The 57671-nt window shown below is 57.6% G+C and carries 43 protein-coding genes, 7 pseudogenes and 1 other annotated feature (1 of these 51 only partly in view); of the genes and pseudogenes, 28 read left to right on the top strand and 22 right to left on the bottom strand.

What is annotated here, in order from left to right; all coding sequences use genetic code 11:
• Nucleotides 1-408: 408 nt before the first annotated feature.
• The 12 genes and pseudogenes from P0D96_RS29430 to P0D96_RS29375 all read right to left on the bottom strand — a co-directional run bounded on the left by P0D96_RS29430 (nucleotide 409) and on the right by P0D96_RS29375 (nucleotide 14098).
• Nucleotides 409-1902 carry an argonaute/piwi family protein gene (locus P0D96_RS29430; RefSeq protein ID WP_408317005.1) on the bottom strand — a complete coding sequence of 498 codons (1494 nt, stop codon included), beginning with the start codon at nucleotides 1900-1902 and terminating at the stop codon, nucleotides 409-411.
• Nucleotides 1880-4630 (bottom strand): SIR2 family protein, encoded by a 2751-nt coding sequence (locus P0D96_RS29425; protein WP_408317003.1) that lies wholly within the window; start codon nucleotides 4628-4630, stop codon nucleotides 1880-1882. Before P0D96_RS29425 ends, P0D96_RS29430 begins: the two co-directional genes overlap by 23 nt.
• Before the next feature lie 872 nt (nucleotides 4631-5502).
• Nucleotides 5503-6339 carry an IS21-like element helper ATPase IstB gene (istB, locus tag P0D96_RS29420; RefSeq protein WP_408317001.1) on the bottom strand — a complete coding sequence of 279 codons (837 nt, stop codon included), beginning with the start codon at nucleotides 6337-6339 and terminating at the stop codon, nucleotides 5503-5505.
• Nucleotides 6336-6554: pseudogene (locus P0D96_RS29415) on the bottom strand (IS21 family transposase); the annotation flags it as partial. The pseudogene P0D96_RS29415 and the gene istB (P0D96_RS29420), both read right to left, overlap by 4 nt.
• Before the next feature lie 30 nt (nucleotides 6555-6584).
• Nucleotides 6585-8132: an IS3 family transposase gene (locus P0D96_RS29410; RefSeq protein WP_408316999.1), complete on the bottom strand. Its 1548-nt coding sequence runs from the start codon at nucleotides 8130-8132 to the stop codon at nucleotides 6585-6587.
• A 110-nt stretch (nucleotides 8133-8242) separates the two neighbouring features.
• Entirely contained in the window at nucleotides 8243-9058 is an 816-nt protein-coding gene (gene istB, locus P0D96_RS29405; RefSeq protein WP_408316997.1) for an IS21-like element helper ATPase IstB, read from the bottom strand.
• Nucleotides 9055-10554 (bottom strand): IS21 family transposase, encoded by a 1500-nt coding sequence (gene istA, locus P0D96_RS29400; protein WP_459252701.1) that lies wholly within the window; start codon nucleotides 10552-10554, stop codon nucleotides 9055-9057. Before istA ends, istB (P0D96_RS29405) begins: the two co-directional genes overlap by 4 nt.
• 238 nt (nucleotides 10555-10792) lie before the next feature.
• Nucleotides 10793-11505, bottom strand: a pseudogene (locus P0D96_RS29395) (IS91 family transposase); the annotation flags it as partial.
• A gap of 128 nt (nucleotides 11506-11633) precedes the next feature.
• Complete coding sequence (locus tag P0D96_RS29390) at nucleotides 11634-12218, bottom strand: RES domain-containing protein (protein WP_408316995.1); 585 nt, start codon at nucleotides 12216-12218, stop codon at nucleotides 11634-11636.
• Between the two features lie 141 nt (nucleotides 12219-12359).
• Nucleotides 12360-13034: a hypothetical protein gene (locus P0D96_RS29385; RefSeq protein ID WP_408316993.1), complete on the bottom strand. Its 675-nt coding sequence runs from the start codon at nucleotides 13032-13034 to the stop codon at nucleotides 12360-12362.
• Between the two features lie 12 nt (nucleotides 13035-13046).
• A complete protein-coding gene (locus tag P0D96_RS29380) occupies nucleotides 13047-13664 on the bottom strand; it encodes a hypothetical protein (RefSeq protein WP_408317032.1) in 618 nt (205 codons plus the stop codon).
• A 266-nt stretch (nucleotides 13665-13930) separates the two neighbouring features.
• Nucleotides 13931-14098 carry an SET domain-containing protein-lysine N-methyltransferase gene (locus P0D96_RS29375; protein ID WP_408316991.1) on the bottom strand — a complete coding sequence of 56 codons (168 nt, stop codon included), beginning with the start codon at nucleotides 14096-14098 and terminating at the stop codon, nucleotides 13931-13933.
• A gap of 184 nt (nucleotides 14099-14282) precedes the next feature.
• Here P0D96_RS29375 and P0D96_RS29370 point away from each other — a divergent pair, with 184 nt between their 5' ends.
• Both P0D96_RS29370 and P0D96_RS29365 read left to right on the top strand, forming a co-directional pair.
• Nucleotides 14283-17213, top strand: a complete 2931-nt coding sequence (locus tag P0D96_RS29370; protein WP_408316989.1) for a Tn3 family transposase — start codon at nucleotides 14283-14285, stop codon at nucleotides 17211-17213.
• A gap of 27 nt (nucleotides 17214-17240) precedes the next feature.
• Nucleotides 17241-17480, top strand: coding sequence for a hypothetical protein (locus tag P0D96_RS29365; RefSeq protein WP_408316987.1), 240 nt, complete (start codon nucleotides 17241-17243; stop codon nucleotides 17478-17480).
• 218 nt (nucleotides 17481-17698) lie between these two features.
• Here the strand turns inward: P0D96_RS29365 and gorA are convergent, their stop codons facing one another.
• The 3 genes from gorA to P0D96_RS29350 all read right to left on the bottom strand — a co-directional run bounded on the left by gorA (nucleotide 17699) and on the right by P0D96_RS29350 (nucleotide 21340).
• Complete coding sequence (gorA, locus tag P0D96_RS29360; protein ID WP_408316985.1) at nucleotides 17699-19060, bottom strand: glutathione-disulfide reductase; 1362 nt, start codon at nucleotides 19058-19060, stop codon at nucleotides 17699-17701.
• A 780-nt stretch (nucleotides 19061-19840) separates the two neighbouring features.
• The gene (locus tag P0D96_RS29355) at nucleotides 19841-20050 is read right to left on the bottom strand and encodes a hypothetical protein (RefSeq protein ID WP_408316983.1); all 210 of its coding nucleotides are present in this window, start codon (nucleotides 20048-20050) and stop codon (nucleotides 19841-19843) included.
• 318 nt (nucleotides 20051-20368) lie between these two features.
• Nucleotides 20369-21340 (bottom strand): glutathione S-transferase family protein, encoded by a 972-nt coding sequence (locus P0D96_RS29350; RefSeq protein WP_408221308.1) that lies wholly within the window; start codon nucleotides 21338-21340, stop codon nucleotides 20369-20371.
• A gap of 138 nt (nucleotides 21341-21478) precedes the next feature.
• On the opposite strand from P0D96_RS29350, the gene P0D96_RS29345 reads away from it, so the two are divergent.
• Nucleotides 21479-22627 (top strand): alpha-hydroxy acid oxidase, encoded by a 1149-nt coding sequence (locus P0D96_RS29345; RefSeq protein ID WP_408316981.1) that lies wholly within the window; start codon nucleotides 21479-21481, stop codon nucleotides 22625-22627.
• Nucleotides 22628-22956: 329 nt separating this feature from the next.
• Nucleotides 22957-23088, top strand: a pseudogene (locus P0D96_RS29340) (IS5/IS1182 family transposase); the annotation flags it as partial.
• Nucleotides 23089-23352: 264 nt separating this feature from the next.
• Here P0D96_RS29340 and P0D96_RS29335 read toward each other — a convergent pair.
• Nucleotides 23353-24377 (bottom strand): annotated as a pseudogene (locus P0D96_RS29335) (IS110 family RNA-guided transposase).
• Between the two features lie 112 nt (nucleotides 24378-24489).
• Nucleotides 24490-25161, bottom strand: coding sequence for a TetR/AcrR family transcriptional regulator (locus P0D96_RS29330; RefSeq protein ID WP_408221314.1), 672 nt, complete (start codon nucleotides 25159-25161; stop codon nucleotides 24490-24492).
• A 102-nt stretch (nucleotides 25162-25263) separates the two neighbouring features.
• On the opposite strand from P0D96_RS29330, the gene P0D96_RS29325 reads away from it, so the two are divergent.
• Nucleotides 25264-25983: a glutathione S-transferase family protein gene (locus P0D96_RS29325; RefSeq protein ID WP_408316979.1), complete on the top strand. Its 720-nt coding sequence runs from the start codon at nucleotides 25264-25266 to the stop codon at nucleotides 25981-25983.
• A 64-nt stretch (nucleotides 25984-26047) separates the two neighbouring features.
• Here P0D96_RS29325 and P0D96_RS29320 read toward each other — a convergent pair.
• Nucleotides 26048-27278: pseudogene (locus P0D96_RS29320) on the bottom strand (IS3 family transposase).
• Nucleotides 26884-27001: a sequence feature (AL1L pseudoknot), on the bottom strand. It overlaps the preceding pseudogene by 118 nt.
• Here P0D96_RS29320 and P0D96_RS29315 point away from each other — a divergent pair.
• Together P0D96_RS29315 and P0D96_RS29310 are read left to right on the top strand one after the other, a co-directional pair.
• Complete coding sequence (locus P0D96_RS29315) at nucleotides 27213-27629, top strand: LysR substrate-binding domain-containing protein (protein ID WP_408316977.1); 417 nt, start codon at nucleotides 27213-27215, stop codon at nucleotides 27627-27629. The pseudogene P0D96_RS29320 and the gene P0D96_RS29315 overlap by 66 nt on opposite strands.
• A gap of 57 nt (nucleotides 27630-27686) precedes the next feature.
• Nucleotides 27687-28354: pseudogene (locus P0D96_RS29310) on the top strand (transposase family protein); the annotation flags it as partial.
• A gap of 212 nt (nucleotides 28355-28566) precedes the next feature.
• Here the strand turns inward: P0D96_RS29310 and P0D96_RS29305 are convergent.
• On the bottom strand, nucleotides 28567-28974 hold the full coding sequence (locus tag P0D96_RS29305; RefSeq protein WP_408221432.1) for a RidA family protein: 408 nt from the start codon (nucleotides 28972-28974) through the stop codon (nucleotides 28567-28569).
• A gap of 164 nt (nucleotides 28975-29138) precedes the next feature.
• Between P0D96_RS29305 and P0D96_RS29300 the strand changes: the two genes are divergently transcribed.
• The 10 genes from P0D96_RS29300 to P0D96_RS29255 all read left to right on the top strand — a co-directional run bounded on the left by P0D96_RS29300 (nucleotide 29139) and on the right by P0D96_RS29255 (nucleotide 38127).
• Nucleotides 29139-30200 (top strand): glutathione S-transferase family protein, encoded by a 1062-nt coding sequence (locus P0D96_RS29300; RefSeq protein WP_408316975.1) that lies wholly within the window; start codon nucleotides 29139-29141, stop codon nucleotides 30198-30200.
• A gap of 17 nt (nucleotides 30201-30217) precedes the next feature.
• On the top strand, nucleotides 30218-30868 hold the full coding sequence (locus tag P0D96_RS29295; RefSeq protein WP_408316973.1) for a TetR/AcrR family transcriptional regulator: 651 nt from the start codon (nucleotides 30218-30220) through the stop codon (nucleotides 30866-30868).
• 272 nt (nucleotides 30869-31140) lie between these two features.
• On the top strand, nucleotides 31141-31479 hold the full coding sequence (locus P0D96_RS29290; RefSeq protein ID WP_408316971.1) for a hypothetical protein: 339 nt from the start codon (nucleotides 31141-31143) through the stop codon (nucleotides 31477-31479).
• A 270-nt stretch (nucleotides 31480-31749) separates the two neighbouring features.
• Complete coding sequence (locus P0D96_RS29285) at nucleotides 31750-32151, top strand: RidA family protein (RefSeq protein WP_408316969.1); 402 nt, start codon at nucleotides 31750-31752, stop codon at nucleotides 32149-32151.
• Nucleotides 32152-32178: 27 nt separating this feature from the next.
• Nucleotides 32179-32622, top strand: a complete 444-nt coding sequence (locus tag P0D96_RS29280) for a VOC family protein (protein WP_408316967.1) — start codon at nucleotides 32179-32181, stop codon at nucleotides 32620-32622.
• Between the two features lies 1 nt (nucleotide 32623).
• The gene (locus P0D96_RS29275) at nucleotides 32624-33358 is read left to right on the top strand and encodes an RraA family protein (RefSeq protein WP_408316965.1); all 735 of its coding nucleotides are present in this window, start codon (nucleotides 32624-32626) and stop codon (nucleotides 33356-33358) included.
• A 598-nt stretch (nucleotides 33359-33956) separates the two neighbouring features.
• Nucleotides 33957-35186: an MFS transporter gene (locus P0D96_RS29270; protein ID WP_408316963.1), complete on the top strand. Its 1230-nt coding sequence runs from the start codon at nucleotides 33957-33959 to the stop codon at nucleotides 35184-35186.
• A gap of 420 nt (nucleotides 35187-35606) precedes the next feature.
• The gene (locus tag P0D96_RS29265) at nucleotides 35607-36446 is read left to right on the top strand and encodes a CmcJ/NvfI family oxidoreductase (RefSeq protein WP_408316961.1); all 840 of its coding nucleotides are present in this window, start codon (nucleotides 35607-35609) and stop codon (nucleotides 36444-36446) included.
• A 62-nt stretch (nucleotides 36447-36508) separates the two neighbouring features.
• Nucleotides 36509-37333, top strand: a complete 825-nt coding sequence (locus P0D96_RS29260; protein WP_408316959.1) for a CmcJ/NvfI family oxidoreductase — start codon at nucleotides 36509-36511, stop codon at nucleotides 37331-37333.
• A 41-nt stretch (nucleotides 37334-37374) separates the two neighbouring features.
• The gene (locus tag P0D96_RS29255) at nucleotides 37375-38127 is read left to right on the top strand and encodes a dienelactone hydrolase family protein (RefSeq protein ID WP_408316957.1); all 753 of its coding nucleotides are present in this window, start codon (nucleotides 37375-37377) and stop codon (nucleotides 38125-38127) included.
• 1522 nt (nucleotides 38128-39649) lie between these two features.
• Here the strand turns inward: P0D96_RS29255 and P0D96_RS29250 are convergent.
• Nucleotides 39650-40821, bottom strand: a pseudogene (locus tag P0D96_RS29250) (alpha-hydroxy acid oxidase).
• 483 nt (nucleotides 40822-41304) lie between these two features.
• Between P0D96_RS29250 and P0D96_RS29245 the strand changes: the two are divergent.
• Nucleotides 41305-41679, top strand: a complete 375-nt coding sequence (locus tag P0D96_RS29245; protein ID WP_408316955.1) for a hypothetical protein — start codon at nucleotides 41305-41307, stop codon at nucleotides 41677-41679.
• A 131-nt stretch (nucleotides 41680-41810) separates the two neighbouring features.
• Here P0D96_RS29245 and P0D96_RS29240 read toward each other — a convergent pair whose 3' ends face one another.
• Nucleotides 41811-42716: a LysR family transcriptional regulator gene (locus tag P0D96_RS29240; RefSeq protein WP_408316953.1), complete on the bottom strand. Its 906-nt coding sequence runs from the start codon at nucleotides 42714-42716 to the stop codon at nucleotides 41811-41813.
• 97 nt (nucleotides 42717-42813) lie between these two features.
• Between P0D96_RS29240 and P0D96_RS29235 the strand changes: the two genes are divergently transcribed.
• Nucleotides 42814-46428: an indolepyruvate ferredoxin oxidoreductase family protein gene (locus P0D96_RS29235; RefSeq protein WP_408316951.1), complete on the top strand. Its 3615-nt coding sequence runs from the start codon at nucleotides 42814-42816 to the stop codon at nucleotides 46426-46428.
• A gap of 87 nt (nucleotides 46429-46515) precedes the next feature.
• Nucleotides 46516-46989: an acyl-CoA thioesterase gene (locus tag P0D96_RS29230; RefSeq protein WP_408316949.1), complete on the top strand. Its 474-nt coding sequence runs from the start codon at nucleotides 46516-46518 to the stop codon at nucleotides 46987-46989.
• A gap of 149 nt (nucleotides 46990-47138) precedes the next feature.
• Here P0D96_RS29230 and P0D96_RS29225 read toward each other — a convergent pair whose 3' ends face one another.
• Nucleotides 47139-48512 (bottom strand): aminotransferase-like domain-containing protein, encoded by a 1374-nt coding sequence (locus P0D96_RS29225; protein WP_408316947.1) that lies wholly within the window; start codon nucleotides 48510-48512, stop codon nucleotides 47139-47141.
• A 503-nt stretch (nucleotides 48513-49015) separates the two neighbouring features.
• Between P0D96_RS29225 and P0D96_RS29220 the strand changes: the two genes are divergently transcribed.
• The 8 genes from P0D96_RS29220 to P0D96_RS29185 all read left to right on the top strand — a co-directional run.
• On the top strand, nucleotides 49016-50668 hold the full coding sequence (locus P0D96_RS29220; RefSeq protein WP_408316945.1) for an ABC transporter substrate-binding protein: 1653 nt from the start codon (nucleotides 49016-49018) through the stop codon (nucleotides 50666-50668).
• Between the two features lie 100 nt (nucleotides 50669-50768).
• Complete coding sequence (locus tag P0D96_RS29215; protein ID WP_408316943.1) at nucleotides 50769-52082, top strand: NtaA/DmoA family FMN-dependent monooxygenase; 1314 nt, start codon at nucleotides 50769-50771, stop codon at nucleotides 52080-52082.
• A 42-nt stretch (nucleotides 52083-52124) separates the two neighbouring features.
• The gene (locus P0D96_RS29210; protein WP_408316941.1) at nucleotides 52125-53348 is read left to right on the top strand and encodes an acyl-CoA dehydrogenase family protein; all 1224 of its coding nucleotides are present in this window, start codon (nucleotides 52125-52127) and stop codon (nucleotides 53346-53348) included.
• A gap of 33 nt (nucleotides 53349-53381) precedes the next feature.
• Nucleotides 53382-54467 (top strand): ABC transporter permease, encoded by a 1086-nt coding sequence (locus tag P0D96_RS29205; RefSeq protein WP_408316939.1) that lies wholly within the window; start codon nucleotides 53382-53384, stop codon nucleotides 54465-54467.
• Nucleotides 54460-55338, top strand: a complete 879-nt coding sequence (locus tag P0D96_RS29200; RefSeq protein ID WP_408316937.1) for an ABC transporter permease — start codon at nucleotides 54460-54462, stop codon at nucleotides 55336-55338. The genes P0D96_RS29205 and P0D96_RS29200 overlap by 8 nt, the downstream gene beginning before the upstream one ends.
• Nucleotides 55335-57026, top strand: a complete 1692-nt coding sequence (locus P0D96_RS29195) for a dipeptide ABC transporter ATP-binding protein (protein ID WP_408316935.1) — start codon at nucleotides 55335-55337, stop codon at nucleotides 57024-57026. Before P0D96_RS29200 ends, P0D96_RS29195 begins: the two co-directional genes overlap by 4 nt.
• A gap of 103 nt (nucleotides 57027-57129) precedes the next feature.
• Nucleotides 57130-57528, top strand: a complete 399-nt coding sequence (locus P0D96_RS29190; protein ID WP_408316933.1) for a carboxymuconolactone decarboxylase family protein — start codon at nucleotides 57130-57132, stop codon at nucleotides 57526-57528.
• A gap of 41 nt (nucleotides 57529-57569) precedes the next feature.
• Nucleotides 57570-57671, top strand: partial view of a SidA/IucD/PvdA family monooxygenase gene (locus P0D96_RS29185; protein ID WP_408316931.1) — the start only. It continues 1353 nt past the right edge of the window; only the first 102 of its 1455 coding nucleotides appear in the window; it begins with the start codon at nucleotides 57570-57572; the stop codon falls past the right edge of the window.

Genomic DNA, 57671 nt, shown 5'->3' with positions numbered 1-57671 from the left:
ATCCGCTCGCGCAAGCAATTTTGTGACTATCGTTGTGCGGTGCAGCATTTCGAGGGTGGCATGTTGAATAAGGCTTCAGCGCAACTTCCGCGTCAACCAAATCTGTTACCACTGTCGGGTCCGGCTGCAACTAATTTTGTAACGCAATACGCGTCCGTTGCCGTGCCTCGGCAGCACACCAACCGGTGCAATGGTCGGCCGGACTTCCACCAGCTTAGCCTCGAACCGGTCATTAGTCGCTGGACGAGGTCGTCGACCAGTTTGGAGCCTAGGTGGTCCACCCTCGCTCAATGGCCGGTCTGCGGCGAGCAGGTTGCTGACACTGCCTCAACCCGTGCGTGATCGACTCGTCATTTCACCGCTGGCCTTTGGTGCACGAGAAATCACCATAGCGTCCAGCTCGCTTCCTTACATGTAATATCGGTAGCTTGGATCCGGCTCACGCTCCTCGGACAATCCATACTCGGCCATAATCCCTCCGACGCGTCTCGCGAAACCCAAAGTAACCGGCTGACTGCTGCGCAGATCTGACGTGTTCCAGTTAAGCCGGCCAAGCCCGAGCGCCTCAATCGCTGCCTCGCGCACATCAGTCAGCGTTTGCGTCCCATACATAGTTACCTCAACTGGAATCGGGATGTGGGGACCCGGATACGTTTCCAATTCGCGGACATAGCCTGACGTAAAGAGGAAGTGTCGCGAATCCTCAATCGTCAGTAGTGTCCCACGGGCTGGAGGGTAGGTCGCATGCGTGACCAGCCGAATACTCGACGGAGCCAACGAAATCATCTGGACCACCGGCACAGCACGCAGTGCTTTTTTAAAGCCATCCAACTCATCCGGTAGAAATCTGGAGGACTTGTGGAGCACGATCCTCTTCGGAATCGTACCGTTACGCTCGACATACGCTTCTAGTACACGTCTCCCTAATTCTTGAGCCTGCGCTTCGTCCATATGCGGTGATCGCATGCGGCCGCTTTCCGGAGGTTGCAACGCGGCGCCGCGGAGTGCAAAACCACCACCGTTGGTTGAAAAGGCTTGTGCAAGCGAAGAATGCACGAGCGCTCGCTTGGTCGTCCGCAAATGGTGAAACGTAATGCCTACATAGCACGTATCTGGACCGTTATTACGGATGCGCCAAGGGATCCCACCTGCCTTGTAGTACACACCTACGCAAAGGTTCCAAGCGCGAAGACAAGCTTCTTCGTTATTTCGGGAGTCGATAAGAACATTGTTAGTCACAATCTGAATCGGAACTTCGATTCTCATCGCTTCCGCCTTGAGTGCGCGACGCAGATCCCGTCGCAACAAATCCTCGGGCGCCTCGTTGGGCTCCCAGTCGAGGGGGAGTTCCATCTGCGCTGAAATGGTGGCACGCGCCGCAGCTTTAACCGCCTGTCGCTCATCAGGCGACATCGCACGTTGGACATTTCTGCAGCGCTTTTCGACTGCCTCCGGGATGCAGCACACAATCACGTCGGGTTTATATTCGCGTTTTGCTGCAAGCATCGCCGCACCGTAGAGCCGCAGAACCTCTGACAGTGCATCATAGGGTTTAAGTGCCAACGCAGTTTGCAGTGGCGAATCTTCAATGAATATCGTCGAATTTGCGTCAACAACGAGTTCGCTGCGGAACACGTCAAAGAAGCCGGGAAAACGCTCAACATTCCCATCTGGATTCTCAGGCTCGATAGCGTTGCTGCATCGATTGAACCACGCGATCGCGTCCGGCACCATATTCCTCGGTGCAACTATCGCGATTCGCACTTGCGCACGATGAGCGGATCCGAAACGCATATCGAACGGCCCAGCTTCAATTAACCCCCGGCGTGGGTTCGAGAAGTAAGCCGAACCGGCAAACTCGAGTTCCGGCACGGGCAGTCTAGCAATCTGCAGCTTGAGCATTTTGTGCCTCGTCCAGATTATTTGGTTCACTAAGCAAATCTTCTATCTCATCTTGGAGAGTGTCCAGGTCAGGGTCAACTGAGCCGATGTCGATTACGGTCGCCATAGTTGCATCGATTGACTCTTGGAACACCATCGAGGGGACGAGCGCGGCAACTTCAACGAAAGCATCGACGTCAGGCGACGGCTTCTCTCCATCAACCATGACGACTGGGATGCGAAACGTGGCCTCGCTGCTACTACCAGCCAAGATCCGTGACCAAAAGACCAAATCGTGCATAACGGAGGGGTTGTAATCGCGCGCAGCGCGGCGCGTCGTCAGCGCTCCAATCTTTTCCGATGCGATTGGCGCAATGTCGCCGTCTTGCGTGAACACGTACGAGGGTAAAAGCGATAGCGCCCACACTGAGCCAAACTTTTCAAAGCGCAGGGAGACGGCTTTATGTTCCCAGTAGACGACTTCGCCACTGGAACGCGATGCGACAGGTTTCGCCACCGTACGTGTCGCCTGCTTGAACTGTCCCTTGTATGTCACCTCTCGAGCAGCACCGCTATTTGAGGGAAAGTAAGCACGAATGCTCCCGGGCTCATGCTTTATGCGTAAGCCTGCTTTTTTCAGATGGGCCGTCAAAGCACTGTTTAGCAAGCGCGGCAACGCGGACGAGTTGTCGACGTCAGAAAGCAACTCTGAGGACGCGACCCGATAGCGCTCTTCTGGAAGCGACATCTCAAGTAGCGGTCTGATAGATGGGTGTGATTCAGATGCAAATGTCCATATCCAGCTGCCACGTACGCAAAATGGCGATGCGCCTTTTTGCTCAGCTGCGGCTATCGTCTTATATGTCTCGATAGTCCCAAGCCGGGTTACCTCATCCGGCCAACGTACGACTCTCAGCAGGTTCGGCGAATATCGAAGTTCGCCAGCCATTGGCTTCGCGGTCCGAGTAGCGGCATCGACTGTTAAAGCCTCGGGGCGGCACTTGAGGACAGCGAGGAACCCTGTATTGTCCGAGTTCGGACCGAACGCGACTTCGTTCAAGTTGTTGTTCGCTTCTTGCACTACATCAGGTAACCCAGATCCTTCTTTATCCATTGCGCCGGCGGAAAAGAAGAAGTCGGCAATCACCGGATTACGGTAGCCCTTTACACGACGAGTCCCCACTCCAACGACAGACTGCAATTGTTCGTCGTCAAGTTGGCGCTGCACGCTCTCAACTAAGCCTCCTGGATTCTCAAAACTCAGTGCCTCTGGTGTGATTACTAATGAGGCACTTTGTGGAGATTCATAGTCGCGGTGCGCAAGCAGGTTGGTTATCAGTTCCTTAAGGGCGAGCGGCGGATATGGATAGGCGTCATGCGAGCTAGGCCCTTTAAGTCGGAAAGGTCGGTTCACGCGCGAAAGAAGTTCGGACGCCCGTTCGAGCTGCGTCCACAGATTGCCGTCAATGAGCGTGCGCTCCTGGACGAAGCCATCAGTATTACTAGTCGGCTGATCCAGGATAGCCGCAACCCATGCGGCTGGTCCAGCGATTGCCACTTCAATGCATGCTTGCGTGAGTTGGGTCTGTTCGTCGCGTGCAAAAAGCAGTTGAGCGCCTCGTGTCACCTGGACGCCATCGCCGATCCGCAATGCAAGGCTGCGAGGCTCCATCGCCGAAAGCAGTTGCTTTTCCGAAGTAAGAGGCGGTATGGGAAGTCGTTGCGCTTCGCAGTATGCTAGTAATTTCGCACGAACAACTGGCTCGCTAAGTTGTCCGAGCCCGATATTCGCCACCTTTAAGTCGTGGCAGGACAACGTCGCAGACTGTTCTGGGGCGGACGAATCCGTGCGCGAATTCGTCCACGAGATATTTGGCAGCGCCTTGTCCACAGCGGACATCAGTTCGTCGAAACCCTCGATTTCGACGAACTGCAGATTACCGTGGGTGATGCTCTCAAGCTCTTGAACAAGTGGCGGAGGTTTGAACTCTCCAGCGACTGGTCGGTGGCACCAATAAATTCCATTGCGAAAATCCCCGCATGCGCTTGCCTGTTCTATCAAAAGATGGCGCATGACGGATGGCTCAGCGCCTCGATATCCAACGACAACCAGAGGATGGTCGCGAAGCAAGGGACGCAGCAATTCAACAAGTTTTTCTTCAAGACGCTGAGTTTCCCTCTCAATATTCTTGTCTGTGTAGTGGTCGATTGAGCCGTGCAGATAGATAACTTGCGGGTAGCTCGGAGTTATAGAAAACAGACGCTGGTCGTCTGACGTGCGAATTTCATCGATTTGGTGGACCTGTGGGACCGCACGCGCAGTCTCAACGATCAGCGAATCGAAATTGGTCGTCAACACTGTACGAATGACGCCGCGAGCCATCAGACGAGCGAGCGTTGCATAGCCTTGGCTCGCTGGAACTCCTGGGCGAAGGACCTTTTGAAAAAAGGCTTTTCGTGCAGCTTGCGGCCGCAGGAGTCGCTCAACTGCTGCTGGAAATTGTTCTGCGTGGTTAATATCCGGCCGATACCAACTCTGTCGCTCAAGCCAACGTAGATAGTCAGATCGCATTACGGTTGGGTCATCGAAATCGCGCGCTTCCGACCTACAATAGGCCCACTTTGCGATCAGGTCGACCAAGTCAGAAGCCAAGGGTATCCCTGACCGATAGGATGCTCCCGCGCCAAGCAGGAACACCGGTTTGACATCATCCCGAAGGAGATTTGCGACCGATGTTGCATTTAGCATGTGCCATGCCCCCGTTTATGAAGCAATATTAACCGATTGCCTCACGAGTGGTAATGCGCACGTTGGCTGGGCGACGAAATGACCACGGAATAACAGCGCACCGTACACGCCACCATACCTGATGGATTAACGACTTCTGTGGGCATTAATGACCTTGTACGGTAGACGTTTCAAAACCGATGAAGAGTTGCTTTAGAAAGCACATCAAGTGACGGTGCAGACGGGAAGTTTTGTTGAGCTGGACTCCACGTGTCGATCTAACACGTTTTAAATGTTAGGTATTTCACCCCAACTCTTGCTGGATAGGGGCGAAATTGCTTGATCGAGCATTTTGGACGCGGTCGCTCGCGACGGATGCAATTAATTGCACGCCACCGGCCGGTACGGCCGAACTGCTGCCCCCGTGAAGCCGGCTCGCATGAGCAAACCACTCCGTTACCTGCCCTTCAACCCCTGACACCGCGACCGGCGGCTATTGTTTAGGGTTGTAGGACGCCCGCCCTCATCCTTCGACACGTCAACTCGCCCAGACGCCAGCGGGCAGGCGTCCTACAAGCCCCAAGGGTGGAAACCGCGAAGTGCTCCGACATGGTCTGAACGTTTCACCGCTATGGCGATTTGTTCAATCCCGTTGAGGGCATGGTGGCTATGAACGTGGGTAAATCTGAGGCTAGACAGGCATGATCGCGGCGACGCCACAGCGGTGGGTTGTCATCGCGCCGACTCGGCCAGCGCCAGACTGCCGGTTTGGAACGATAGGCACAGGCGTCTGCTATTGGCTCTCGTTGCCGAAGATGTCAAACGCAATCTCAAGTTGATACAGCTTCGGACGCAAACGCAATTTGAATTTGATACACTTGGGCATGCGGTTATTAGCTGAGTGGTACCTCCTTCGAACTGCGTTTGCGTTTGACGTCGTCCGCGTCGTTTAGGTGCGGCGGTGGGATGCGGTTGATCATGCCGGCCTGACGTTTTTCCTTCAGCCTGTACGAGTCGCCGGAGATCGGCACGACGTGTGCGTGATGAAGCAGCCGGTCGAGGAGCGCCGCCGTGAGCGTTGCATCGTCAGCGAAGGTCTGGTCCCACTGCCCGAACGGCAGATTGCTGGTCAGGACCAGACTGCCAGTTTCGTAACGTTTAGCGACCACCTGGAAGAGCAGGTTCGCCTGCTCCCGGTCCATGGGCAGATACCCCATCTCGTCAATGATCAGCAGCCTGTAGGGCTTCGTGATCCGCTTGATGGTTTCCTCCAGCTGGTTACGTCGCAACGCTGTCGTCAATTGCATCAGCAGATCGGCGGCAGTAATGAAGCGGGTGCGAAACCCGGCCTGCGTTGCACGATATCCAAGCGCGACAGCAAGATGGGTTTTACCAACGCCGCTGGGTCCGAGGAGCACGACATTCTCGGCGCGCTCCACAAAGGCAAGGCTGCCGAGTTCGAGAACCAGTGCTTTCGGCACGCCGAGCGCGAATTCGAAGTCGAATTCATCAAGCGTCTTGATTGCCGGGAACCCAGCCAGACGCGTCAGCATCCGGCGCATTCGTTCCGCGCGTGCCATCGCTTCATCCTTCAAGGCCTGTTCGAGGAAGTCGAGATAGCCGAGCTCGCGTTTCGCGGCCATCTGGCCGAGATGCGCAATCTGTGTCGGCAAATGCAGCAGGTTGAGCTGCTTGCACAACACAGTCAGTCGTTCGAGCTGTGGCGTCATGCGCTTACCTCTTGTGCGCGGCTGAACGCGTCGTAGACCGACAACGGGTGCTGCAACGGTTTGTTCCACTCCGAGGTCGCGTACCGTGATGCCGGTTTCGGCTCCTGATGTGGCGTCGCGCCCGTTCTAACCGATCGTCCCACGTAGGGTGCCGGCAGTGGCAGAAGATGCGGCCGCTCCTCGAGCAACACCTCGGCCGGAACCCGTTTGGTAGTGCGGGGGTGCGGCTAAATTCTTGGACTGATTTATGCCGCGATTCCAAGACTCTGCCGGTATTCGATCGGGCTAAGAGAGCCGAGCGAGACCTTGATTCGCTTTGCGTTGTACCAGCGGATATAAGAGTCAACGACTTCGATGAATTGATCAACGGTCGTGGCCCGCCAGTCACGAGGATAGAATAGCTCTGTCTTGAGGCGCCCAAAGAAACCCTCGCAGGCTGCATTATCCGGCGAACATCCTTTGCGCGACATCGAGCGAGTCAGTCTGGCATTCTGCATTCGCGACAGCCATCCTGGCCAGCGATAGTGCGCACCACGATCCGAGTGAACGACAGGCCGCTCCTTGCAGCCGGCCACTGACTCAATCGCCGAATCGAGCATGGGCATGGTATTGACGAGTTCGGCGTCCGGCCGCGTGCCGATCGACCAGCTTACAACGAGACCGTCGAAGCAGTCGATAACCGGCGACAGATACACTTTGCCGGCCGGGATCTGGAACTCGGTAAGGTCCGTTAGCCATTTCTGATTAGGAGCGGCGGCACAGAAGTCGCGATTGATGATGTTCTCCGGCGCAGGGCTTATTTCTCCACGATAGGAGCCGTAGCGACGTCGCCTGGTCGTGGCAGCGGCCAGACCTTCCTGTCGCATCAAACGACGCACTACCTTCTCCGAGATGACGACCTGTTGCCTGATCAATGCCGCGCGAATCCGACGATAACCGTAGCAACGGTGATTGAGTTCGAAGATGTCCGCGATGACGCGACGTGCATCAGCATGCCTGTCAGCAACCAACAGCCGTGCACGGTGATAGAAGTAAGAACTGCGGGGAAGACCCAGGGCGGCTAACAGCTCTGGCAACGCATAGGTCTGTTTCAGGGCATCAACCAGCATCGTCTTCTCCCGGTTGCTCAGGAGTTGCGGGTTGATGCCCATTCCTTTTTTTATCAGTTCGTTCGCCTTCTTCAGAATATCGTGTTCAAGCTGCAACTGTTGGATGTCGCGTCGGAGCGATTCGGCCTGTTGTTCCAGTTCCACACGCTCATGGTCCGGCGCTGGCTTCTTTTTGCGTTTCATGGATGCTGGAACCTCTCGACCGAGTAGCTGATTCTTCCAGTTATACAGCGTTGGCCGACTCACGCCTGTTTTCTCGGCAACCTCGCGCGCGCTATGCTCTCTGGTGCACAGTTCGATGACTGCCGCCTGCTTCACCTTTTGTGATTTTGGAACGCGATCAACGGCTCGGCCAACAATACGTCTTCTGATTTCAGGACACAGCTCTTCGATCCAGGCCGCCAGCGTCTCGCGACTCGGATAACCCAAAGCCCTCAAGGTTGCGGCAGCACAGCGGCCATGGCTCAAATAATGATCGACGGCTACCTTCTTCTGTTCAGCCGAATACCTGGGCCTGGAACGGACATAGCCAGCCCGTAGATCACGGCACTCCTCGTATTCGCGATGCCAGGCTTTCAGAGAATTCTTGGTCGGGTAGCCCAACTGCCGGATGGTGGCTCCGATGCGCTTGCCCAGCTTCAAGTACAGTCGAACCGCTCGAATGCGATCTTCGTATGAAAACATGAACTACCTCCAGGTAGTCCAGGATTTTGTCCGCACCTGGACAGCGTCAAGCAGAAGGTCCGGTTTACCGACATTCATCTTGGCCGGTCGGCCGAGGTGATTGTCGCTGTTTAGCTGGCCATGGTTGTCGCTCCGTTCGGGTTGTCAGTGGGTAATTGACGGCGTCGCTCCTTCTGTTTGTCGCTGGCTTTGCGGCGCCGGTAGCTTTCGACGTTCAGCTCGAAGATCGTCGAGTGATGGACCAGCTGGTCGATGGCGGCCACCGTCATGCCGGGGTCAGGGAAGACATCATTCCAGCCCGAGAACGGCTGATTGGCCGTTATCAGAAGACTTTTGCGCTCATACCGCTCGGCGATCAGCTCGAACAGCACGCTGGTTTCCGCCTGGTCCTTTCGCACATACGACAGGTCATCGAGGATGATCAGGTCGAACCGGTCGAGCTTCGCGAGCGCCGAAGGCAGTTGCAGACTCTGACGCGCGACCTGGAGCTTCTGCACGATTTCGCCGGTGCGCGTGAACAATACGCGGTAGCCAGCGTCGATGAGTGCATGGCCGATGGCGGATCCCAAGTGACTTTTCCCGCCGCCGGGTGGGCCGAACAGGAGGATCGTGGCGCCTTTCTCAAGCCACGAATCGCCGGTGGCCAGCGCCATCACATGCGCCTTCGAGACCATGGGCACAACGCCGAAGTCGAAGGTGGCGAGCGTCTTGGTCGGATCCAGATGCGACTCGGTGCGATGACGCTCGATTCTGCGTTTGGCCCGCTCGGCGAGTTCATGTTCGAGCAATGCACCGAGTAACCGGGAGGCCTGCCAGCTTTCCTTGTCTGAGCGTTCGGCGAAGTCCGGCCACAACCGGCCGATGGTTGGCAGGCGCAATTCGTTGAGCATCAGCGCGATACGGCCTGCATCGTAGGCGGCGTTCATGCGAGCACCTCCTCATCGAGCAACGTGTCATAGAGCGCGGCGGACGGCATGTCGACGACAACCACCGGACACTCGGCCTGGCGCGGCGCGAACTCATCGAACAGCGCCTTCAGGTCGGGCAGTTCACCGAGTTCGAGCAATGCATCGAGCCTCTGCGCCAGTTGCGCCTCGACGCCGTGGTTTCCTGCCAGCTCGAGCAGCCCCACCATGGTCTTGCATGCGCTGCGCGGCGTCAGTGCTACCTCGAGCCGTTCCCAGGTCCGCCGGTAGGCTTCACGCGGAAACAGATCGTCACGGAACGCGAGGCCCCTGAAGGCCTGCGGCTTGCGTTTGAGTGATTCGATGAAGTGCCGGTAGTCGATGCCGCGACCGCGCCGTTTGCTCGTGTGCGTGGCTCTTGCCGTGCTGTGCACGAGCGCGCCGGACAGATAGCAATCGAGCCGGTCACTGTAGAGGCGTACCTTCAGGCGATGACCGATCAGCCGCGACGGGGCGCTGTACAGGACACAACGTACGGTGAACGTGCCGCAGCGTGTCACGCGTGCCTCTTCCTCGGCGAAGTCGGTGGTCCGGTGCTCAGGCAGGTCCAGCAGGTGTTCGCGCTCGATCTGGAACGCTGCTGCATTGCGCCGGTTGCGGCGCATTACCACTCCGCGCACGAACTCGTCGTACGCGGCGCGGTCCGCGAAGTCGCGATGACCTCGCAACTCCAGGGCCTGATCGACCTGATCCTTCAGATAGCGATGCGAGGACTCGACGCTGCCATTTTCATGACCCATGCCACGGTTGCTGCGCGTGCCTTCCATCTCGTAGTGCTCGAGTAGAGCCGCATAGCGAACTGTGAAGTCTTCCTCTTCCTGCAGGTTCCTGAAGGCCGCCGACAGGCTGTCGGAGCGATGTTCGCGTGGGCAGCCGCCAGCCTGCCACAGCGCATTCTGCAATCCCGTCGCGAGCGCCTGGAAGCTCTCCCCGCCATCGACCACGCTGGCGTACTCCCAGCGCGAGAACGCCAGCACGAAGTGATACAGCAGGTGGTTGAACGGGATCCCGCCAATCGTTACGCACAGCTTGCCCATGTGCGTGAAGTCCGACAGGCCTCGTGCGCCGGGCTGATATGTTTGAGGGAAGAACACTTCCTGGTTCGGCCCTTCGAGCGCGCGCCACTGGCTGACATGTCGCTCAAACGTGCGCCGCATGCTGTCCGGAAAGCGCTCGGGATGGTCCTCCTGCAATTTACGCAGCAGAGTGATCGCCTTCAGCTTTGGCGCAGCGCGTAGCAATGGGACCACTTCGCTCTCCCAGACATCGGCGAACGGATCTGGGCGCGAGCGCCAATAGCGCCGCGGCTGCTGTGACGGTAGTCCGGCTTCGTGTTCGACACGCCGCGCCGTGCGCTCGCTCATGCCTGACTTCGCCGCAGCGAGCTTCTGCGGATGGTGTTTGCGATGGTTCATATAGAGGCGGACCTGCTGGTCGGTGATGCGGCTTCCAGACATGGGCTGACCGCCTCTTTTTAGATTCAGTCAGCCATCCTAAGCCCCGCCGATCCGGCGCCGCCGGCAGTTCCTCGTCTTCGGCGGCTACGCCGCCTCCGACTCATCACTACCGGCCAAGATGAATGTCGGTACACCGGACGTACTCATTGTCGCCCCCCACGCACCCCCGCTGTATCAATTTACAACTGCGCGCGACAAAGAGCCGACAGTCGAATTGTGCATCCTGACACGATGGTGTTCATGCGTGGACCCACTCGACAGGCGGCGCCCGGATAGGTCTGCTGCGTTGGAGTATGTCGATGATGATCATTGGCGAACCGCAGTGCCGGCAAACGAAGGTTGGCGGTATTTCCACGGCGGATACGACGTTGGCACTGAGGCCGACACTGACAGGCACGACGTCCAGCAACTCGCGTATCGTCGCGAGATTCTCGCGCCGCGATGGGTTCGCGAGCAGACCGTAGTGGCGGATGCGGTGGAAGCCGCCAGGCAGCACGTGCAGCAGGAACCGGCGCACGAACTCATCTGCCTGGAGCGTCATGGTCTTGTTGCGTGTGCGTCCGTCTACGCGGTAGTCCTTCCAGCGGAAGGTGACGCCATGTTCGTCGAGCGCGACCAGGCGTTGGTTGGAGATCGCCACCCGGTGGGTATAGCGTGACAGATAGGCGAGCACTGCTTTGGGCCCTGCAAACGGCGTTTGGCGTATACCACCCACTCACATGTACGCATTGGCGCAAGCCACCCGGCAAAGGCTGCCGTATCGTTGAGCTCGGCGTATTCGCCGAAGAAGCGCAACTGGCCGCGGCGATAGATCGCTTCCAGCTCCTCGAGGAAGCGTCGCCGGAACAGGCGCGAGAGCACGCGCACCGGAAGGAAGAAGCCTGCAACTATCCGATCCTTCTGCGTCTCCCAATCTTGCCCGCCACAGTTGGAATCTCCGCTGAAAACGACTGGGACTAGTTGTTCGCGGCGGGAAGCAATAACGAATAGGTTGGTTCATGAAGAGGGCCGAGTATCTGCTGCAGACTCGCGGCGACATTGCCGTGGGCAACCTGCGTTTCTGCGCAGCCTGCAGTGCCTTACCGTGCGTCGCGTGCGGGCGGCTCCGTGCGCATGGGGTCTACACGGAAACGGCCGTAGAGATCGGAATCGACGAACCGGATGGTCGCCACGTTCGCGCCCTCGAACAAATCGTTGGCTGCCCAATCAGCGAGAGCCAGCGCGGGGGCGCCTTTCACGCGGCGGGAGGGATAGACGAAGCCGTCAGGCCGCTCATCCTTCGGCATCGTCAACATCGCTTCGCGAATCCGCTCGCCCAACAGGTTACAGGCTGCGTATTCGCCTTCGTTGATCATGTCGTGAATGCCGAGCCGGCTGCTGTGATCCTCGTCGAGGCTCCACAGGCGGAGCTGCCGCACAAACCTGACGTTCGCCAGCAGGCCCTCAGCTTCAGCCTTGTAAGTAATGTGGAAGCCGGTTCCGGCGCCAAAGTTGTTCAGCACCAACTGACCTTCCCATGCGGCCACAAGATTGTCCAGCGCCAGATACAACCACGTGAACGGAAGCCGCAAATCGTCGCCAGCCTTTTCGGGCGATGGGCCGAAGCGTCCCGGCTTGCATGGCGACGCCGTTGCCACGTGATTCGGGTTGGTGACGGCGCGCACAAAAACGCGATCGACTTCGTACGTGTAAATCTGTCCCCGCAGGGCATTCAGAATCTGTGCTGTGGTCGGGACTTTTTCCGCAACCGGCAGCGACCGATCTATTTTCGACTGTTTGTTTTCTGACATCGGATTGTCTGTTTCTCAATCCAGGTCAGCCACCTCCATCCTGGCCAGCGCGACGATCCTGTCGAGTCGTGCCCTTGCCGGAAGCGCCAGCATCCGTTCCTGCGCTGGCACCACCGTCAGCCGGTCCTCAAACGGCATTCCCGCGAGGACTTCAGCAGGCGAGAGATCATCCAGCGACTCCTGCTCGGACATGAAGAAGGTGTTGACCTGCATCCGTGAATTGCTGCGGAGAATCTCGAGCAGATGCGGCAGATGCGAAGGCACGTCGGCAGTGAACTGCCACGCAGGATACGCGCGACCGTTCTTCTTGCCGGGCGGCACCACGCTGTAGAACTGTGCATGGTCACCGCGATAAAGCGTGCTTTTCGATATGCCGGTGTGATCGATCACTTTCTCCGGGCTCCATCTGGCAACTGGCAAACACGACGGGCGGGCATCACCGGCACGACCGTTATCCCGGATCAGCCACTCGGCCAGCCGCAAAACAATTTCTTTGCGGACTGCCTCGCTGGACAGGCCGGCGATCTTTCGCGCTCCAGGCTTTCCACCGGCACGGGCCGATACACCGGCGAGCAGGTCTGCTGCGACCTTCTCGATCAGGGCGTGCTCGTCACCCGTGTACTGCCCATTTACGAGGGCTCGCAGGTCTGCTTTCTCACCTGCGTGGTTGTGTTTGCTTGCCAGTTCCATTTCAACTCCTGCTCAGCAATCCAGGGGGGGCGCGCCAACGGGCGCGAGCATGCGGGATCGGGACGCTGTACTCCGGCTATGGAAAGGATGCGCTTGCGGCGGCCAAACGCGCTGTCCGCAACGGGAAACCAGCCGACTGGCCGCTTTCCGTTGAAGCATGCTCCGTACGAAATTCAAACCGCGCGTCCGCGTGAAGTGGAACCAGCGGACAGGTCGCGGAGCAAGGAAGTGGTCGACGACCCGCTGAAAAGCCTCGACTAGCTGACTCGGCTCGAAGCTGACTACCGAGCCGTTACGGCGAATGACCTTGTAATCGGCGTAGTCAGTTGCTTCATAACCGATGACTGCCTTAGTGAGATCGCCAGCACGTACCGGCACAAGCCGCACGTTCGCCGGGAGCAGGCGATCCAACTGGGCCAGGCGCTCACGCTTAATGGCCACTTGTTCCGCGCGCAACGCGAGAATCTTTTCGATCAGTTGCGCCCGTTCGGGAGACGCGTTTAACCCATCAACCTTCGCGAAAAGGCGATCGGTATGCGCAATCGCGTCGTCCAGCGGTGCTACAGCGAGTTGCCTCGCCTGCTCCACCTCGAGCCGCGAAAGCTGGAGTTCGTCATCCCAGTTCAGCATCTTTGTTCCCGATGGGGGTTTAAGTATGTGGAACCAAGCATAGCACATTTTCCCAACTTATCCCATTTTTCCCATTTTTCCCGAATTACAGACCTGCATATCTTGAAGCGTCGGCGCCTCCGTGCGTTGAAGGAAAAGTAGAACTGGCATTGTGAGCGCGTCCGGCAGGGCGCTTCCTATTCGCCCGCCAAGGTCAGCATCGAACCGATACACCGCTTCGTCCCACAGCGGCAGGAATAGTCGGCGGCCAATTCCGGAGTAACCGCTTAATCGATAGTCAGTCCGTAGGCAATAGAAAGCTCGTCGCCCGGCTTCACTGCTCTGATCGTCTCGATCAAAACTCGCCCCCGCTCGTCCTCGATCGCCTCGCAGTTCGGCCGGCAGGAGTGGTTCAGCCAGCGGGCGCTGTTGCCCCCGACGCTGCCGTCGATCACGCGCCCGTCAGCCAGTCCGAAAAGGGGTATTCGTCCTTTTCGTGCTAAATCTGGCGGTTTTCCCTTCAGAGCCTGATTTCGCGAACTGCCATGGGATCTGACTTTTGTCTGAACAACCAAAAGCGCCTGCGATACCGTACCCGCCCGCGATTACAGATCGCGCCACCTTGACGGGAGGGAGGAGATGCCAGGCCTGGAATTTCGCTATGTGGGGCAGGATCGCCTGCCCTCCCGACTGTCGGAATTCGACGTGGAGCGCTACTTCGCGTTGACTGACAGCGACATTGCCGCGATCAACGAGCGATTCTGGCGCGATCGCCGAGCTGGCGTTGCCATCCAACTAGTCTTTTTGCGTGCCAGCGGCCACACCCTTGATCATGTCGGCACACTGCCGCGCGCGTTACTGCACTACGTTGGCGAGCGGCTTGGCCTTCCTACCCCGACGATCGCCTCCCTTCGCACACTTTATCAACGCTATAAGACGCTGTACGAGCATCAGGTCTGGACCTGCGAATATCTCGGCCTGACGTCGATCGAACCGAACCACTGGGCGGCACTGGAAGAGTGGATGCGACAGGATGCCGCCGAATCACTTACCCTTGAAGAGCTGCTCCAGCACGTCCATTACTGGCTGTATGAGCGTCGCATCCTGATACCCTCCGAGCGGAAATTGCGCGATCTCGGCCGCAAGATCTGGTCGGACCTTGAGCGTGGTCTGCTCGCACTTATCAAAGCAGCAGTCACGGAAACGCAGTTAATGCATGCCGATTCTGTCCTCTCTGCCCAGCATGGGACCTCCGGCATGAGAGTTCTCGAATGGCTGAAGACGCCGCCCGCGCGACACAGCCCGACGACGCTTACCGAAACCCTCGCGAAGGTTCGGTTCCTCAAGGAACTCGGTGCGCACACGTGGGTACTCGACGCCGTGCCGATCGAAAAGCAGCGTGCATACGCGCAGCGCATCCAGGCTCGCCGTCCTGCTAAGGTTCGTGAACTCAAGGAGTCGACCCGCACCATTGAGCTGATTTTTTTCCTGCGGGTCACGCTGCTCGAGTTGACTGACGCCCTCCTCTATCAGGCAGGACGCAGGGTCTCGGACCTTGTGCGGCAGGCTTACGACCGTACGACGGTCCGGCAGGCACGTTCGGCTGTCGAATACCGGCAGCAACTGCTCGCGATCAAGGCGTTGGTTCAGGATGGCAAGCGTCCGGCGCAGGAACGTCTCGACGATATAGGCAAACTGCTGGACGGCCTCGCGGACAAATCACCGGCAAGTCATGCAGCCTACGTACGCGAAGCGCTCACCGACGATCATCACCGCATCCGCAACCTGCTGGGGCCGTTACGCGAGCTAGGCTTCGTAGGCCGCGAAGCAGAACAAAGCCTGCAACAGTTTGAACTTATCGGCACACTGCATGACAGTGGCGCGACCGAATTGCCACCCAACTGCGATGTGCCGGTAAGCGCCGCCTGGCGCGATCTCGTCAAGGGTGACGATCGGGCGCGCGCGTTGCGGGCACTGGAAGCATCGGCAATCACAGGTCTGCGTAAGGGGCTTCGACGCGGCTCGGTCTGGATCAACCACAGCCTGTCGTTCCGGGAGCGTGATCAGTTGCTGATTCCGCCCACGCAATGGGAAAGCGATCGCGAGCGCTATCTGTCGTCGCTCGGGTTGCCGGGGACCGCGGAGCCGTTTCTAGAACGGTTGACGGAACACCTGAAGGCAGGCCTTGCTGCGCTGGAGGAGGCGCGAGAGGCAGATCGCGTGACAATCGGTACCGACGGCGCGTTGCACTTGTCCGCAATCGAGGCATTGCCGACCGACGGCATACCGAAACGCACGCGGGATCTGATATTCAAGGAGATCGGCACCGCGCAGTTCGCCGACATTATCATGGAGACGGATGCCCACACGGGCTTCAGTGAAGTGCTCCGGTCACGCAAGGCGCGCGATGCAAACGAACTCGTCTCGCTGTACGCTGCGCTGATCGCCCACGGCACGGAAATGGACGCGAAGAACGTTGCCGCCATGATCCCGCAGCTGGACCCTGCGCACATTTCGACGGCAATGCGCCTGCTTGAGATGCCCGGTCGGCTGCCGCGTGCAAACGACCGCGTAGTTGAATTCCAGCGCAGCCATCCGATTACGGAACTCTGGGGCGCCGGACGGCAGGCATCAAGCGACTCAATGAGTCTTGATACGTCAAGGCACCTCTTTTATGCGCGGGTCGATCCGCGACGTCGCACTCATGCGGTGGGTATGTATACGCACGTGCTGGACCAGCACGGCATCGTTTATAACCAGCCGATTGTGCTAAACGAACGTCAGGCTGGAGTCGCGATCGAGGGTGTGATCCGTCACAACGAGAACCGTGACGACGGCGGGTTGCTGCGACTTTCGGTAGACACGCATGGGTACACGAATGTAGGAATGGCGGTGTCGAAGCTCCTCGGTTTCGATCTATGCCCGCGGCTTCGCAACCTCTCGGAACGCAAACTGTATTTGCCCCGACGAGTGGCCGCTCCCGACGGGCTGGTATCGGTCGTTGCCTACGAAATATCCATCAAGGCAATTCGGGATGGCTGGGAGGAACTGCTGCGCGTCGTCGCGTCGATTCATTCGGGACGCGTGAGCGCAAGTGTCGCTTTGCAGCGATTCGGCAGCGCCGCGCAGGGTGACCCGGTGTACCGGGCGGCGGACCACCTTGGCAAGCTACTGCGCACGCTATTCCTGTGCGATTACTTTAGCAACCTGGAGTTTCGTCGCGAAATGCATACGTTGCTTAACCGCGGCGAATCCGTTCATCAACTGCAGCGCGCGATCTATACCGGCAAGATCGCGCCTGAGCGCCGACGGCGCCGCGACGAAATGATTGCAATATCCGGCTCGTTGACGTTGCTGACAAACCTGGTAGTTGCGTGGAACACGCAGCGGATGCAGACCACTCTTGATGACTGGCAACGCAAAGGACAGGGAATTGACGACGACTGGTTGCGGCGGCTGGGGCCGGCGCACTTCGCGCATGTCAATTTCCGCGGTACGTTGAGCTTTCCGATTGACCGTTATCGCGACATGCTACTGGATGCGGCACGTTGGCAGCGTACGGCCGGATAGTGAAGCGGCGCGGCAGAACCAGTGACGATGAACCTCGATACTGGACTCGTCGTCTCGCAGAGGGAGATCAGGCAGTTCAACTTGGGCAATGCGCGTCTGGTCGCCAAGGCACGCGCTGAGCCGAAGCGTGGACCCGAACGGCGGGCGCATGGTGCGGATTTGCTTGTCACCTTCGAACCTGCGCTCGCCGTACGGCCCGATGAAAGCGCCAGATTTTGCGTTAAGGCGCCGACCTTCGGAAAAATTGACGACCGCATACGACTTTGATTTTTAAAGAAAAATCCAGGAAATCCGCCAGATTTAGCACGAAAAGGACGAATACCCCATATCGCTCACAATTTCGAGAGTTTCCCGCCCAATTGCGCCGGATCCAGCCGATGCGACTTCTGGCAGCGGAAGACGTCGGCAAATCGTCGCCATTATCTATCGCACGATGTGGCCGGCGGAGCCGCTCGGCTCCGCACAAAGGCAACGCAACCAAGAGGTCAAACCACCGGTTGACGCATACTTACAAATTCTTCGGCACCCGTCGGGTGAATGCCCACAGTCGTATCGAAAAGTTGCTTTGTTGCCCCGGCGCGTAACGCGACTGCAAATCCTTGAATGATCTCGCCCGCCTCATCGCCGACCATATGAACGCCAACGACTTTATCGCTCGCTCGGTCGACGACAAGCTTCATTAGCGTGCGTGCGCTACTGCCACTGAGCGTATGTTTCAAAGGGCGAAAGTCGGTGCGATATACTGCGACGTCCCCAAACCTTTCCCGAGCCTGTGCCTCCGTCAGCCCCACGGTGCCCACGTTGGGGTGCGTAAAAATCGCCGTGGGTATGTGGCTATAGTCCATTACCCGCTGCTTGTCGCGGAAAAGTGAGTCCACGACCACCATAGCCTCGGCAAGCGCGATGGGAGTCAGATGCTGGCGACTGCTGACATCTCCTACGGCAAACACCGACGGGACGTTACTCTTGTACTGCGCGTCGACCGCGACGGCTCCGTTCCTGTCGTTCATTACTCCGGCCTTTTCCAGACCGAGGTCTCGCGTCGCAGGCAGCCTTCCCGTTGCAAAAAGAACTACGTCCACTTCGATCGCCTGGGAATTATCAAGATGCGCCCTGATGCCGCCGGTTGAGCGTTCTAGCCTTAGAGCGGTGGTATTGAACCGGATATCGATACCGGATTTACGCATTTCTTGTGCGAGGAAGTTTGAGAGATCCTCGTCGAATGCAGGGATGAGTCGATCGTGACGCTGCACCTGAACGACATCGGCACCCAACGCACTGAATATCGAAGCGAATTCGCAACCAATATAACCACCGCCCACGACAAGCAGTCTCCGTGGGAACGTGGGCAAATCGAACATGGAGTCAGAAGTGACGCCGAGTTCACTACCTGGAATCGGAGGAATCCATGGGCGTCCACCCGTAGCGATCAGAATATTTTCCGCCGTGAAACGCTGGCCGGACACGTCGATCGTATGCGGGTCGATGAACGATGCCCACCCATTGAGAATCTGCACGTTGGCCTGGTCGAGCAAGCTGCGGTACAACTCGTTGAGACGCGATATTTCCGCTGCCCGATTCTTCTTCAGTGTGTCCCAGTCGAATTGGGGTATGGAACCGATCGTCCAGCCGAATCCGCGTGCCTCTTCGAAATATTCGGCGTACGTTGCGGCATGGCTGTAAAGTTTTTTCGGTACACAGCCTACGTTCACACAGGTGCCACCAAGCTTCGTAGCTTCAGCAACGCCGACTTTTGCGCCTGTCTGGGCAGCGAATCGCGCAGCGCGCACCCCACCGCTCCCACCACCAATCACTAGAAAATCAAAGTCGAATTGGGATTGATTCATATCTACAGTAAACTCCAAGCAAATGCCCCGACGGTAAGGATTCGTTCGATCCGATAGCGTTGGGCGGATAAGCAGTGACAGGTCGTCATGTTACTTAACAAAGGGACTCAGCCTTCTATAATCGAGGGCTAGCTGAAGTGCAGGCCGCTCTCCCGGCCTCAACGCGTATGGATGCCACGATGGTCAACGTGTCGGGCCATCCATGCCGCGCGGGCGACCATAGATAGGTGGGTAAATAGAATAGCATCCACAACCCTCCTCTTGGCCCATAGCCACCTGTCTTCGAGAGTACCTTCTCGATCGCGACAGGTAATCCAACTCCTGTTCTGGACCGCCCGTACTCTTCAGGGTCCCCCGTTGAAACGCTATGCGCGGCGGATCTCGGCCTGCAATTCCATGCACCTACGACCTTTGTCCGGTCCAGCAGTTAGTGGCACCTCGCTCGTCGAGCGCGTCATCATGAACCCTTCCGACTTTTGTATAAATCCGCGCGAAGTATGCGACGACCCCGTCGATTCCATCAACGCCCTCGACTGCCACCCGACGTAAAGCAGATCGGTCGAGAATACAATCTAGGCCAGCGCGTCTTTTTGGGAGCGATAACACTTCACAGCGAACCGACGCCAATTGAGACTTCACCTCCTACCGCGCACCAAAACTTACGCATGCTGCTCATGACCCTCTGTACTTCGAGCACCTGCCACCTTCGATGTCTTGCTTGTCGATTTCGAACTACGTTCACCGAGGACCATTTCGCACACCACCTTGATGATCTTCCGGTCATTCACCACAGCAGGATTGAGATGATGGTTGATAACAAAGCCGTCGAAAGCGAATACAGCCAACCGGGAAATCGAAGCGTCCCACTAGGTCTTCCGGCAAACAACCGGTGATCAGTGTCTGCATATGCTCGCTTAGCATATTCAATGTTGTCGGCTGGTAATTGTCGACGCCGGTCGATACCGCCAGTGCCTGCAGGACGTTGTTCATGCAATTGTCGCGCGCTAACGGGATATCTCGCCAGAAGCGCCGAAGAACGAATTCCAGACGTTCGTGAGGATCATTGATCTTGGATGCCTCCCGCTCGGTAAGCCGAACCTGTGCGAGCAGCCAAGGCTCGATGATGGCGAAAATGATCGAAAGCTTCGAAGGAAAGTAGACATAGATCGTCGAACTGGCTAGTTGGCATTCCTTAGCGATCTTGGTTCCGATATAGCCGTTGCTTTCAAAAAAGCTGGTCCGCCGTTTCCAAAATCCGATTCCTGACTTCTTCTTTCTTTGCTTGCGCCATGACGGAATTTCAATCCATTATGAAAATGTGGTCGAGCGATCATGAGGGGCCGCCAATGCAGCCTCGAATCCTTCCGGTCCGAGGGGTATGATTCCTGCACTGTTCCATCTCTGGCTATAGTAGCCGCGAACGATCTGGCGCGCATGTACCGTCCCTGCCACGCCCGGAGTCTGATAAATATCGCGAAGATAGTTCGACAGACAGGGATAACTGGCGATGGTTCGCTGGTTGCACCTGAACAGAGGGTAATAGACCAAATCGAATCGGAACAGGGAGGCAGCGAGCCGCCAATCGCTTTCGGTAAGCTCCGCGCCGAGAAGGTATCGATTGCGCGAAAGGCTCTCCTCCGCCCAATCTAGAGTGGAGAATACATCCGAATATGCCTCGTTATAGGCCTCCTGTGATCCCGCCGCACCGGCGCGATAGACCGCGTTGTTCAGGCCACGATAAATTCGGTCGTTTGCCTCGTCGATCTGAGGCCTAAGCGCCAACGGGTAGTAGTCCTCTTGTGCGCTCGTGAAGCGATTAAATTCGCTGTTCAACATTCGGATGATTTCGCCCGACTCATTGTTAACTATGGTACGACGTTTCCTGTCCCACAGGACGGGAACCGAAACGACGCCCGTGTAGTCCGGCTTCGCGCTGGTATAGGCCTGACGGAGGTGCGAAAACCCCTCAGCATCGTCCTTAGTCGACCCGTCCACCCAGTCGCCGAACACCCAGCCCTCCTCGCGGCCGTTAGGAATGGCCACGCTCATGCTGATTACGGCAGTCAACTTCTTGATGCTTCGATAGACGATTGCGCGCCAAGCCCAAGGGCATTGGAGCGAAACATAGAGATGGTAGCGGCCCGCCTCGCTTCGAAATTCCGAAGATCCATCCTCACGAACCCAGTTGCGGAACTGCGATGGCTCGCGCACGAACCGCCCCTGTTTTTGCGGAAGAACAGAGATGTCCGCTACCCAGTGCCCATCAATCAGCTGTCCCATTTCAACATCTCCCTCCGTGACCTCGCTCTAATATCGATTATACTTCGTTTTTAAGCAGATCGCTCGCCCCAAAACGAGTCGATGCCGAAACACTTGGTATTTGCCGATACAAGGCAGCTACATATTGGAGATAACTCTTTGTTTACTACAGAATATAACATCGAAGATTTCCGGGAAGCGGCCCGCAGACGCCTACCTAGAGGGCTCTTCGACTATATCGATCGGGGCAACGAAGACGATGTAGCTCTGAGGCATAACCGATCGGCATTCGCGAAAATTAAACTGCTCCCACGGATCCTCGCTGGCGTTGGCGATCGCGATCTGAGCGCCGAGGTTCTCGGCCATCGGCACAGTCTTCCCTTCGGTATTGCGCCAACAGGGCCGGCGGGATATGTGCGGTACAAAGGAGAGATCGAGCTGGCGCGGGCAGCGTCGCGCGTCGGTGTTCCTTTCATCCTCTCTTGTGCCGCAACGGTTCCGATGGAAGAGGTGATCCGCGATGGAAGCGACGGAGCCAAATGGTTCCAGCTCTACCTGTCCGGTGACCGGCTTCTTTCGATGCGCACGATCGATCGAGCTTGGGCCGCGGGCTTCAAGACCCTGGTCTTCACTGTTGATTCAATCGTCAGCCCCAATCGCGAGTTCGCCGCCAGAAGCGGCTACACGGTCCCGCCGAGGGTCCGGCCCGGAATCGTGCTCGACGCAATGCTGAGCCCGAAATGGCTGGTGAGTACGTGGGGTCGTTATATGCTCAATGGCGGCTTGCCGCAGATGATGAATTACCCATTGCCCGACGTCGGAAGCATTGGCCAGTCCGCCCCCCCCCTCAAAGATGATTCGATCGACTGGGAGACGCTTGCGGAGGTCCGCGCCGCCTGGCCTGGAAAACTTGTCGTCAAAGGCGTATTGAATCCACAGGACGCTGTAGCCTGCGCCGAGGCCGGCGCCGACGCAGTCATTGTGTCGAACCATGGCGCCCTCCTCTTCGACAGTTGCGTCTCGACGATCGACTCACTTGGCCCTGTCGTCGATGCGGTGGGAGGCCGGATCGAGGTTTATCTCGACAGCGGTATCAGGCGTGGATCAGATATCGTGAAGGCCCTCGCCCTTGGCGCAAAAGCGGTTTTCCTCGGACGCGCGACGCTCTATGCGTTGGCGGCCTCCGGGGAGTCCGGCGTCGTTCGTGCGCTGGAGTTGTTGCGCGACGAAGTCGACCGAACTTTAGCTTGCCTTGGAGTCGCCAGCATATCGCACTTGTCTCGCAGGCATATAGTGGCTGCTCCCTAACCGGGTCTGACTCACGTTCCGCAAGACGCAATCGTGCATCATTGATGTTCCGCAAGGCCGCCCTTCGCAAAACGAGTCTCCATCGGACTTACCCCTTGCTGATAACGTGCCAAGAGGGACTCGTCGAAGCCGGCCTCTAGCGCGGATCCATTGCCCGCAGCCACGACGGACAGTCGCAGCGAATTCGACAGATCGGGAGGTGTTCCATGGGACGACCACGGGGTTGTGCCTCGGAACAGACGAGGCGGCCAGTGATAGCATCGTCTGGCGGCACAGGCGTCAGTCAGTGGGAGGCAAAGCACACGTTCCAAAAATGCATTGCTTGGGGACTGGCCCGTCAGGTTCAGCAGGCCACGGGCCAGACGGTCAAGGTAGCGTTTGCCGATCAGGGATATACCGGCGAAGAGCCTGCGCAGGCGGCACTCGACGAAGGCATCGAGTTTCAGGTAATCAAGCTCCCTTGCGGGTGCATGTGAGAAGGTGAAGGACTGCGGTTCTACAACCGGTCAGGTTGGGCCAATGGCCCGGACCCTGATGAAAGACGCGCGCAGAGGCCTCATTCTCAAGCCGGGAATAGATATCCCCGTCGTGTTAGTCAGGCACGCCCCACGCGGGTCCAACCCGCTTCACATCACCGCTGGCAGTGCAAAGTGATCGTTTCTACGTGCTCGTGATGTCCGCGCGCCGCGTCTAGTTGCCGGTTGATCGATAAACTCAAATCGCAGTCAGACCGTCACTGGTTCGAGCTTGAAGTCATCGCCATATTTCAGCGAGGCCCACGCCAATCTCGCGTTCTTTGCAGCAATCGCGATGGCGGCCCGCCAGTAGCCCCGTCGCTCGACAAGGGTTCGGACCCACCGGCTGAAGCGATCCTGTTTCTCGCCGAGACTGGCAGTAACGGCGCGGGCGCCGTTCACCAGCAGGCCGCGCAGATAGGCGTCGCCTGCCTTCGTGATGCCGCCCAGCCGCGCCTTGCCGCCACTGCTGTACTGACCTGGCGTGAGTCCGATCGAGGCTGCCACCTGCCGGCCGTTTCTGAAGTCGTGCCCGGCACCGATACTGGCCAGCAACGCACTGGCCGTGGTTGGGCCGATGCCGCGCAACTGCATTAGCCTCTTGCTGCGCGCGTCCTCACGCGCGATCTCAGCGATCGCACGGTCGTATTCGAGCAGGCGATCCTCGATATCGCCGGCATGCTCAAGCAGATCGCTGATGCTGCGCTTCGCCCAGCCCGGCAATGTGTCCAGATGTTCTGTGATGTGCCTGCGCAACTTCTCCGGGCTCTGTGGCAGCACCACGCCGAATTCCGAGAGCAGGCCGCGCAACCGATTGTAGGTCGCCGTCCTCTCTTCGACGAAACCTTGCCGTGTCCGATGCGGACAAAGCGTCGCCTGTTGATGTTCATCCTTCAACGGCACGAAACGCATGCTCGGACCGTCACCGCTTCGCAGATCGCAGCAGCATCCGCCGCGTCATTCTTGCCCCGCTTGCCGGACATGCGATAAGGCGCCACGAGGTTGGGCGCCATGAGTTTGACGGTATGGCCGTGCTGCTGGAACACACGAGCCCAGTGATGCGCACCGGAGCAGGTCTCCATGCCGATGAGGCACGCTGGCAGCGGTGCGATCAACCTCGCCAGCTGATCGCGCGGAACATGTGGCTTGATGAGCATCGCTTTGCCGGCCTCGTCCACACCGCGAATGGCGAATACATTCTTGGCAAGATCGATTCCGATAGTGACAATGGGCATGGACTTCCCCTTTCGTTGGTGTTGATGAACGTTCGAAACTTCATCATGGCATCATCGATGCCGATTTGCGGCTTCCGCCACAGCCGCGGGACGGGGAAGTCTCTTTCATCCTCTAGGGAGAGGAACGGTAGCCTCGTCGAAGGCGAGCAACTCCGCGACGGTTACTGCCACCTTCATCTCTGCCTCGGCATGAAGCATCCCAGGCCGCCATAGCGCATGTCACGACTTTCTCGAGTTCGGCCTGCTTCATACCGTCGCGCGCACTAACGGACAGCCCCTTAAGGATTGACACATAGAAGCTCGAAAGAGCATTAATATCTGCGAGCGAGCCAACGTCTCCATCAGCCACTCCTCGTTCAATGCGTTCCCGAATGGCCCGCTCGGCAAGTTGTCGTTGCGCCGTCAGATGCTCACTGATGTGGCTGTTTTCTGGTGCGCAATTTATCGCGCCAAGCATGATCAGGCAGCCCGTGGGCTCTCCCTTGCGAGCGATGCGCCCGGCGGCACGGCGAAGCAAACCTTCGATTGCCTCTTTCGCCGTAGACGCGGCTTCAAGAACGGCTCGATTGCTTTTGGCTTCGGCGTCGACGTATAACTCGACCACCTCGCTATAAAGCGCTTCCTTGGAACCGAAGGCGGCATACAGGCTCGGTGAATTTATTCCCATTGCCGCAGTGAGGTCCGCAAGCGACGTGGCTTCATATCCACGCTCCCAGAAAAGGCGCGTCGCGCGGACAAGAGCGACATTACGGTCAAAACTGCGAGGGCGACCACGATCAGCCATTGCATTCCTCTTTCTGTATCGATCACCACATAAATGCTTGACAAACTCAAGAACTTCAGTACTATACCATTTATGTAACGATCACCACAATAAGGAACTGCGTTGATTACACTCTATGCGGCGGACAGCCCGAACGTATTGAAAATCTACCTCGCTTTGGAAGAGATGGGGCTTGAGTATCGGGCGATCCCGGTTGACGTTATGGCCGGGCAAAATTTCTCTCCTGAATTCATGCGGCTCAACCCGAACGCCAAAGTGCCGGTGGTCGTGGATGAGGATGGGCCAACTGGTAGCCCGCTCACGGTATTTGAGTCGGGAGCGGTCTTGATTTACCTTGCTGAGAAAACTGGAAAATTGATTCCCTCCGAGGCGTCGCGACGGTACCAAGTGCTGGAATGGCTCATGGTGCAGATGAGCGGCCTTGGCCCACTGTTTGGCCAGTTCATACATTTCCATCTGTTCGCGCCTGACGGTAACGACTATGCCTTATCGCGATACAGTACTTTGGCGCATCGAGTCATCGGTGCCCTAGAGACGCGACTGAGTGAAGCAGAGTGGCTTGGGGGATGTGACTACAGCGTCGCGGACATCGCTACCTTTCCGTGGGCGCGTCCTCTCAGTAGAATTTTTGGGCCCGGTGTCGAGGCCGAGTATCCTAGGTTGATGGAATGGCTCGCAAGAATCGCGGCTAGACCCGCCACGGGTCGAGCGCTCGCTGCTGTCGAAGAAATTGGCCGTCTCACAACTGCGCCCGGCGAGGCCTCACCTGAAGCTCTCGACTTGGTATTCGGGCGCGGGACGCACGCTTATGCGCGTGCATGACCGGCTACTTTAAATTCGCGGTAAGCGGATGAACCGCCCCGGGAAATCGTGGAGGCCGGTTGGTTTAAGTTGATGTGGGTTCGGCGACCGGTGTTTCAAGTTGCCGATGATAGTGTGCCTCAGCTTCAGCAGGCGGGGATGGAGCCGAGGGTTCCATCAATCGATGATGATTGGACCAGGTCACCCATTCCAGCGTTGCCAACTCGACGGACTCGCGTGTTTTCTAGGTGCGGCGATGAATCGGTTCGGCCTTGTACAAATCGTTGATTGTCTCGGCCAGTGCGTTGTCGTAACTGTCGCCACTGCTACCAACCGAGGGCTCTATGCCCGCTTCGGCCAGTCGCTCGCTATAGCGAATGCTAGCGTATTGCGAGCCTCTGTCGGAGTGATGTATCAACGTCCATCGCCGCCTGGGCGCCGTGCAATAAGTGCCTCTTCAAGTGCATCCAGAACGAAATCTGTAGCCATCGACGAACTGACGCGCCAACCGACGATCCGTCGGGCGAACACGTCGATCACGAAGGCCACGCGGAGCCAGCCCTGCCACGTCGAGACATAGGTGAATTCAGAAACCCAGAGCTGGTTTGGCCGGTCTGCCCTGAACTGCCGGTTGACCCGATCCAGCGGACGAGCGGCCGCCGCATCGGCAATGGTCATGCGAGCACGTTTGCCTCGCATTACGCTACGCAAACCCAGTTGCTTCATCAGCCGTTCGACCGTGCAGCGAGCCACCGCGATACGCCCCCGGTTCATCTGCTTCCGGACTTTATCCGCTCCATAGACACGCTTGTTGGCTTGCCACACACGCTGGATCTCGGGTCGCAGGCGTTCATCGCGTATAGCACGAGCGCAGCGGCGCGACGGATCGCGAAGCTGCGCAGCATGGCGCCGGTAGCTCGACGGGGCAATCCGCAAGACCTTGCAGATCGGCTCGCCCCCCGAAGGTGTCGCGATGCTGATCGATGACGGCCTTCAGGACTTCAGACGGCGGTCGAGCTCCGCCTGGGCGAATAACGCGCTTGCAGTTTCAGAATCTCGTTGACGCGGCGCAGTTCCTAGACCTCGCGCTCCAGTGCTTTAAGACGTTCGCGTTCCGATGTGCTCACGCCCTCGCGCTCGCCGCTATCGACTTCGTCTCGTTTGACCCACCCCAGCAATGTCTGGCTCGTGCAGCCGATCTTGGGGGCGATGGATTCGATCGCTGCCCACTGTGACGGATACTCGCCCCGATGCTCCTGCACCATGCGCACAGCACGTTCGCGGACTTCAGCAGAAGACTTGTTCGACTTGTTCATGGCTCCATCTTCTCAGAGGTCGGAGCCATTCTTGCCCTTGCTACCCAGGCGGCCAAAGCGCTGCGGTGTCCTATGTGTCTGGCCATCCAGGTGACCAACTTCGAGGCGATTCGCAATATGGTCATTGCCGGACTGGGAATCGCCATCATCCCGGAAATCGCACTCGCCGAACGGCACCATTCAGACTATGTGATAGTACGGCTCGACGAGCCGTGGGCCGGGCGGCAGCCCAAACTGTTATTCAGACCAATGGTGCCTTTGTCAATAGCTGCCATGCACCTTCGCGATGACCTCTGTACGAAAGGTGGCAAAACAAAGATGGGTTCCGATCCAACGGAACGCGCGCTCTGAGGGCAACCCGAAAGAGTGGAAGCCAACATTCCGCAACATGCGGGAATAGAGGCATACATGAACCGAATGCCTAAAGCGTCTACACGAATAAATTTCCTGAAGACGCAGTGAAGCTTGCAATGACCGATGGCGTTAGTGTGTATCGGAGGTTGTGCGGCGGCTATCGATATCAATGAAGGCCGTGGCAACTGGGGTGCTTGCTGCGGAGGCCGGCACGCTGGAGCGCGTGGGCGAGCATCAAAAGCCCTTAACGGAGAGTGAAGCTGAGCTCATGCGCGTGAAGCGGGAGCCGGCCGAAGAAAGATAGGGTGCGATTTACTAAAAAACGTCACGACGTGCTTCGCGAGGGAGTCGCGGTGAAGTACGGCGTGATCGAACAGGTGCGACAGAACTATCCGGTGCCGCCGACATACCTGCTGCTGGGCACTTCCTTGAGCGGCTACTACGCGTGGCGCAAGCGGTCGCGGTCGTCGCGGCATGCGCCGCGACTGGAGGCTGAGGTACTCGCTGCGGATCAGCACACGCGTGAAAGTTTCAGCCCCGAATTCTTCCAGAAACACCTCGATGAGCACTGCGTGCGACTCGGAGTTCATCGCATAGAAATGCTGCGTAAAAAGCTGGGATTGCCTTGCATGCAGAAACGCAAGTTCAAGGCGACGATCAATTCGAAGCGCAACCTGACAGTGGAGCCGAACCCCGCCACTCAGCAGAAAAACACTGCTGCCCGCTGCACAGGTTCTCTTTTCCACATCTGGTCTGGCTTGCAAGTCCGAAGTGAGGTACTTGACTGGCGCTGCTGAATAAGCTCCCGGATTTTGTGCGTGGCGCGGTCGGCCTGTTGGGCAAGCAATGCAAATGATCGCCCCTATATCCGCCTATTGACGCATCGACGAAGGGAACTTGCTACGTGCCTTTCAAAATCAGCGCCAGCGGACTGTTATGCCGTGGTCGCGCTCGGTTGTATCGCAACGCACTTGATCTCGACCAGCAGGCCTGGATGGGCAAGCTCCGATACCCCAATCGCAGTCCAGGTGCACGTGCCGCGCGGAAAAACCCGGTTCTTCACCTCACGGAAGACTGACATATGTACACTCATTTGTACGTGGTATGTCGTCATCTCGACAACGTCCTCAAACGTACAGCCTGCCGCATCGAGAAGTACCTTTAAATTATCCCAGCACGCCAGGAACTGTGCCTCAGGATCGTGGATGACCTCAAGCTCACGTGTACGCCCTACTTGCCCGGCGCAAAATACAGTTGCTCCTACCTTGACAGCTGGCGCATAGCCCGCGCGTTCAACAATCTGCTCCATTCCATCGGGAATAGTAATTTTTCGATCGGTCACGCAAGAGTTCCTTTGTGATAGGGATGGACAATAGGGTGTTCAGGGAGCTGGCGGCCTTCCTATAACGGAACTATAATCGTTAATGAAAAAGTACGCGACCGTGTGCAAGAGCGAACTATCCAGACTACGGGAGAGGTCGATGTCTCAAAGAAGTGAGATTTCCCATGGAATTCTGGTCGAACGTTCCAGTCCGGGTCAGCGACGGCACCACAAGCGGCGCGAAGCGTGGCGTATTCGTTGGTATGGATGGTATGGGTCAGCTGATTAACGGCCGCTGGGTCGCAGACGTCTCCGTCCTTCGGCAGGAGCAGGGAGGGCTCGTGCGCCAGCCCCCAAAGTTCCGCAACTGGGTGCGGGCGGACAGGTCCCCGGAATTTCCGAGCCGTGCGGGTCGCTACCATCTCTATGTTTCACTGCGATGCCAATGGGCTTGGCACACAATTGTCTATCGCAGTGTCAAGAAACTGTCTTCAGTGATCAGTATGAGCGTGGCCATTCCCAACGGCGGCGGGGACGGCTGGGTGTTCGGCGATACCATGGACGGGTCGACTACGGACGATGTGGAGGGGTTCACCCACCTCCACCAAGCCTATACCTGCGCCAAGCCGGATTACACCGGCGTCGTTTCGGTTCCCGTCTTGTGGGACAGGCGGCGCCGTACCATCGTGAACAACGAGTCTGGCGAGATCATCCGAATGTTGAACAACGAGTTCAATCACTTCACAAGTGCACAGCAGGACTATTACCCACCCCCGCTGAGGCCTCGTATCGACGGAATGAACGACCGGATCTATCTTGGTCTGAACAACGCGGTCTACCGCGCAGGTGCAGCGGAATCGCAGGAAGTCTACAACGAGGCTTGTTCGGACATATTCGACACTCTGGACTGGGCTGAGCAGAGGCTTTCAAGCAGCCGATACCTCGCTGCCGCGGAAATCACCGAGACCGATTGGCGGCTCGCTGCCTCCCTGTTCCTGTTCGAACTGGTCTATTACCCGTTGTTCCGGTGCAACAAGCGAACCATCGCAAGCTACCCTAACCTGTCCAACTATCTTCGCGATATTTATCAGACTCCGGGTGTGGCAGGGACGGTACATGCGCGCCAGATCATTCGCGGGTACTATAGCCAGAAATGGACAGCCGCAGGCATCATACCGCTTGAGCCGCAGGGATTCGAGGCTGGGCTGGCGGCTCCTCATGATCGCTCGATTACATTTTTTTCGTGATGGGATGAAATTCCGGCATGGCCCAGGTAAAGAAAGATGAAGTCAGAAATCGGATTTTGAAATCGGCGGAAAAACTATTCCAAAGCAACGGCTATATTGGAACAACGATAAATCAGATCGCGAAGGAATCCGAACTGGCCAGTTCGACAATTTATGTGTACTTTCCCTCGAAGCTTTCGATAATTTTCGCGATCATCGAGCCTTGGCTGTTGGCCCAAGTTCGGCTCACCGAGCGGGAGGCAGCCAAGATCGAGGACGCTCACGAACGCCTCGAGTTCGTTTTTTGGCGATTCTGGCATGATATCCCGCTGGCGCGTGACAACTACATGAACAATCTCCTGCAGGCGCTGGCTGTATCGACCGATTCGGACAATTATCAGCCAACGATATTGAATATGCTGAGCCAGCATATGCAGAAGTTGATCACCGAATGCCTGCCGGTAGACCGTCGGGACCGTTTCGACGCCAACTCCATTGCCCAGTTAGCCGTGTTCGCCTTCGATGGCTTCGTTATCAACCATCACCTCAATTCCGCCTTGGTAAATGACCGGAAGATCACAAAGGTCATTTGCGAAATGATCTTGGGTGAATCTAGTTCGAAAGCGGCACACCCGACGTCGAAGAGGCCGACCGCCCCGAGCACCAAGAGGCACAAGCAGGACACATGAGTCCCAACCCGGGACGGCATGAGAACTCTGTTTAAACCGAGCCTCATAAGCACCAGCTCCTTGACCTTTCCACCATCTACGGCGATGGCGCGAGGACTTCAGCAAACAAAGGCTGTGACGACCTTCGGTGTCACAGACACAAGCATCTCAAGGGCTGCAAGGTTATCGCCCCTGTGACCGCGACCACAACATCATCGCGCCGTTCGCGACGGCCCCGGACAATCGCAACAAATCGCCGTCCTTGTACGACGCACTGCTCAGACTAACCAAAAATGGCCTGCGCCGGTGGTGCGGACCTGCAAGATTCAACCCTCAGTCGGGACGGGCCCTACACCCCCCCGGCCCATCGCAAGGTGATCTTTTATCACGGCATGACCCCGAAGACTCCGGAGAACCCGCGTGGGCGACAAAAAAAGCGAGCGGGGGCTGCAGACAGCCCTTTTGATCCGGCGCTTTTCGAGGAACGATTCAGGGCCATCAAACGCGTCTTTGCCGCGGAAGATAAGTTCCGCAGTCTGCTGCTGCGCTTCAATTGCAGTAGTGACGTGCGCTACGCGTTAAACGCGCTCGCCTATACGATCATCAATCTGCAACATCACTGCCGAAACTGATCTCACGCCAAAGCCTTGCGTAACATCGTTGGCGCTCTGCTCAGCGTCGCGATCGCGCTCGACCTCTCGATGCGTTCATCCTCGTATACCGACACATGCCGTCGTACCCTCACCACGCCGTGCCCGACATAGTCTTGCGCCTCGGGTTTGTTCGACGGCCGTGTACAAAATCAGCGCAGAAACTAGCAACCAGTTGCTATACTAACGATTGATGTTCGTTTTTACAGCAGCATCCGCTATGCATTGCTATCACGCCGAACGAGGAAATCCATGACCACCAAGGAACGCGAAGAGATCGATGTGCCGGGAGCGGCGCCAGCGCTCAGCCATTATGCCGATGCGGTGCGTTTCGGTGACACCTTATTCGTTTCCGGCGTCGTCGCGCTCGATACGGCTGGCAACATCATCGGCAAGGGGGATGTCGTCCAGCAAACGACCGCAATCTTCCAATCACTCGAAAGGATCCTGGCCGCCGCCGGCGCGAGCTTCGCCGACATACTCAAGGTCACCGTCCTGCTCATCGATGTCGAGCACCGGACCCTCATCAACCCGATACGCCAGCAATTCTTCGGTACCCACCGGCCGGCGAGCACGCTGATTGGCGTCAAGGCGTTGGCACTGCCCGACATATTGGTCGAAATCGAGGCCATTGTGGGTCTTCCCAACCGTTAGTCCGCGTCTTTCTTCAAGGAGGCAGCCATGGGTCTGCACCACGTCGACCATTACGCAATCGAGACCAACGACCTCGATGCCACCAAACGCTTCTACTGCGATCTGTTGGGCCTGAGCGAAGGACACAGGCCGACGCTGCCCTTTCCGGGTGCCTGGCTCTATTGCGAGAATGGCAAGCCGACGGTCCACGTCATGCTTCTGGTCGAAGGGCAGGCTCCCGCGCGATCGGGCTATTTTCACCACGTCAGCTTCTCGAGCAGCGGTGCCGAGGAAATACGCGGCCGCCTGGAGGCGGCGGGCATAGCCTTCAAGACTGTTGTGCTGCCAGGTTTCGGCAACACACAGTTCTTCATGAAGGATCCCAATGGGGTTTCGGTGGAATTAATCTTCCCGGTCGAGGAAACTCGACAGTCCGATATCGATGCGCAGAATAGCGGCAGAAAAGAGAGTTTCTTCCTGAAGGACCAATAGGATGATCGAATCGTCACGCGACGAGGCGTGTGTTGTTTCCGAAGCTGTTGCGGCTTTGCGCCGGTCGAGCGTTGCCACGGTCAGTGCGACCCTCCTGCGTCGTGGTCTGCGCAACCAATGCCTTATCGGGATTCGCCCCGTCGCGGACCGTACGGACGTCATGGTGGGGCCCGCATTCACGCTTCGCTTCATCCCGGCGCGCGAAGATATCGACACTATGGCGTGGCTGGCACGGCCCGACAATGTGCAGCGCCGGGCGATCGAAGAATGCCCGGTTGGCGCGGTGCTCGTCATTGACGCCAGGAGCTGTATCCGCGCAGCATCGGCCGGAGACCTGATGGCGCGCCGGCTTCGTTTCCGCGGCTGCGCGGGAATGGTCACGGACGGTGGCTTCCGTGATACGGCCGGCATAGTGGAGGCAGGGTTGCCGGCATATCAGCGGGAAAACGCGCCTTGCGCATCGCCGGCAGGGCTGCATCCAGTAGATATCGGTCAACCGATCGGTTGCGCAGGGGTTGCAATCTATCCAGGCGACTTTGTTATGGGCGATGGCGAGGGCGTTATCGTCATCCCTGCGGGCATCATCGAGGACGTCGCACGCGATACGGCATCGGCTTCGGACTACGAAGCTTTCGCGGCAGAGGAGATCGATAACGGCACGGCACTCTTCGATATCTTCCCGGCAACCGATCGATCGATCGAGGCGTTTCGCCGCTGGAGTCAAGCGGAAAACTGAAGAACCAGATGGGGAACGAAACCGTTCGCGCTTTTCTTAACCGTCAACTCCAGATCACGCCAAACTCCTTAGTGATGTCTCACAACGGGCGGCCAGCCCACTCATCGCGGGACGTTACCGGAGCGTGCATGGTCGGCAATCGTTCGCATGGGTCTCTTTTGCTGGGTGCAGTTCAAGCCGGCTAAGTCACTAGCTCGACCGGTTTTGAACGTGAATCTCATTGTTTCCGAGAAGGTCGATGCGTCAGGTTGTGAGTCGTTTCTAGTTAAATAGAAATGCCGTTAGTTGGCGGAAGGCAGTGCGCAAATAGAAATTGCGCGCCGTCTAAAACGATCTATAATCGCTATTGATGTTGCCCGTGACTGCCGCGCTGGCGCCACAGATCCGTCGCTGTCTTGGGGGAGGAAACGTCTCGTGACCAGGACTTGGCTTTATCCCATTTCTCGTAGCAGACCCCTGCAAGGGCTCCGGAGTCGCCTCGGGATTGAGAGGGCCTGGCCGTAGTCGGCCTGTCCACCATGGCCGGTAATCGACGACCGTCGTGTCTGGGATCGCAGTGTGAGTTGAGAACCGTGTCCGATCAGAATAGGGAGGGGATATGAGTGCGAGCAGGCGTGGCTATGAGATTGGACTCGTTGTCTTGCTATGTGCGGCAGTAGGAATCGTCAACATAGATATGTTCGGTATCAACTATCTGCTTCCTACGATCCGGCCTGCGCTGCGCCTGAGCAACACGCAGGTGGGTGCACTCATCTCAAGCTTCTGGGTCACCTATTCCATCTCGTGCTATATCACCGGCCGATTGATCGATCGTACAGGGCGGCGTAAGCCAATACTTGTGACCGTGCTCGTTGGTGTGGGAATTTGTTCGGTGCTCGCGGGCTTCGCGCAGAGCTTCTCCGCTCTCCTGGCTGCTCGTATGCTGATGGGGCTGCTGGAAGGGCCGATGCTGCCGCTCGTGCAGTCTTTGGTTGCAATCGAATCCGCGCCTGAGCGTAAGGGGCTTAATATGGGCATCGTTCAAACCTTCGGAGCTAGCCTCCTCGGCTGGCTGGCGGCACCCATCGTGCTGGCCTCGCTTGCGGCGCATTATGGGTGGAGGGCGGGTTTCTTCGTGGTGATCGGTCCAGCGCTGCTCTGCGCTGCGGTGGCTGCGGCTGTTCTCAGAGAGCCCTCTGCCATTGTTGCTGCGGCATCGGAAAATCGCCACCAGGGCGGCGTACTTGGGTTGCTCCGGATCCGTAATGTCTGGCTTTGCTGGCTGCTTTCGGCACTTGCCATGGCCTACCTTGCCGTCGGCGCCGCTTTCATACCGCTTTGCGCCGTGCAGATCCGCCAGATGGATTCAACCACCATGGGGTTATTGCTGAGCGTGCTCGGGCTATCGAGCCTAATACTGGGCATCGCCATCCCAGCGCTGTCGGACCGGTTCGGGCGTAAGCCAGTAGCGATCTTGGCTAATCTCGTCGGGATGCTTTGCCCTATAGCAATGATCGGTTTCGATGGAGCCGTTCCTTTGCTTGCCGTCTTGATGTTCTTTGGCTGGGCGTCGGCTGGGGCGAGTACCTTGTTCTTCGCCACCGTTCCCGCTGAAAGTGTCCCGTTGCACCTGATCTCGACGGCGATCGGGCTAAATATCTCGGTTGCGACGCTGCTTGGAGGAGTCGTCGCTCCTGTCGCTGCGGGTTGGCTCGCAGATGCTCGTGGCGTGCAGGCGGCGGTGATGGTGGTGGCGGGATGCGCTGGCGCGATGGCGCTGTTATCACTCGGGTTAAAGGAGACAAGGCCGACCGGTCGAGTTGGCGATCCTGAGATGGCGCTGTCCTGAGATTCAGTGACGTACGAAGTCGTCGTGCCGACCAAGTCATCGCGTCAGCCCCTCCGGGGATTTTGTGCACAAATGTTCAGCCAACCACTACCGCTCCGAGCCATGCACAACATTGCCGAATCCGAAGCCGCAGCGCGACACCGACTGCCGCGGGGGCTGTTCGACTACATTGGGCGCGGCGTAGAAGGCGACCTTGCAGTGCGCGCCAACCGTAGCGCGTTCAAGAGGATTCGCTGCGTCCCACGTCAAAGTTGTTACCCGCAACAGGATCGATCATGACGATGCAGACTGGATCCCCCTCGAATAACGGAATGACCTGACCGCGAGGTCTGCGTTAGAAATGAACGGCGGTCATGCTAACCGAGGATCCGCAATCTGGGCCAGCACTTTTGTCTTCAATTTTTGGAGAGAGCACGTCCAATGTCGCTATCTGCAAGTATCGGAAACAGGCCGCAGGATCGGTTTACCACCGCTCAAGTCAACTATCTCGCGGAAACAGACATCCGTCCGGAAGTCTGGAACGAGGATTTTTCCCGCAACATCCTGCCGCTCGTACCGATTGAGGTGCGCATCGAGGATGGCGGAGCAGCGTCCGAAACGCCGACACTCGACCACGAAGGCTTTGTCCTGCAGCACCACCAGACCACCGTCACGAATCTGACGGACAACGTCGACGCGTCGGAGCTCTATCGTAACGAACTGCGGGATCTGCTGCGGGCGATGACTGGCGCCGATCATGTCGACATGGCGACGAATACCGTGGTCCGTCGAGCGCGCCCGCCGGGCGAAGCCAATCACGACAGCGGCTTGCCGGTGCCCTTCATCCATTGCGACTGTTCCGAGGCGGGCGTCTGGCACATGCTCGAATGGGCTTACCCCAAAGCGCCGAACCGCAAGATCGCTCGCGTGACGGTGTTCAACATCTGGCGCCTGCTCTCTCCCGGGCCGACCAATCTTCCGCTCGCTGTCTGCGATGCCCGCAGCGTCGCGCCCGGCGATGTCGTGCCGGGCGACTCACGCTTCATGACTTCGGGTATATCGTTCGAAAGCGGGTTCGTCCGCGCGAACGCCAATCATCGCTGGTTTTATTTCCCGAATATGGGTGCGGACGAGGTACTGGTCTTCAAGCAATATGACAGCGATCGCCGCTTCGCGTTGCAGTGCCCCCACACCGCCTTCGAAGATCGGAGCTGCCTTCCCGATTCGGTTCCTAGGGTAAGCATTGAGGCGCGTTCGGCCTGCTATTGGTTCGCGGACTGAAGACCGCCCTTCTCTATTCGGCGCGCGAAGGCGCCTACAGCACATTTCGAGGATCGACGATCATGGATGATATTTCTGTGCGGGTTCGTCAGGTGGACGCGGACCTGAACTATATAGATAACCAAGGCGTACGGCCGCAAGTGTTCAACGAGGACTTCACGCGCAACATCCTTCCTCTGCAAGCGGTCAGAGTGGCGATCGAGGATGTGAGCGCCAGCGAAACGGCGCCGCGGCTCGAAATGGAGGGCTTCGCCCTTATCCCCCATCGCGGCACCATTGAGGATCTAACCGGTCCCAAGCCTTCATTCGAGCGCTACCGCGCGGAGCTGAAGGACCTCCTCGAGACCCTGATCGATGCAGATCATGTGGAAATGGCTAACGCCAGTCCCATCCGCCGCAGCGTGCCGGCGCAAGATGCGAATCTCAACAATGGTTTTCCGGTACCGATCGTCCACGGTGACATCACTGCGGCAGGCGTCGCCCATATGATCCCATGGGCTTACGGGCCACCGCCGATCCGCTCAATCAAACGCATGGCATTGTTCAATTTCTGGCGACTCTTGTCGAAGGGGCCAACCGACACACCTCTCGCCATATGCGATGCACGCACTTTCGCAAAGGAAGATATCGTCGCCGGCGATTCGCACTTCCTGACCGATGGCTTCACCTTTGAAGCTGTGTTCGTTCGTCCTAACCCCGCGCATCGCTGGTGCTATTACTCACGAATGTCAAGCGACGACGTGCTGATCTTCAAGCAATATGATTCGGATCCCACCTTTCCCGTGCAGGTTCCGCACAGCGCGTTCATCGATTCCTCTTGCCCACCCGATCCGGTCCCTCGGATCAGCGTGGAGTCGCGAGCGGTTGCCTATTGGTTTGCCGACTGACGACCGCCCCATCTGCCAGCCATAACCGACCGTGGTGGAACATGCAGATCCAACGCCAGACAATTGACTATTTTCATGCAGACCTTCGCATGACCGGCTATCTCGCCGACGGGAGCGATGCGTCTGGAAAAGCGCCCGGCGTGCTGCTGGCGCATGAAGCGCCGGGCCTGTCCGTATTGATGCATCAGCGTGCCGACGCACTCGCGGAGCTCGGCTATGTCGCTTTTGCGCTCGACCTCCATGGCTCTATCGGCTTCAACCAGGCAGAATCTCGGCGTCGCCATGCCGAGTTGATGGAGACGCCTTTCCTGATCCGCGACCGCGCGATTGCGGCCCTCGACGTCCTCGTGAGCCAATCCCGGGTCGATCCCGGACGGATTGGCGCCGTTGGCTTCTGTCAAGGTGGGATAACGGTGATGGAACTCGCCCGCGCGCGTGCCTCCATCCGGTGCGCCATCGGCTTTCATCCCGGCCTAAAACGCCCCAACGCCACGCCTGAAGGCCCGATCGATGCGCGCGTAATGATGATGGTCGGCAGCGAAGATCCGCTAGCGCCGGCAGACGATCGCGCTGCCTTCGCCGCCGAGATGGCGGCGGCCGGGGCCGCCTGGGAAATGCATCTGTTCGGCGGCGTGCAGCACGCCTTCACCAATGTCGGGATAGAGAGGCTTGGTCTAGCCGGATTCCATTATGACGCACGCGCTACCCGCCGCAGTTGGGCGATGATGCTCGACATGCTCGACGAGGTGCTCGCCTGCGGCCCTATACTACAGCCAGAGCACTCGCTTCCTTGACCCAAGTCATTACTACTCCGGTGATTACTTCGCGGACGCCGGGTAGTTGGCGTGATATTTTGATAGAAAAAGTCCTTGTATTGCGAGATGCCGGTCCCAACCCTGTCGAACGGCGGCTATTCGGATTTGAATCATGACCGACAGCAAGCGACTGTGCGTGTGGAGATTATTCGTAAATGAGGCAAGACGGCTTCAGGCCCCCCTCGCCGCGGGCAAATAGCTCTCAACTGGTTGCTAGTTTCGGCACTGAACATGATTCCTTCGTTGAGCATTCCTGAGCTGTCCGCAGCTAGTCAGATGGATAAAGGTTCCGTGCAACTCATGGGGGCGAATACCCGGAAATCGATATCATTCCATTCCCAGCACCCACACTCTTGCACGAAAGAAAGTCATCAGGATCGACGATTTGCATAGTCAGCCGCTGATTTCTCTTAGCACCAACAGCCCTATGTGGATGCGACTTGAGGTGGCGATGGACGCGGGTGGAGTGATCTTTGAACGGCCGGCCGAACCTACCTTGGCATCATTCAGCCTGCCGGATGGTGGCGGGTGGCCTAGGGCTGACGATATGCGACCCATTCTCCGCCACTTACACGCGGTACCCTGGGACGGTATGCCGTTGGCTGGAACCCGCGGTGTCGTATGAGGTCGCCATGGCACCCCCAGCGCACCAGCCGCGCTTGACCATTGTGACAGAATTTGTGAACGTCACGCGCAAGCTTTTCAAGGAAGAAATCATTCCGCAAATCGATGGCAAGATCAAGGCTCGCAGGCGCGTCCCCGTTGCGAGCCGTTAATTACCCAACTCATAGATCAATGAGGTTGGCCCGCGCATGATGTTGGTCGTGCTGGCCAGCGGCAGTCGCGAAGCGTGCGTCGCGGCCGATAGAACCGTCGGCTCCGAACTGCCGCCTCTGCCCATCGCGCACGACTGCGGCAATGCCACCTTGGCGCCGCCAAATCAAGCCCGCGCGGTCAATCGCCTCCGTACACATTCAATTAGCGGCCAACTCCACTCCGTGTTGCCTGCCACAAGCCCTCCACTATGTCGCCCTCGACGCCTACACCGACTAGCTCAACTTAAATTCGCGGCTTGCCGCGCTTGATGATGCTCGCATGCGCAATGCTGCCGTCTATCGCAATATCGAGTTTAGCCTGATGCAAGCCTCGTCGATCGCTCATGGTGCAGCAAAGGATCAATATCCTTGCCCGTGGCGATGCAAAAATACGTTCCGTCAAGTTTGACAAATGGGTTCAGCTGCAAGGCGGCACTCGCCCGCAATCACATGCATGACCTTCGAGCTCGCACGAAGAAAGAAGCGTGGGTCAGCGGACTTCCATGGCGAGCCGCAGCAGATCAGGCTGCAACGAGCCCGGATTTAGCGTCGAAACCTAGCTGTCTGCCAGAACACGCGAGAGGTTGCTCAAACGTAACGCGTTCACATAGCGAGCCTGCAAGGCTCGCGGCCACTTTAAGCCTACTTGAAGGCCCCTTGTGTGCCGCGGCGCGGATTTGTCCGAGTCATGGAGCAGCCGCTATATGGTCGCGAGACAGGTACGATACGCTGCTGACTCCCAGGCATGCCAAGGTGCGGTCGACTTCTTCACGCAATAATTCCAGCGCGCGAACGACGCCGGCCTCCCCCGAGCCCGCCAACGCGTAAAGAGTCGCGCGTCCCAGGAAAACCGCTCTTGCGCCAAGAGCGAGAGCCTTCACGATATCCGATCCCCTCCTGACGCCGCTGTCCAAATAAACCTCGATCTGACTTCCCACCGCATCGACGACAGGGCCGAGCGCGTCTATCGTCGCGACGCAACTGTCAACAAGGAGGGCACCATGGTTCGACACGATGACGGCGTCGACATCGGCTTCGGCACAGGCGATAGCGTCCCTTGGGTTCAATATGCCTTTGACGACGAGTTTTCCGGGCCACGCGGCGCGGATCTCCGCAAGCGTCGCCCAATCGATCGAATCGTCCTTGAGCGCGGGGCTGGACTGGCCGATGCTTCGAACATCGGGCAACGGGTAATTCATCATCTTCGGCAAGCCACCATTGACCATGTAGCGGCCCCAAGTGTATGCCAGCCAACTTGGCCTCATCATCGCATCGAGCACGATTCCGGGGCGGAGCTTTGGTGGAACCGTGTAGCCGCTCTTGGCAGCGAACTCACGATTGGGGCTGACTATTGAATCGACGGTGAAGACAAGGGTCTTGAAGCCCGCGCCCCATGCGCGCTCGATTGTGCGCATTGATTGAAGCCGGTCACCGGAAAAGTAGAGCTGAAACCATTTCTGTCCGTCGTATCCGTCGCGGATCACCTCTTCCATCGGAACAGTGGCGGCACAGGAGAGGATGAATGGGACGCCGAGGCGCGACGCTGCCCGCGCCAGTTCGATCTCTCCTTTGTACCAAAGATATCCCGCTGGTCCTGTTGGCGCGATGCCAAAGGGACAACTGTGCCGACGGCCGAGAATCTCGACGCTCAGATTCCGATCGCCGACCCGGCAAGAACCCGCGGGAGCAATTTGATTCTATCGAATGACGTTCGGTTATTCTTGAGCGCGACATCGTCTTCGGTGCCCCGATCGATATAGTCGAAGAGCCCACGTGGGAGGCGTCTGCGAGCCGCCTCTCGAAAATCATCAATATTATATTCTTTGCTAAACAATGCGTTGTCTCCTATCCCGAGCATCTTGTTGTTGGCGGGTGGCACAGCCGTGCGAAGGCGTAGAGAACCAGTTAGCGGCCTTCTAATAAACGAACTATAATCGTTAATAATAGAATGTGCGAGCGCGAGCTATCCAGCCAACAGGAGAGGCCGACGTCTCAAAGAAGTGAGATTTCCCATAGAATGCTAGTCAAACGTTCCAGTCCCGCTCAGCGACGACGCCACGAGCGGACTCGAGGCGTGGCGGATTCGCTGGTATGGGTGGTATGGGTCAGTTGATTAACGCCCGCTGGGTCGCGGACGTCTCTGTCCTCCGGCAGAAGCAGGGCCGGCTCGTGCGCCAACCGCCCGCAGTTCAGCAACTGGGTGCGGGCGGACGGATCCTCGGAATTTCCGAGCCAGGCGGGCCGCTACCCTCTCTATGTTTTGCTGTAATGGCCACGGGCCTAGCGCACAATCGTCTTTTGGCGCTTCTGGCATGATGTCCCGCTGGCGCGTGACAACTACATGAGCAACTTCATGCAGGCGCAGGCTGTATCGATCGGTGCGGACAATTGTCACCCAACGATATTGCATATGCTGAACCAGCATATGCAGAAGTTGATCACCGGATACCTGCCGGAAGACCGCGGGGACCGTTTCGATGCCACCTCCATCGCCCAGTTAGCCGTGTTCGCCTTCGATGGCTTTATTATCAGCCACCACCTCAATTCTGCCTTGGTAAATGATCGAAAGAACACAATGGTCATTTGCGAAATGATCTTGGGCGAGTCTAGTTCGAAAGCGGCGCGCACAACGTCGAAAGGGCCGACCGCCCCGAGCACGAAGAGGCACAAGCGCACACATGAGTCTTACCCCGCGACAGGATGGGAAGATTGTTAACAGCGAACATAAATTGATATTGACAGTCTCCCCGAATTTCGGCTCGCTAGGCTCAACAATTGAAATTACGCGGGAAGCGTGATTGGCTAGCCACTCAGCATTGAAAACAAACCGGTCCCCAGTTCCTTCCCTCAACTCCCACATGCATGGATCAGGAACTGCTGAAACGCCAAAGCCGGCGTATCGAGCCTCGCGCCATTGCGCCACAGCATGCCGGCGTCCATTTGCGGCACTGCATTCAGAATAGGTCGCGCCTCAATCCGCTTGCCCTCCAGCGACCAAGGCCGGAACACCATATCGGACAGAATGGTCACGCCGAAACTATGTGCGACCAGACCGCGCAGTGCTTCCATCGAGCTCGTGCGAAACGCCACGTTCGGCTCTACGCCGTTCTGTTGCCAGTAACGCAGAGTCGACTGCTCTCCTTCGTCCACCGTAATCAGGATGTACGGGTAACCAGCGACATCATTGAGCGACGGCGCACTGAGTTGCGCGAGCGGATGCGTTGGCGAGGTCCAAAGCTGCCTGCGCGAGCGGATTAGCACATGGTGGCTGAAACGCCTGACGTTCTCGACGTTGGACAGAAGCACCACACCGAGATCGACGTCCCCATCGAGCACTGCCTGCTCAATCGATATTCGATCCGTATCGTGCAGATCGATCACGACATCAGGATACGTTGCGCGAAATCGAGCCAGCAGTTCGGGCAGGAAATAGCCGAGCAACGTATACGACGCGGCAACGCGCACGGTCCCCTTCAGATCATGTGAGCGGAACGGTGCTTTATAAACGGCGTCGCGCACGGAATCGAGGATGTGACGCGCGTGATTCAGAAAATCCTGACCCTCAGGGGTCAGCGCGACGCCCTGCGGCAACCGATCGAACAGCCGCGTTCCGAGCGTGTCCTCCAATGCGAGCACCGCGTTCGTGATGGCCGATTGCGATACATGTTCCGCAGTCGCCGCCATCGAAAACTGTCCGCTTTGCGCGGCGGCCACGAAGTAACGCATCTGCCGCAAGGTGATGTCTTTTGACATGTGTTTTTCGAATAGCAGGGTTTGGTATTTGTGATTTTACGATCGAAATTCCGCTTCCTATACTCCCCATCAAATAACATCTCGGAGACTCCCTTCCATGAATGCCCCGCTATCGGCTCCCCTGCGTGAAGCACTTGCCACGGTCTCGCTCGACGATAAATACACACTCGAAAAAGGCCGCGTTTATATGAGCGGCACGCAGGCTCTGGTCCGTCTGCCCATGCTGCAGAAGGCACGCGACGGGCTCGCCGGCCTGAATACGGCGGGTTACGTGTCGGGCTATCGAGGCTCGCCGCTCGGCGCGCTCGACCAAGGTTTATGGAAGGCGAAGAAGCACCTCGAGGAACACAACGTCGTGTTCCAGCCTGGGGTTAACGAGGATCTTGCCGCCACGGCCGTATGGGGAACGCAGCAACTCAACCTGTGGCCAGGCGCGAAGGTGGATGGCGTGTTCGGGATGTGGTATGGCAAGGGGCCGGGTGTCGACCGCACGGGCGATGTCTTCAAGCACGCCAACGCCGCGGGCACCGCTCCGAATGGTGGCGTCCTCGTGCTCGCGGGCGACGATCACGCGGCGAAATCGTCGTCGGTCGCGCACCAGTCCGAGCATATGTTTGTCGCGAGCGGGATTCCAGTGCTCTATCCGGCGAGTGTCCAGGAGTATCTCGACTACGGCCTCCACGGCTGGGCGATGAGCCGTTACTCAGGTCTGTGGGTCGCAATGAAGTGTGTGACTGACGTGGTCGAATCGAGCGCATCAATCGATATCGATCCAGATCGTTTGCAGATCGTCTTGCCGGACGACTTCGAGATGCCCGAAGGCGGGCTTAACATCCGCTGGCCCGATCCGCCCCTCGCACAGGAAGCGCGACTGCTCAACCACAAGTGGTACGCGGCGCTAGCGTATGTTCGCGCAAACAGGCTAAACCGCATTGTCATCGACAGTGCCACACCGCGGCTTGGCATCATGACCGCGGGAAAAGCGTATCTGGACACGCGCCAGGCGCTCGCCGATCTGTCGCTCGATGACGAAACCTGCGCGCGCATCGGTATTCGCCTGCTGAAGGTGGGCTGCGTGTGGCCTCTCGACGCGCAGAACGCCCGCGATTTCGCGACCGGTCTCGACGAAATTCTCGTCGTCGAAGAGAAGCGCCAGATCCTCGAGTACGCGCTGAAGGAAGAACTGTACAACTGGCGTGACGACGTTCGCCCCAAAGTGTTCGGCAAGTTCGATCAACGCGATGACGAAGGCGGCGAGTGGTCGGTGCCGCGCGGCCAGACCTTGCTACCGGCGCATTACGAGCTCTCCCCCGCACTGATCGCGAAGGCGATTGCGCGGCGTCTGGCGAGGGCCGATCTGCCAGACGATCTGCGAGCACGGATTGAAGCGCGCGTTGCCGTCATCGAAGCCAAGGAACGCGAAGCTGCCACGCCGCGCACGGTTGCGGAACGCCAGCCGTGGTTCTGCTCCGGTTGTCCGCACAACACATCAACGCGCGTACCCGAAGGCTCGCGGGCGCTTGCCGGTATCGGTTGCCATTACATGACGATGTGGATGGACCGCAATACGGAGACATTCAGCCAGATGGGCGGCGAAGGTGTCGCCTGGACCGGTCAGATGCATTTCACGAACGAGCGTCACGTGTTCGTGAATCTCGGCGACGGCACCTATTTTCATTCGGGTCTTCTGGCGATTCGCGCCTCGATCGCGGCGAGCGCCAACGTCACTTACAAGGTGTTGTACAACGACGCTGTCGCGATGACAGGTGGTCAACCGGTAGACGGTGTACTGACGGTCCCACAGATCGCATTCCAGGTCGTCGCTGAAGGCGCAAAGCGGGTACTGATCGTCACCGACGAGCCCGGAAAATACGATGCGAGCGTGCGTCTGCCTGAAGGCGTGAACGTGTATCATCGCGATGAACTCGACCGTCTACAGCGTGAGTTGCGCGAAGTCGAAGGCACCAGCATTCTGATCTACGATCAGACCTGCGCGACAGAAAAGCGCCGGCGTCGCAAGCGGGGCACCTATCCCGATCCGGCCAGGCGCGCTTTTATTAACGACGCGGTATGTGAGGGGTGCGGCGATTGTTCGGTGCAATCCAACTGTCTTTCCGTCGAACCGCTGCATACGCCACTCGGCACCAAACGCAAGATCAACCAGTCGTCATGCAACAAGGATTTCTCATGCGTGAACGGCTTTTGCCCAAGTTTCGTCACGGCTGAAGGCGCACAGGTGAAGAAGGCCGCCAAGGACACTTCAGGCGGAGCATTGCCGGACTTTTCAGCGCTCCCTCGACCCGCTATTGCTTCTTTGTCGAAGCCTTACGGCGTGCTGGTGACGGGCGTCGGCGGTACCGGCGTGGTAACGATCGGTGGCTTGCTCGGGATGGCAGCCCACCTCGAAAGCAAGGGCGTGACAGTACTCGATATGGCAGGCCTCGCGCAGAAAGGCGGCGCCGTACTGAGTCACGTGCAGATCGCCGCGACGCCGGATCAATTGCACGCAACGCGGGTTGCCACTGGCGAGGCACGCCTGATTCTCGGCTGCGACGCCATTGTCTCGGCTTCCGCCGAAGTGCTCGCTCGCACGCAACGCGGCATAACGAAGGCCGTGATCAATAGCGGCGCGACGCCGACCGCGCAGTTCGTCCGCGATCCGCATTGGACCTTTCCCGCCGATCAAACGCAGAACGACTTACGCGAAAGCATGGGCGAGGATTGTGCTTTCCTGGATGCAAACCGGCTTGCGCTGGCGCTGCTCGGCGACACGCTTTACGCCAATCCATTGCTGCTGGGTTTCGCGTGGCAACGCGGTTGGCTGCCAGTCAGTTATGAGAGCCTCGACAGGGCGATCGAACTGAATGGTGTCGCCGTCGAGAAAAACCGCCTAGCGTTCGAATGGGGTCGCTACGTCGCGCACCACGGCGAAGCCGCGACCGATACTTTTGCACCTCGTACCGGCCAGCAGCAGGCGATCGTCGTACAGATGCCAGAGTCGCTGGATCGACTCATCGAACGTCAGGTCGAACGGCTCACGCTTTACCAGAACGAGCGCTACGCGGCGCGGTACGTCCAGGTCGCCGAGCGCGTGCGAGCAACGGAAAATGCGTTTGCCGCAGGCGCGAAACTACGTCTCACGCCAGTTGTTGCGCGCAATCTCGCGAAACTGATGGCCTATAAGGACGAGTATGAAGTTGCGCGTCTCTACGCGGATCCGGCTTACATGGACAAACTACGCGCGCAATTCGAAGGCGAACCCGGACGCGACTACAAACTCGTATTCCATCTTGCTCCGCCGTTGCTCGCGAAACGCGCCGAAGATGGACATCTGAAGAAGCAGCGGTTCGGCCAATGGACGCTCACGATGTTCCGTACGCTGGCAAAGCTAAAGTTCCTGCGCGGCACAGCGCTCGACGTATTCGGCAAGACGGCAGAACGCCGTAATGAGCGGGAGCTGATTGAGCAGTACATCGCACTGATGGAAGAGCTATGCCTGTCACTCGACAGCACGAACTTCGATCTCGCGCTGAAACTCGCCAACCTGCCGGATGAGATTCGCGGCTTCGGTCACGTCAAGGAGCGCAATGTCCACGCAGCTGGCATAAAACGGGAAAAATGGCTAACTGAATATCGGACCGTCGCCGCTACCGTCGCGAAATCGTTGGATCCTCAAACTGCAGAGAAAGTAACGACTTCGACGATGGTGTAGTTGGAGATAGCGTGGCGGAATGAGTACCGCATTGACACAGAACGCTCACTTCCGCAGCGCCGTTCCACGCTCTTTCAAAAGGTAACTATGTCCCTTACCCATTCACCACGGCAACTTCCGGCAGACACGATGCCTGTGCTGCGCGTTGTTCCTCAACCCGCGAGCGCCAACGTCCACGGCGACGTATTTGGCGGTTGGATCATGTCGCACGTCGACATCGCCGGGTCGATTCCCGCTAGCCAACGCGCGAATGGCCGTGTGGTCACCATCGCGGTCAATTCCTTCACGTTCAGGCAGCCCGTATTCATCGGCGACCTGTTGAGTTTTTATGCCAAAATCGTTCGCGAAGGGCGGACGTCGATCACCGTCAATGTGGAGGTGTTTGCTCAACGCATGGGCATGGCAGCGGATGTTGTTAAAGTGACAGAGGCGACGCTCACGTTTGTCGCTACAGACGAAAATCGTACGCCGCGCCCTTTACCGCCCGTCGGCGAAAATTCAGCTGCCGCCGCCAGCAGCACCGCGGGCGCATCAAAAAAGAATCCAGCCGTCGCCTGCTGACACAAAACGGGTGTGGCCAGCGATGCGTGGTCGTCTGTGCGTTCGCCATTGAATCGACAATGGAGCGCCCTTCGGCGCCCAGGCTATCGGCTTACGAGGCCGGTTAAACTCTCATGAATGAACCTTCAGTGTCACGAGATCCCGTGCCGTTATTCATATTCAACGCGGGCACGGCCGGCGACCGCTTTCTCGATGATATCGGCGAGCTGCTCGACAGACTGGTAGTCATCGGGTAGCCGGCTGGTCGCTATCCGCAGATGGCCCGCGCTTTGCGGAGTGACGAAGCATTTGCTTCCCGCTCCAACACTGACGCCGAACGAGGCAAGATTCAGCAGCGTGGCATTCTCGTCAGCAACAGGCAACCAGAGAACAAATCCGTCTCCTTCGTCGGTCGGCATTCCTCGCAGGTTCAGCGCTTCCCGCAAGCGCTGGCGTCGTTGGGCATAGCACAGTCGCGCCCGATCAATGATCGATTCAGTTTCCGGGTCTGTAATGAGGTACGCAACCGCTTCCTGCAGAATGCGGCTAGTCATCGCCGTGCCATGGGAACGCATTTGCCGTGCTCGTTCCACAAGCTCCGCGGAACCGGCAATGATGCTTGTGCGCAAATCCACACCGTATGTCTTGCAGTAAGCGCGCACGTAGAGCACGCGATCAGGCAGATAACTTCCCATGCTGGAGACGTCTGCCGTTGCTATCGGGCCGATGTTGTCATCTTCCACTACAGCGACTCTGTCATCATGATTCGATATCACATCGGCCAGTTCCTTTATTCTTCGGTCGCTTACGCGATGGCCAAGAGGAACCTGGGCGCGGGGCTGATAGACGAAGGCCGATGGGTTGTACCGCAAGGCAGACTTCAGTCCATCGGGCAATGGACCTTCCCGATCGCACGGAACACCAATAAGCTGGATCCCAAGGGCCTTAAACGCGTCCAGGATTCTGGGGCTCGTCGGCTCCTCGATAGCGACAACGCACCCGCGCTTTGATACCGCCTCAAAGGCCAGCAGCGCTCCTTCTGTGCCACCGCCGGATGCAGTCCAAGCGTCCGGCTTGAACGGAAAGGTCGGCCGCGCGGCAGCGACAAGTGCATTGCTGATCGCCTCGCTGTCAGGCGCGTTAAGCGTCGCGCTCTGCAGGCTTGCCAACAGCGCTTTTCCCAAGTGAGGTTGCAGGTTCGGTTCTGCCGTACCCTGCGCCAAATCAACGGAATACCACCGGCTAGACGCCACTGGCATCGCACCGCTCTTTGCGGTCTCCCCGGTGGCGACAATTGTGCCGCCTCTGCGCCGCGTGACGATCAGCTTGTCAGCGCGCAATTGCGCCCAGGCATCGGCGACGGAACCTACACTAACCCCTAGCTCGCGGGCAATATCTCGCACAGTGGGAAGCGGTGCTCCTACGTGAAGGTACCCGCTCCGAATGAGCTCGGTCATCCTGTGCCGAATGCCGCGCGCGCTCACATCGTCAATCTCGTCTCTCAGCCAACGAGTTGCGTCGGTAGTTTGATTCCGTTGCGTCATAAGTCCTGATGTCCCGTCGGATAGATACGTGCTGCCGGCAAAAGATGTCTCGTGATGCCTTGCACACAATCCCAAGTCCGCAAGCGGCGCCGGTTGTGTGACAGCCACCGCCCCAATTTCGCGACGATATCACGCGCCCTTCTTCGCGCCGCCGATATCTTCACAATCCCACCCCAAGATCGGCCCTAATTTCGTTATGCGAGGTATTTATGTTCATATCTCATTTATGAACATATTACCAGCGTCTGGCAAAAAAGGTGAAACTGCATGCACGCCGAAGCTACTGATTGGATCGCACACGGGCTGGTGAGCAGAAGAACTTTTCCTCGTTACAAAACAACGCGACGTGCCGCGCCCGCAGGTGCCGGATGCCAATGACCGCGGCAGGTTTTCTCCCAGTATGTTCATAACCATAGCAGCAATCAATCTTTGACTCAAAAAGAGTGTTCACATACATTCACCTCGATCTGTGAACATTTAAGAACGTAACCGGAAGGAAAATTATGAGCAAGTCAAGCACCGTCGTTGCCGCGATCGGCGCGATATTGATCGCTTGCCTTGTGACAGGCTCGTTCATCAAGAAGGTGGATAGCCAGTCGATGCCACCGCGCCCCAAACAAGGCGCCGTGCACGGCGGCACCTTGCGCGTCGCTATCAGCAAGCTGCCTCCATATAATCTGATTCCCTTCGACAATAGTTGGACCGGTATCTTTCTGAATCAGTTCGAATCCCTGATCAAAGTTGACGGTAGCCTCCATTACTATCCTTCGCTAGCCAAGTCCTGGGAAGTCTCCAGCGACGGGAAGACCTACACATTTCATCTGAGGCACGATGTCCTGTTCCAGGATGGAGACAAGTTCGACGCGAAAGCGGTGAAGACGACTTTCGATGCCCTTTACAATGGAACGCTTGCAAGGGTCGAGTCGTATAAGGACGGTGTGTTCCGGCAGCTTAAAGTGGTTCGAGTTATCGACGACTACACTGTTCAGATTCAACTGCACAGTCCAGATGCAGCGTTCCTGACCAATATTGCTACCCTGGCTGGCTCGATCGCCTCGCCTACCTCGATCAAGAACCTGCAGAAAACCGACCTTGGCAACAGCCTTAAAGGAACTGGGCCGTTCGAGCTTGCCGAGGTCATCCCTGACCAGCGACTCGTTTACAAGCGCTTCGACAAATACAACTGGGCTGCCGGCAACGCCAGACATACCGGGCCGGCATATCTCGACAAGGTTGTCGTCGAAAAGGTTTCGGACTCGGCGGTACGCGCGGGTCTGCTCACGTCAGGGCAAGTAGATCTGATCGATAGCGTCGATCTCAACGATATACCCCTGTTCAAAGATAACCCAAATTTCCAGTTTGTCTCCGTCCCTGAGAACGGCGTACCGTGGGTCTGGTACTTCAACGTGAATGGGTTCGCGACAGACGACATTCGCGTCCGGGAAGCCGTGCAGGATTCCCTGGATGTCGACTCTCTGGTCAAGAACATTTATCAAGGTACGGCAAAACATGCCTGGTCACATATACCGTCGACTTCTAATTTTTATAGCACCCAACTTGAAGGAGCCTATTCGAATCACGTGGCAAGAGCGAATGCTCTCCTTGACGAGGCTGGATGGACGGGTCGAAACAGCGAAGGAATCCGCACGAACGCCAAGGGTGAACCATTGGAGCTCGTGCTTCTGGACCGAGGGCTCCCCGGTCGTGACAAGTATTTTACCGAGGCCGCCCAACAGGCTCTTCGCGAGAATGCAAGTATCAAACTGACACTGGATACGGTCGATCAGGCTCAAGGTTTTGCCAAGCGCAAAGAAAATAGATACTCGATATTCCACACCTCTGTCAGTGGATACGACCAGGGAATCAGCTTTATCTACCTGTTCTCTGCCACCGGCGTGATGAACTTTTCGAAGATTCGTGACCCCCGGCTCGATGAACTGCTTACCAAACAATCGGAAGCAATCACCCTTGAAGATCGAACCCGGTACCTTCAGGAAATTGACCGCTACGTGGTGCTTGAGAAGAAGCTCGTGCTCCCCATCGCCGAGCGCCAGAGCAACGTCGCTGCAAAATCTACAGTGCATAACGTGGATACAAGTTTTGCGTTGAAGCGGCGCTACATTGGACCCTATGCCTACGATATCTGGATGAACTAAATAGTCTTGTTCACGGGGCTTTGCTTCCCATTGCTCCGCGGCATGCCCGCGCAACAAGGGCATGAATACAACGTCTTTTCACATTTGAAAGGCAAGATCAATGAGTCAACATCGGCATGTAATACTTAACCTGAATCCAATTCCCGGTGGTGTCTACGCTAGCGCCTGGCGGACAGGTGAAAGACCGGCCGCGTCATTTGTCGCCATCGACCACTTCGCGGAGTTGGCCAGAATTGCCGAGCGAGGCAAGTTCGACGCGCTGTTCCTTGCCGATGGAGGCTATTGGTCCCCTAAGGCGGAGTATCAGACATTCCGCCCCCTGGATCCAACGGTCGTCTTATCCTATGTCGCCGCAGTAACCTCAAAGATCGGCTTGATCGCGACGGCGTCGAGCAGCTACAACACGCCATACAATCTCGCGCGTCGCATTCTGAGCCTCGATCACGTTAGTCGCGGCCGAGCCGCATGGAACATCGTGGTCACAGCGGGAGATGACGCGGCGCGGAATTTCTCTCTTGATGCCGCGTTGCCTAAAGAGGAACGCTATGCAAGAGGCAAGGAATTCCTTGAAATCGTCAAGGCGTTATGGTTGAGCTGGGAACCCGACGCGCTTGTTGCTGATGCGGAGAACGGCCGATATGTCGACGGCGCGAAGGTACATCCAATCAACTACGTGGGCGAGCATTTCAAGGTTCAAGGGCCGTTAGTGACACCTCCCAGCGTCCAGGGATCTCCTTTGATCGTCCAGGCCGGGGGCTCGGAAGCCGGGACCGAGCTGGCAGCTCGTTTCGCGCACGCGGTTTATTCCACCCAGCCCTTTCGGGAGGATGCGTTCAAATATCGGGCGGAGTTGCGCAGCCGGGCTCAGGCTCAAGGAAGAAATCCGGATGCGATTAAACTCATTCCCGGACTGATTACCATCGTCGGTTCAACCGAACGTGAAGCGAAGGAACGTTCCGAACATCTTCTTTCACTTATTCCGTTGGAAGTGGCGATTGCCGAGCTTGCTTCTCGTACCCTTTTGCCAAAAGACCTATTCTTCGCGCATCTGGATAGTGAGCTCCCGTGGGACGTCATACCTCAGGCCTTACTAACAGGGGTAGGACACACGGGGTCGATCCTGCGGCAAGCGCGAGCCGAAAAACTCACCGGTCGCCAACTTGCCCTAAAAAACGCCGCTGTCGAGATGCATGCCGTGGCTGTTGGCTCAGCGGAACAGATCGCAGACAAAATCCAGCACTGGTTTGAAACAGAATCCGTTGACGGTTTCAACATCATGCCTGCCGAGCTTCCTAAGGGAATCTCCGATTTTGTCGACCACGTCGTACCAATTTTGCAGGATCGTGGCATTTTCCGCCGCGAGTACGAGCACGACACGCTGCGTGGTCACTACGGACTCGGACTGAACGATTAGCCCCCTGCCGGCCCTCTCCCAAATATGACATGAAACCCAACGATGACATTTACAAATAAGCGACGTCCTGAGCGTAATCCGTTGCTCGAGCCGAATTTCGAATCGAATCCAGTTATTTCCGACTTCCTCGACAAGCTCCAGAGCGGAGCTGCGGAACGGGAACGACTTCGCCACCTACCGCGTTCCGAGATCAGGGAAATTGCGGAAGAGGGTTTGGGTTCGGTGCGTGTATCCATCGAGTGTGGCGGACATGGCTGGAGTCTCAACCATCTCTTCCGTTTCATTTACGCTCTCAGCGTGGCTGATCCAAATATCGCTCACGCGCTGCGAAATCATTACCTTCACGTCGAACTACTACTCACCTTTCCCGAAGGAGAGTGGCGAAACGAGAGACTGCGGCGTGTCGTGAACGGTGCAATTCTTGGTGGTGCCAACTCCGAGAACCACCAGACCAAGATGGGCATCATCGATACGAGCTTACAACCCGGTGACTCAGGGTATCTGTTGAACGGCAAGAAGTTCTACAGCACCGGCAGCATTTTCTCCGACTATGTTTGGGTTTCTGCCACTGACTCTCACGGAGTCCAACAATGGATTGACTTACCCTCCACTAGAGATGGCATCACATTTGTCGATGATTGGGATGGCTTCGGACAACGTTTGACAGGCAGCGGCACGACCCTATTTGAGAACGTACTGGTATCAGAGGACGATATTTCGAAAGAAGACATCATGCGTGGCGACCGACTCCCCAAGCAGAGTGTCTTTGGTCAGTTATACATGACCACTGTTGTCGCGGGAATTGTGGGGAATATCGCCGCTGATGCAGTAGAACTCTTGCGTACACGAAAAAGGAACTACCAGCACGGTTCCGCGGAGCGACCGCAGGACGATCCTCTACTGCTTGAGCAGATCGGCTATCTCTCCTCTTACGCGTATGCTGCCAAAGCTGCTGTCGAAGCTGCCGTTCCAGCGCTCGCAAGGGTCACAGACGCGTTTCATGCAGATGAGGATTTTGGATCAGCCGGTGAGACCGCCTCGCTTGCCGCAGCCAACGCCAAATTGACGGTGGACGAACTCGCGCTCAAAGCTGCATCACTGCTGCTTGATGTCGGGGGAGCTTCCGCGACCAGTGAAAAGCTAGGGCTCGACCGTCATTGGCGCAACGCACGCACACTGTCTTCGCACAATCCGCGTGTGCACAAGGCCCGCGGCATAGGCGACCACCTCGTCAACGAGGTGAGCTTGCCGAGAAACTTCTTCTAGATACGGCGACGTGCAGCAGTAATGGGATACGCTATGAACGAAATCCACAAAGGCAAGCGGCGCCAGCTAGAATCCTGCGCGTGCGAAATTGGCGTGAGCGATTCTGAGATCAATTGTCTTGATTCTAACCACAGCTCGTCTGCAATCTCCGCGCGCAAGCACTTGCGGAATGGCCGGACACGACTCTGCAAGTTCGTTGCGAAAAAAATCGCGGTCTCCCTGATCGTCCTGTTCGCTGCGGTAACGCTCGTTTTCTTTTCGCTGCAACTCGCGCCTGGCGACGTCGTCGACGCTCTGGTCGGCAACGCCGCCACCGATGTCTCGCGTGAGGCGGCCGCTGCCGAATGGGGCTTAAATAGACCTCTTTACGAACAGTATCTGTCTTATATCGGACGGGTAGTGAGTGGCGACTTTGGTCAATCGTATACGCTCTCAACCCCTGTTGCCACTGCCATCGCCACACGTATCGTGCCTACCTTTGAGCTGGCCTCAGCTGCCGGGGTTATCGCTATCTGTTTTGCGTTGATCGTCATTGTATTGACGGGAACGGGTACACCGTGGGCCGCTCGAATCGCATCTTTCGTTGAGCTGCTCCTGGTGTCCACGCCAACTTTCTGGCTTGGCATCCTGCTCATGTTTCTTATGTCATTCAAGTTAGACCTATTGCCCGTTGTGGGGGGGAATCCATTTCTTGTCGTGATTCTGCCCGCTGCCGCGCTGGGTTTGCGCATGGCAGGCGAGCTTATTCAAATCATGCGCAACGCCATTAATAAAGCTGTTGGCGAGCCGTTTGCGCTATCAGCCAAAGCTCGCGGCATTTCGGATATCGGGTTCAGCATTCGTCACGGTCTGCGGCATGCCGCACTACCGGCGATCACTGTCGCCGGCTGGCTAGTTAGCAGCCTGCTAACAGGTACATTTGTGGTAGAGCAACTCTTCGGGCGATCCGGCATCGGCACGTTGACGGTGAAGGCCGTCTTGTCACGAGACACGCCCGTAGTGATGGGGGTTTCCCTTCTGGCTGGCTTTGTTTACGTCGCCGTAAGCAGCGTCATTGACATCATTTATACGCTTATCGATCCCCGACTGCGGGACGAGGCGGAAACTGCTCATGGGTAAGACAATGCCTGGTATTTTCACCGAGACGTGGATGTCCCGAGAGCGTACCCCCAAGTGGCGCTTGATCACTAATCTGGACATCTGGCTTTCCGCACTATTCATTGCTTTGACTATCCTCGCGGTCGTTGCGCCATCGTTGATAGCGGCACAGAGCTCAACGGCCCCGAATTTCTCAGCGATGCTTCAGCCCCCAAGCTGGGACCATTTCTTTGGAACAGATTCGCTTGGCCGCGATCTGTTTAGCCGGACAATCCACGGCGCGCGTTACTCCGTACTGATTGGACTTGGAAGCGTGGTGCTGGCCCTAGCCGTCGCTATGCCGCTGGGTATCATCGCCGGCGTGAGCCGCCCGTTGGTAGACCAGGCAATCGTGAGGCTTCTCGACGTGATCGCCTCTTTTCCCGAACTACTCCTCGCGATCCTTGTGATCGCGTTGCTCGGCCCCGGTCTTGCCAATCTGATCGTAGCATTAGGGGTCGCCTCGATTCCAAAGTTTGCCCGCGTCGCCCGAGCGCAAACGCGCACTGTGATGACATCCGGTTATGTGGAGCATGCGAGAACGCTCGGACAGGCGCGGACCCGAACGATATTGCGGCACGTTCTGCCGAATGCCATAGGGACACTTCCGGTTCTCTCGACGCTTGGCCTCGGGTATTCAATCATCAATGCAGCAGGTCTCAGCTTCCTCGGTCTTGGCCCCCGGCCACCAACCCCCGAGTGGGGTTTCATGCTCTCGGAAGCGATCAGCAATCTGCGAATTGCCTGGTGGGCGGGTGTTTTTCCCGGTGCGATGATCACGCTTCTTGTTATCTCGCTCACTGTTCTCGGCAAACGCGCCCAATCGATCTATGAGAAGCGGAGGTTGCATTGACCCTCAGTTCAAGTTTCCGACAGCCTCTCGCTGTGGTGCGCGATCTTTCGATTTCATTTGCCGCACCGAACCGCGGCGAGATCATGGCCGTGCGCAATGTCTCGTTCGACGTTTACCCTGGGGAAATTCTCGGCGTAGTCGGTGAGTCCGGCTCGGGAAAATCCGTCACCATGCGCTCGCTTGTCGGCCTTGCCGGACCGGGCGCCCGTGTTTCTGCTCGCAAGCTTTACGTGGTTGGGCAAGACACGCAGAAGCTCTCCGAACACCAGTGGCGCAACCTGCGCGGTAAGGAGGTTGGCCTCGTACTTCAAGACGCGCTGGTTTCACTTGACCCACTGCGCAATGTGGGCAGCGAGGTGGTCGAGGCTATCCGTGCTCCCGGAGGCGTGTCTGCCCAAGTAGCGAAGGCGCGCGCCTTAAAGCTCCTTGCGGACGTCGGAATTCCGGAACCCGAATTGTATGCCCGGCGCTTCTCACATCAGCTTTCGGGCGGATTGCGGCAACGGGCACTGATCGCATCAGCAATCGCAGCACAGCCAAAGCTAATTATTGCCGATGAGCCAACCACCGCTCTCGACGTTAGCATTCAAGGGCAAATCGTTGCTCTCCTTAAGAGTCTTGTCGAGCGAGGCGCCGGACTGGTGATTATCAGTCACGACATCGGTGTGATCGGCCGAATTGCGGATCGGATCATCGTGATGCGGGAAGGTGAGGTTGTCGAGGCCGGATTGACTCATGCAGTTCTGACCCAGCCGGCACATCCGTACACCCGTCGCCTGCTCCATGCAATTCCATCCGGCATGACTAAAGGGTATCGTCTTTCGCTCCCCAGTCCATTACCGTCTACCAATCTTCATTCACCGCGAGGCCTCAAACTCGGCGATCGCAAGCCCATTACTGACGAAGTGATTCTCGCAGTTAGCGGTTTGAGAAAACGGTACGCGAATGTAGATGGAACCTTCAAAAATGCCGTCGAGGACGTTTCATTCGAGATCAGACGCGGAGAAACTGTAGGTCTGGTAGGAGAGTCGGGCTCCGGCAAAAGCACGGTGGCGAGACTCATCATGGGAATGCTACGGCCCGATCGAGGAGCAATACGTCTCGATGGGCTGCCCTGGTCAGCGCTACCCGAAGCGGAGCGGCGCGATCGGCGTGCCGCGATCCAAATCGTCACACAGGATACCTTGGGGGCATTTGATCCACACTACTCCGTCGAACGCAGCGTCACTGAAGCCATCAACGAAACGCGTATGCTTGATCGCACGGCCGTAGCGGCTGAGGTTGTCAAGCTTCTCGACTGGGTGGGACTCTCCCGACGTCATCTACATAAGCAATTGCGGGAGTTGTCCGGCGGAGAGAGGCAGCGCGTGGCCATCGCTCGAGCACTGGCCACCAGGCCCCGTTTATTGCTATGCGATGAACCAGTATCTGCTCTCGATCTTTCCATCCAGGCACAAATCCTCGATCTGTTGTGGGACTTGCAATCTGAAACGTCGCTTTCCTATCTCTTCATTTCGCATGACCTCGGTGTCGTTCATCACCTGAGCGACCGTGTGCTAGTTATGCGAAATGGGCGCGTTGTCGAAGCTGGCGCTGCGATGGAGATTTTTAAGAATCCCCGGCATCCTTATACTGCTGAACTGGTATCGGCCGTTTCAACTGTTCCTCTAGTCATGGTTCCCGCATAAGAGCATGTCCGCCTGAAAAAACGTGATGGCACCGACTGTGAAATGTCAGGAACGATGACCAAACGCCCTCCCACTCTTAAACCTAAATTCATAAGGATTAGATATGAGCATTGACAACGATCTTCTAAAGACTTCCAAGCCCGGATATGAGCAGGCCTACGTCGAATTATTTGGCGAGGTTCCCGGGTCTGTTCGCAAACGCTGGTCCACCGTCGAACCCCTCGGCCGAGGGCAGGTCGCGGCGTTGTTGGAAGAACTGCGCTCCCAAGTCCTCCTTCAAAGTGCTCTAGGACTAAAGGCCCAACAGCTCGTCCAATTTGGCCAATTGGTCGTGCTGGGTAAAGAGCATGCCGCGACGCTGCACGCCTGGGCAGCGCTCCGAGCGGGTGCCACGCGGTCAGATCTACTTGCCGTCGCCGAAACCGCCCTGATAACGGTCGGCGTGGCGGGTTATACACTTGGTATCGAGATCATTGCAGCACTGGAGACGAGCAATGTCTGATTGTTTCCGTCTCCTGCATCAACAGAATTGGAAATCGTGCCATGTCGATTGAGATTTTGGAGCATGAGGCACGGCGAGCCTTCGCCTTTCTGGGAGATGAGCCACAAAACTGGGTCCCGCAGACCAATGGAGTGGACCATGAC

The sequence above is a fragment of the Paraburkholderia sp. RL17-347-BIC-D genome, from assembly GCF_046027915.1.
In the GTDB taxonomy this organism is placed as follows: domain Bacteria; phylum Pseudomonadota; class Gammaproteobacteria; order Burkholderiales; family Burkholderiaceae; genus Paraburkholderia.
The sequence above is the reverse complement of the archived record's forward strand: the minus strand, read 5'-3'. Positions and strand labels throughout refer to the sequence as shown.

Bases quoted from the DNA above. Each gene is read 5' to 3' on its own strand.
- P0D96_RS29200 (WP_408316937.1), top strand. From the start codon at position 54,460: ATGGGTAAGACAATGCCTGGTATTTTCACCGAGACGTGGATGTCCCGA.
- P0D96_RS29295 (WP_408316973.1), top strand. From the start codon at position 30,218: ATGGCCCAGGTAAAGAAAGATGAAGTCAGAAATCGGATTTTGAAATCG.
- P0D96_RS29215 (WP_408316943.1), top strand. From the start codon at position 50,769: ATGAGTCAACATCGGCATGTAATACTTAACCTGAATCCAATTCCCGGT.
- istB (WP_408317001.1), bottom strand. From the start codon at position 6,339: ATGACGCCACAGCTCGAACGACTGACTGTGTTGTGCAAGCAGCTCAAC.
- P0D96_RS29260 (WP_408316959.1), top strand. From the start codon at position 36,509: ATGGATGATATTTCTGTGCGGGTTCGTCAGGTGGACGCGGACCTGAAC.
- P0D96_RS29245 (WP_408316955.1), top strand. From the start codon at position 41,305: ATGAGCAACTTCATGCAGGCGCAGGCTGTATCGATCGGTGCGGACAAT.
- P0D96_RS29285 (WP_408316969.1), top strand. From the start codon at position 31,750: ATGACCACCAAGGAACGCGAAGAGATCGATGTGCCGGGAGCGGCGCCA.
- P0D96_RS29220 (WP_408316945.1), top strand. From the start codon at position 49,016: ATGAGCAAGTCAAGCACCGTCGTTGCCGCGATCGGCGCGATATTGATC.
- P0D96_RS29355 (WP_408316983.1), bottom strand. From the start codon at position 20,050: ATGAACAACGTCCTGCAGGCACTGGCGGTATCGACCGGCGTCGACAAT.
- P0D96_RS29275 (WP_408316965.1), top strand. From the start codon at position 32,624: ATGATCGAATCGTCACGCGACGAGGCGTGTGTTGTTTCCGAAGCTGTT.
- P0D96_RS29425 (WP_408317003.1), bottom strand. From the start codon at position 4,630: ATGCTAAATGCAACATCGGTCGCAAATCTCCTTCGGGATGATGTCAAA.
- P0D96_RS29315 (WP_408316977.1), top strand. From the start codon at position 27,213: ATGCTCCTGCACCATGCGCACAGCACGTTCGCGGACTTCAGCAGAAGA.
- P0D96_RS29350 (WP_408221308.1), bottom strand. From the start codon at position 21,340: ATGGGACAGCTGATTGATGGGCACTGGGTAGCGGACATCTCTGTTCTT.
- istB (WP_408316997.1), bottom strand. From the start codon at position 9,058: ATGAACGCCGCCTACGATGCAGGCCGTATCGCGCTGATGCTCAACGAA.
- P0D96_RS29430 (WP_408317005.1), bottom strand. From the start codon at position 1,902: ATGCTCAAGCTGCAGATTGCTAGACTGCCCGTGCCGGAACTCGAGTTT.
- P0D96_RS29205 (WP_408316939.1), top strand. From the start codon at position 53,382: ATGAACGAAATCCACAAAGGCAAGCGGCGCCAGCTAGAATCCTGCGCG.
- P0D96_RS29235 (WP_408316951.1), top strand. From the start codon at position 42,814: ATGAATGCCCCGCTATCGGCTCCCCTGCGTGAAGCACTTGCCACGGTC.
- P0D96_RS29300 (WP_408316975.1), top strand. From the start codon at position 29,139: ATGGAATTCTGGTCGAACGTTCCAGTCCGGGTCAGCGACGGCACCACA.
- P0D96_RS29265 (WP_408316961.1), top strand. From the start codon at position 35,607: ATGTCGCTATCTGCAAGTATCGGAAACAGGCCGCAGGATCGGTTTACC.
- P0D96_RS29270 (WP_408316963.1), top strand. From the start codon at position 33,957: ATGAGTGCGAGCAGGCGTGGCTATGAGATTGGACTCGTTGTCTTGCTA.
- P0D96_RS29370 (WP_408316989.1), top strand. From the start codon at position 14,283: ATGCCAGGCCTGGAATTTCGCTATGTGGGGCAGGATCGCCTGCCCTCC.
- P0D96_RS29225 (WP_408316947.1), bottom strand. From the start codon at position 48,512: ATGACGCAACGGAATCAAACTACCGACGCAACTCGTTGGCTGAGAGAC.
- istA (WP_459252701.1), bottom strand. From the start codon at position 10,554: ATGTCTGGAAGCCGCATCACCGACCAGCAGGTCCGCCTCTATATGAAC.
- P0D96_RS29380 (WP_408317032.1), bottom strand. From the start codon at position 13,664: ATGCTGAACTGGGATGACGAACTCCAGCTTTCGCGGCTCGAGGTGGAG.
- P0D96_RS29190 (WP_408316933.1), top strand. From the start codon at position 57,130: ATGAGCATTGACAACGATCTTCTAAAGACTTCCAAGCCCGGATATGAG.
- P0D96_RS29410 (WP_408316999.1), bottom strand. From the start codon at position 8,132: ATGTTTTCATACGAAGATCGCATTCGAGCGGTTCGACTGTACTTGAAG.
- P0D96_RS29230 (WP_408316949.1), top strand. From the start codon at position 46,516: ATGTCCCTTACCCATTCACCACGGCAACTTCCGGCAGACACGATGCCT.
- P0D96_RS29240 (WP_408316953.1), bottom strand. From the start codon at position 42,716: ATGTCAAAAGACATCACCTTGCGGCAGATGCGTTACTTCGTGGCCGCC.
- P0D96_RS29210 (WP_408316941.1), top strand. From the start codon at position 52,125: ATGACATTTACAAATAAGCGACGTCCTGAGCGTAATCCGTTGCTCGAG.
- P0D96_RS29290 (WP_408316971.1), top strand. From the start codon at position 31,141: ATGGCCTGCGCCGGTGGTGCGGACCTGCAAGATTCAACCCTCAGTCGG.
- P0D96_RS29365 (WP_408316987.1), top strand. From the start codon at position 17,241: ATGAACCTCGATACTGGACTCGTCGTCTCGCAGAGGGAGATCAGGCAG.
- P0D96_RS29385 (WP_408316993.1), bottom strand. From the start codon at position 13,034: ATGGAACTGGCAAGCAAACACAACCACGCAGGTGAGAAAGCAGACCTG.
- P0D96_RS29280 (WP_408316967.1), top strand. From the start codon at position 32,179: ATGGGTCTGCACCACGTCGACCATTACGCAATCGAGACCAACGACCTC.
- P0D96_RS29330 (WP_408221314.1), bottom strand. From the start codon at position 25,161: ATGGCTGATCGTGGTCGCCCTCGCAGTTTTGACCGTAATGTCGCTCTT.
- P0D96_RS29255 (WP_408316957.1), top strand. From the start codon at position 37,375: ATGCAGATCCAACGCCAGACAATTGACTATTTTCATGCAGACCTTCGC.
- gorA (WP_408316985.1), bottom strand. From the start codon at position 19,060: ATGAATCAATCCCAATTCGACTTTGATTTTCTAGTGATTGGTGGTGGG.